Here is a 40,378-nt window from a genome sequence, read left to right on the forward strand (position 1 = left end):
GCCGCCGTCATGGTGTCGAGGAGAACACCCTCGACCACCTCGTCGCGCGTCTCGAATATATTTCTGCCGCTCATGGTTTTGCCTGCTCTACGTCCCATCGTGCGCTGAGAGCCGGCGATGGGTTTCGCGCCGCTGGAACGTTCGACAGCTAGTCCCTTCGGTCGCTCCTCGACGAACCGACCCATCTCACGCCGCACAGCCTTCGGGCCGGCGTCAGTGTTCTGCAGCACCGTCGCGTCCGCGAGCGGGACGGCTTCCGCACGCTTGACCGTGTCCGGCTCGGTCCGGAGCACGGCTGATGCCTTGGGGGCCTCCATCGCCTCCGGGCTTAGGATCTCGCGGATCCGCTCCATCCCAGCCGAATAGTTTGCACCCAGCCGATCCAGGGCCGCAAACACCTCAAGCAAGGGCCGCCGCTCCACTGCGGCCGGGTCGGTGTCGTTTTCCCTTTCCAAGATTGATAGCAGTTGCGCCGCCAGCCCGCGTCTATCCTGCACAAGTGCTCGAAAGCGAGTAGGCACTGTGTGGACCACACCAAGTTCGCGCAGCCGTGACCTCACATCGTCCAGCGCCAGCCCCCCAATCACGGTCGGCGTGTAGCGCTCTGTCATGGGGGGATCGTCCTCCAACATCGCAAGGATTTTGTCCGACGGGCTTAAGATTGGTGTGGTCATTCCGCAGCCCTTTGACTGCCCTCACCCTCGGCTTCCAGGTAGGCGGCAACTAGGCGCTTTAAGCGCTTCTTAATGGCGTCTGTTTTGTGCTGCTCCAAATCCATCGCTCCGGCCAACTCCGATCCTTTGAGGCCTTGGAGGAGCATGAACTCCGCAACCCGGCCTGCTTCGGAATCCCGAGTATGGAGGTGCAGCAGCAGCCGGTCGCGCTCGGACTGCCACAGGACTTCGTCCTCAGGCGTGGGTTGGGAGTTCTGCAGCAAGACGACCGTTTCGTCGTCGGCCCGCGAGGTCGTTAGATTCTCGGCACTAGTTGCCCAATTGCTGATTTCGCTCGAAACTGCGCCCCAGAGGTTCTCGAAAGCGGATCTGTCCCAGTTCCATTGGCGTTCGCCGCCAAGAAATTTTTCTACCGCCGTTTGAACTGCGTCGTGGGCCGTACGGCCGCCAGGAATTGGCCCCTTGCGCTCGCCCCGCCAAACTTTGGGGCTCAGCCTGCCCAGCGCCGCCAGGAGCAGACGTGGGTACAGGTCATCCCAGGGGAACAACCTGAAATCGGGCAGGCCGCTAAGCTGTGGCGTCTCCTCGACCATGCAGGTCTCCCTTGCCCCGCCTCGCTCGGTGGTAGCGGGCATACCTTCTCATGCTGGCAAGGAAGGCCCAGGCGGACACCGAGGCCGAAAAAATCTCTAGCCTTGAGAGCCGGGCAGCTCCTCTGCCAGCACCGTGCCCGCATGCGGACGGGCTTAGGTGTCGCCATGTTAACGCCGCACTGATACGCTGATAATTCAAGGCAAACATCCGCATTCGGTAACAGCCCAGACACGGCAAATACCAACCATGCCGCTGACGCTCAGAATAGCTAGGAGTATGCGAGACTTGCTCTCGGCCAACTTCCATATCGCGCCTTAACCAACAACATCGCTACGCCGCTGCGGGTAACGCCAGTTATTCTTTTAAGGTCAGGTGACTCAGAAATTCCGGCATGCGGCGCTTGCCCAGGAAGGGCGTTCGGCCTCAGCGCAAGATCGAGCCCGGCCGGGCCGTTATCAACAGGCAGTGGCTCATCCACTCCGGCGCGGCTCCAAGCCTGGGCGGATCGTCGCTGAGTGACATGCCTTCGAACAAGCGGAGGCACTGCCGTGTCCGTTCTCGTCCTGGCCGCTTCCAGGCAGGCGCTTATCCACCCGTCTTTGCTGATCGCATCGGTATGACGTTGGACTCAGGTGGAATAGTAACGAGGCGGGCGATTTGAAGCGCGAGCTCGTTCTGTCCATAGGGCTTCGACAATCGGGCACGGCCTCCGAAGTCGGACTCCGCTAGGTCGGCATACCCTGTTACCAGGAGGACCGGCAGGCCGGGCCATTCCGCTTCGATGCGTTCCGCCAACTCAAGACCGGTCGCGCCCGGCATGGCAAAGTCCGTCACGACAAGGTCAAAGCTACCGCTTGAGGACAGGATATCGAAGGCCTGCGAGGCTGAGGCGGCCTCGACAACGGCATGCCCGAGGTCCTCGAGCATGTCGAGGGTACCAGCGCGGATGAGCGGGTCATCATCCACAAGGAGGATGCGGCAGGACTGTGCCGGCTTGGATGCGGCGGTCTCCACCGGTTCGGGGCGGTTGGAGCTCGTAACGTTGCTGCCGGACTCAGCGACCGGAATCCACAGCTCGATGACAGTCCCGAAGCCCAGGCGACTGACGATTCGCATGGCGCCACCCGACTGCGCGGCGAGTCCATGAACCATAGAGAGTCCAAGCCCTGTTCCCTTTCCTACCTCCTTGGTAGTGAAGAAGGGCTCGGTGGCACGCTTCACAGTGTCCTTGTCCATACCCGTGCCAGTGTCCGCGACCGAGACGCACACATAACCGCCGGGCGGAAGCTGGAGGCTTGAATCCGGTGCGGTTCCCTCCTGCGCCGCGATGGTCACCCGGCCACCCATCGGCATCGCATCCCTTGCGTTGACGGCGAGGTTAAGCAGCGCGAGCTCGAGCTGGTTCGGGTCGATCCGCAACGGGGGCAGCCCGGGCGGGAAGTCCAGGACCACCTCGACGGCCGGGCCGAGCGACTGCCTCAGCAGATCGGTCATGCCCTGAACCAGCCGCTCGGCCTCGACCGCCTGCGGCTTCAACTCCTGGCGCCGCGCGAAGGCCAGCATGCGCTTCGTCAGCGCAGCCCCACGCTCGGCACCCTGGATTGCCCCCTCGATAAGCCTGGTGGTCCGCGGGTCCGGGGTAAGCCGCTTCCGCAATAGGCTCAGGTTGCCGAGCACCGCCATCAGCAGGTTGTTGAAGTCGTGTGCGACGCCGCCGGTGACCTTGCCCAGGCTCTCCATTTTTTGCATCTCGTGCACCTGCGCCAGCGCCGCCTCGCGCTCGCGGGTGCGCTCTTCGACGCGGCGCTCCAGCTCGACATTGGCTTCGGCAAGCGTATCGGCGGCGCGGCGACGTTCCGTCACGTCGATGTCGGTGCCGACGATCCGGATCGGCCGGCCGGCGCGGTCCCGGATGACCTCGGCCCGGCAAGCCAGCCACCGCACGGTGCCGTCGGTGCCGACGATACGCAATTCAACCTGGTAGGGCCGCTCGCCACGGACCGCGGCCTGAATCTCGCTCCAGGCCGCGGCGCGGTCGTCGGGATGCACGATGCGCTGGAAGGTGGCCGAAGGCGGCTCCGCGACATCCTGTTTGACGCCCCAAGTCCGGTAGATATCGCCGATATGTACGATATCGTCCTTGAGCAGGTCCCAGTCCCAAATGCCGATGCCGCTCGTCTCCTGGGCGATGCGCAAGCGCTCCTCACTCGCGCGGAGGGCCGTCTCGGTCTTCTTGCGCTCCGTGATGTCGTGGGTGACGCCGCTGAACCGCACCGGGCGACCAGTGCAGTCCAGCGTCGGCGCGGCTCCGACGACGCACCAGCGGACGTCACCATTGGCCTGCACGATGCGGAACTCGGCGTCATAGGCGCAGCCGCCGCTAATGGCCTCCGCGACGATAGCCCGAAGCCTCTCGCGATCCTCTTGGTAGACGAAGGTCAGGATAGCCGAGCCCGTAGGCGCAAAACCGGCTGGGTCGGTGCCGAAAATGCGATGCTGCCCCTCGTCCCAGACCTGGGAATCGCTAGTGAGGTCCCATTCCCAGGATCCCATGTGGCCTGCGGCAAGGGCCAGGCTACGCCGCTGCTCGCTTTCCTGCAGACGTGCTGTCGAAGTCTCGAGCGCGGCCGTGCGCTCCGCCACCCGCCGCTCCAGCTCGATATTGAGCCGCTCAAGTTGCTGTGTCTTGCGGAAGAGGTCGACGAATAGCCGAACCTTGGCGCGCAGCAGGTCGGGGACTACCGGGACTGGCAGGTAGTCCACTGCGCCGACCTCGTAGCCACGCAGGCGGTCGAGGTCGGTCATATGTACGGCCGAGACGAAGATGATCGCCGTGCGCTCGAACCGCGGGTGGTTGCGGATCATGGTGGCCAGCTCAAACCCGTCGAGGTCTGGCATCACGACGTCAATTAGGATGACCGCCACCTCAGTCCTCAGGAGATGCTCGAACGCCTCCCGCGCCGAGGTGGCACGGATAAGGTTCTCCCCGAGTTCCTGCAGCACCACCTCGTAGCTAAGCAGCTTTGCCGGTTGATCGTCGACGAGGAGGATGTTGACTGCTTGTTCCTGGCGCATGTGCCGTGCCTCAGCGTCAGCGATGCAGCCACATCCGCAACGAGGATAGCAGCTGTTCGGTGTTGACGGGCTTGGCAAGGTAGTCCGAGGCACCGGCTTCAAGGCATTTTTCTCGGTCACCCTTCATGGCCTTGGCCGTCAACGCGATGATTGGCAAGCGGCGGTAGGTCGGGTTCGCACGAACCACCTGCATCGTCTCGTATCCGTCCATGCCAGGCATCATGATGTCCATCAGGACGATGGCGAGCTCCGGCGTCGATTCGATGAGGCCGATCGCATCGTTGCCGTTGGTTGCGGTCAGCACCCGCATGCCGCGCCGCTCCAGCACGGAGCTAAGGGCGAAGATGTTCCGGGCGTCGTCGTCTACCAGGAGCACAGTGCGACCGAGCAAGTCCTCGTCCGAGCTATGCAGCCGCTCGAGCATGCGCTGCTTCTCAGGCGGCAGGTCGGCCACCACGCGATGCAGGAAAAGCGCCGTCTCATCCAGCAGCCGCTCCGGCGACTCGACGCCCTTCACAACCACACTGCGCGCCATGCTGTGGAGGCGGGTATCCTCCTCCGCCGAAAGCTCCCGCCCGGTGAAAACGACTACTGGGATGTCCCGCAAGGTCTCGTCGTCACGGATCCGCTCCAGCACCTCGAAGCCCGACATGTCGGGCAGTCGCAGGTCGAGCACCACGCAATCGGCGGACCGCTCGCGTAGCTCGTCCAAGGCGCCGGCGCCGGTCTCGACTGGGACGATATCGATATCGTCGTGATCGAGCAGCTCTGTCACGCTCATGCGCTCGGCGGCATTGTCCTCGACCACCAACAAACGCTTCCGCCGCGGCCGGGAGAATTCTTGGATCCGCTCCAGCGCGGCCTCCAGCCCCTCGGTCGTCGTCGGTTTGGTGAGGAAGGAAAAGGCGCCCTGCGACAGGCCATGCTGCCGGTCTTCATCCAGCGTAACCATCTGCACCGGAATGTGACGCGTCTCGGGGTCCTGCTTGAGCTGACTCAGTACCGTCCAGCCAAGCATGTCGGGTAGGAAGACATCGAGGGAGATGGCAACGGGGCGGTGTTCCCGGGCGAGTGACAGCGCCTCTGCGCCGCGCGACGCAACCAGGACGCGGAAGCCGCGGTCCCGCGCTAGGTCGGCCACGACGCGCGCATAATGCGGGTCGTCCTCGACGATGAGCAGCACGCTGTCGCCTGGCGCGACCGAATTCCGGTCATCAGGCACCGCCTCCATCGGACGTTCTAGCAGCAAGCTCGAGGAGAGGCCGTTATGCGGGATAAACGAGGAGGCCGGGTTCGGCGGTACCAGGGCGGCAACCGGCGCCCCGGCATATTTCAGCGGCAGGTAGAGCGTAAAGACGCTTCCCGCCCCTGGCGTGCTGTGCAGCTGGATCTCGCCGCCGAGCAGGTTGGACAGCTCGCGGCTGATTGCGAGCCCAAGCCCGGTGCCGCCATACTTGCGGCTGGTGCTGGCATCCGCCTGCTGGAATGCCTCGAAGATGATGCGCTGCTTCTCGGCGGGGATACCGATCCCGGTGTCTGACACCTGAAAAGCGACCACTGCTGGCGCGTGGCGCAGCACCGGGTGATCCGGGCTCCAGCCCTCGGACGCCGAGGACACCATCAGGCTGACCTGGCCCTGAGCAGTAAACTTGAAGGCGTTCGACAGCAGGTTCTTCAGCACCTGCTGCAACCGCTTGGAGTCGGTGATGATGCTGCGGCCAAGCCTTGAATCAAACCTGACATCGAAGATCAGGCCGCGGCTTTCGGCCTCGTGGCGGAAGGGCCTCGCGACCATCTCGAGCAGGTTGCCGAAATAGATCTCCTCCGCATCCACTGAAACGGTGCCGGACTCGATCTTCGACAGGTCGAGGATATCGCTGATCAGATTCAGCAGATCGGTGCCCGCGCCATGGATGGTACGCGCGAATTCCACCTGCCGCACGGTCAGGTTGCCATCGGCATTCTCGGCCAGCTGCTGACCGAGGATAAGGATGCTGTTCAGCGGCGTTCGCAGCTCATGCGACATGTTGGCGAGAAATTCGGACTTGTATTTCGAGGTCAGCGCCAGCTCCGTCGCCTTCTCCTCCAGGGCGCGGCGTGCCTGCTCGATCTCCTGGTTCTTGCGCTCGACTTCGACGTTGCGCTCCGCCAACTGCTGCGCCTTCTGCTCCAACTGCTCGTTGGTCTGCTGCAGCTCGCGCTGTTGGGTCTGGAGCTCGCCGGCGAGCTGCTGAGACTGCACAAGGAGGCCTTCCGTCTGCATCGTCGCCTCGATGCTGTTCAGTACGATGCCAATGCTGGCGGTCAGCTGCTCGAGGAAGGATAACTGCAGATCAGTGAAAGCGCCGAGTGAGGCGAGCTCGATCACCGCCTTCACCTGACCCTCGAATAGTACGGGTAGTACGACAAGGCTGCGCGGCACCGCAGACAGCAGTCCCGAGGTGATCGGAACCGCGTCAACCGGGACGTCCGTGATGACCTTCCGCCGAGCATCGATTGCGCACTGCCCGACCAGCCCCTCGCCGATCTCAAGCCGCCGAGGATGGCCAGAGGTGCCGTCATCCGCATAGGCGGAGAGCAAGCTGAGCCCGGGCACCGCATCGGCTTCTATCTGGTAGATCACGCCCTGCTGCGCGGCTACTAGTGGCGCCAGCTCGGAGAGCAGCATGCGGCCGACGGTCGAGAGCTCCCGCTGGCCCTGTAGCATATTGGTGAAGCGGGCAAGGTTCGTCTTCAGCCAGTCCTGCTCAGTGTTCCTGTCGGTCGTCTGCCGCAGGTTCTCAATCATGGTGTTGATGTTGTCCTTCAGCTCCGCGACCTCGCCGCGGGCCTCCACCTGGATCGAGCGCGTCAGGTCGCCCTTGGTCACCGCCGTCGCCACCTCGGCGATGGCGCGCACCTGCGTCGTCAGGTTCGCCGCCAGCAGGTTGACGTTGCCGGTGAGGTCCTTCCAGGTGCCGGCAGCGCCTGGCACGTTCGCCTGGCCGCCGAGCCGTCCCTCGACGCCCACCTCGCGGGCGACGGTCGTCACCTGATCGGCGAAGGTCGCCAGCGTATTGGTCATGTTGTTGATGGTCTCGGCCAGCGCCGCAACCTCGCCCTTCGAGTTCACCGCGAGGTTCTGCTTCAGGTCGCCATCCGCCACGGCAGTGACGACCTTGACGATGCCACGCACCTGCTCAGTGAGGTTGGAGGCCATGACGTTGACGGTGTCGGTCAGGTCCTTCCAGGTGCCGGCCACGCCCGGCACCTGCGCCTGGCCGCCGAGCTTGCCCTCCGTGCCCACCTCACGCGCCACGCGCGTCACCTCGGAGGCGAAGCCGTTGAGCTGGTCGACCATCGTGTTGATGGTGTTCTTCAGCTCGAGGATCTCGCCGCGTACATCGACAGTGATCTTCCGGCTGAGGTCGCCGCGTGCGACGGCTGTCGTCACCTCGGCGATGTTGCGAACCTGTGTAGTCAGGTTGCCGGCCAGCAGGTTGACGTTATCGGTCAGGTCCTTCCAAGTGCCCGCGACGCCCGGCACCACTGCCTGGCCGCCGAGCCGGCCCTCGGTGCCGACCTCACGTGCAACGCGCGTCACCTCGCCTGCGAAAGAGCGCAGCTGCTCGACCATTGTGTTAATGGTCTCCTTCAGCTGCAGGATCTCGCCGCGAGTATCGACGGTGATCTTCTTCGACAGGTCGCCGTTGGCGATCGCGGTCGAGACCTCAGCGATGTTGCGGACCTGGCCGGTGAGGTTTGACGCCATAAAGTTGACGTTGTCGGTCAGGTCCTTCCAGGTACCAGCGACACCAGGCACCACGGCTTGGCCACCCAGCTTGCCCTCGGTGCCGACCTCGCGGGCCACGCGCGTCACCTCGCCCGCAAAGGCATTGAGCTGGTCGACCATCGTGTTGATAGTATTCTTAAGCTCGAGAATCTCGCCCTTCACATCGACGGTGATCTTACGCCCGAGATCACCGCGCGCCACCGCCGTCGTCACCTCGGCGATGTTGCGCACCTGTCCGGTCAGGTTGCCAGCCATGGAGTTGACGTTGTCGGTTAAGTCCTTCCAGGTGCCCGCAACGCCCGGCACATTCGCCTGCCCGCCGAGTCGCCCCTCAGTCCCGACCTCGCGCGCCACGCGCGTCACCTCGCCGGCGAAGCGGTTGAGCTGGTCTACCATGGTGTTCAGCGTCTCCTTCAACTGAAGGATCTCACCACGGACATCGACGGTAATCTTGCGCGACAGGTCACCGTTGGCGATCGCGGTCGCCACCTCGGCGATGTTGCGCACCTGCCCGGTCAGGTTCGACGCCATGGAGTTGACGCTCTCGGTCAGATCCTTCCAGGTGCCAGCTACGCCTGGCACCTGTGCCTGCCCGCCGAGTCGTCCGTCGGTGCCGACCTCGCGCGCCACGCGCGTCACCTCGCCGGCGAAGGCGTTCAGCTGGTCAACCATCGTGTTGATGGTCTCCTTCAGCTGCAGGATCTCGCCGCTGACGTTGACCGTGATCTTCTTCGACAGGTCGCCGCGCGCGACCGCCGTCGCCACCTCGGCAATGTTGCGGACTTGGCCGGTCAGGTTCGACGCCATGGAGTTGACGCTGTCGGTGAGATCCTTCCAGGTGCCGGCCACGCCCTTCACTTGGGCCTGGCCGCCCAGCTTGCCCTCGGTGCCGACCTCGCGCGCGACGCGCGTCACCTCGGAGGCGAAGGCGTTCAGCTGGTCGACCGTGGTGTTGATCGTCTCCTTCAGCTGCAGGATCTCGCCGCGGACGTCGACGGTGATCTTTTTTGACAGGTCGCCATTGGCGATCGCGGTCGAGACCTCAGCGATGTTCCGTACCTGCGCGGTGAGGTTCGACGCCATGGAGTTGACGCTCTCGGTCAGGTCTTTCCAGGTGCCGGCTACGCCGAGCACATTGGCCTGGCCGCCGAGCCGCCCATCGGTGCCGACCTCGCGCGCCACGCGCGTCACCTCGCCGGCGAAGGCGTTCAGCTGGTCGACCATGGTGTTCATGGTCTCCTTCAGCTGTAGGATCTCGCCGCTGACATTGACGGTGATCTTGCGCGACAAGTCGCCGCCCGCGATGGCAGTAGCCACCTCGGCGATGTTGCGCACCTGGGCTGTCAAGTTACCCGCCATCGAGTTGACGCTGTCGGTGAGGTCCTTCCAGGTTCCCGCCACGCCCGGCACCTGCGCCTGGCCGCCGAGGCGCCCGTCGGTGCCCACCTCGCGTGCGACGCGCGTGACCTCCGAGGCAAAGCCATTCAGCTGGTCCACCATCGTGTTGATGGTGTCCTTCAGCTCTAGGATCTCGCCCCGCACATCAACGGTGATCTTGCGGCTGAGGTCGCCGCGCGCGACGGCGGTAGTTACCTGCGCGATGTTGCGGACCTGGGCGGTCAGGTTGCCGCACATGGCATTCACCGAATCGGTGAGATCCTTCCAGGTTCCCGCAACGCCGGGAACCAACGCCTGGCCGCCGAGCTTGCCCTCGGTGCCGACCTCGCGGGCCACTCGCGTCACCTCTGATGCGAAGGAGCGCAGCTGGTCGACCATGGTGTTGATCGCCTCCTTGAGCTGGAGGATCTCACCACGGACATCGACCGTGATCTTCTTTGACAAGTCGCCGTTGGCAACCGCGATTGTGACATCGGCGATGTTCCGAACCTGCGCGGTGAGGTTCGACGCCATGGAGTTGACGCTCTCGGTCAGGTCCTTCCAGACGCCGGTGACCTCGCGGATCTGCGCCTGCCCGCCAAGCTTACCGTCCGTGCCCACCTCACGCGCGACACGGGTCACCTCGGAGGTGAAGACACTCAACTGCTTGATCATCGTGTTCACGATGGTAGCCGAGCGGAGAAATTCGCCCTGCAACGGCCGGCCGGCCACATCGAGCTGGACGGTCTGCAGCAGGTCGCCCTTGGCGACCGCGGCCACCGCCTGCGTCACCGCCGTGGTCGGCCAGAGCAGGTCGTCGATCAAGGTATTGACTGAGGCTTCCATCTCGCCCCAGGCGCCATCAGCCAGGCCGAAGCGGACGCGCTTGCTTGTCCGGCCCTCGCGCCCGACGACATGGCCAACCTGCTCGAGTTGCTGCGCCATCCGCTGGTTGCCAGCTATGATTTCGTTGAAAGTGTCGGAGATCTTACCCACTAGCCCAACCTGATTGCCGGGCAGGCGAACGGAGAAGTCTCCGGCACGGACCGCCTGGAGGGCCTCAAGCAGCGAAGTCAGCTCGCCGGAGTACTGCATGCCGTCTCCGTCGATGACGGCTGCCGCCATGGGATGAAGCCCCGCATCGGAGAGGATTGCGCCTTCAGATGACATCGCTGAAATCTTCGAAGTAGGATTGCGAGGGAGTACATGGGCGCAAGCCCAGGAGGGCGGCATGGCGATGCGACATTGGTGGTGCGTTTCCCTACAAATTCGTCCGCGAGGCCGTTCGCACTTAGGGTGAAGTCAGTAACGCCACCACGGTCTCCGTTAGGGCCCGACGTCCGACCGTCGTGGCGTCGATTGGTTTCCGGAAAGCGGATAGTTGCGGCCACATAATGTACCGGTGACCTTACCCTATCGTTGCCAAAATCGACCGCGAAAAAGGTAGGGCAGCAGCTGCAATGACAGCGGTGTGATCAGGAAATAAACCGCAGGTAAGGCATTCTGCAACCAGCTTTGAGGTCAGGTAGTTTGGGCACTTGGCTGACTTGAGATCCTGCCTCGAGCTCGGATCTGCTTCCCGGTCAGTTCGGCGAAGAAGCGCTCGACCTGATTGATCCAGGACGCGCCTGTGGGTGTGAAGTGGACGTGCCAGCGCGGCCGCTGGGCGAGCCAGTCACGGACCGGCTTGGTTTTGTGGGTGGCGTAGTCGTCCATCACTAGGTGGACATCGAGGTCGGCGGCCACGGCAGCTTCGACCTGATGCAGGAACCTGCGGAACTCGCTGGAGCGGTGCTTTGGGTAGCAGCGCCCGATGACGGCGCCAGTGGCGATGTCGAGGGCGGCGAACAGCGAGGTGGTGCCGTGCCGCGTGTCGTCATGGGTGCGTCGCACGGCCTGGCCAGGGCGCATCGGCAGCAGCGGCTGGGTGCGGTCGAGCGCCTGGCTCTGCGACTTCTCATCCACGCAGAGCACCAGCGTGCGCTCGGGTGGGCTCCTATAGAGCCCGATGATGTCGCGGACCTTCTCGACCAACAATGGATCGGTGGAAAGCTTGAAGGTCTCGCTCCGGTGCGGCTGCAGGCCGAAGGCGCGCTAGATGCGGTGGATGGTCGACGGCGCATAGCCAACCGCCCGGGCCATCGAGCGGAGCGACCAGTGGGTCGCGCCGGGCGGTGTTGTCTCCAGGGTCAGGCGGATCGTCTCGGCAATCGCCTCATCGCCGATCTTGCGCGGCGTGCCGGGCCTTGGCTCATCAAGCAGTCCATCGAGGCGGGAGCGGCGAAGCGGCGCCGCCACTTGGAGACCGTGTTCGCGTCTGCTCCGACCTCGGTGCAGATCGCCTTGTTCTCCAAACCGGCCGCCGCGGCGAGCACGAACCGGGCCCGCCGTGCCATCGCCTGGCCCGTCTTGTGAGCCCGCGCCAGCGACTCCAACTCCCGCCGCTCCGGCGCCGCTAGTTCGATGGCCACCGCCGCCTTGCCCATCGCCAGCCCCTACGACCACCATCAAAATCGTAGGGACTTCGCGATCAGGACATTAGCCGGCGGGCGGCGGCAGCGCCTCCCACTCGCTGCCCAGCGCCTTGTAGACGGCGATGAGGTGGGTCGAGACCAGCGCCGCGCTCTCGGCCAGGGCAAGCTGCGCGTTGAGCCGCGTTCGCTCCGCATCCAGCACCTCGAGGAAGATGCCGAGCCCGGCGGTGAAGCGCTGCCGCGCCAGCGCCGCCGCCGACTGCGCCGCCCGTGCCTGCCGCTGCAGCGCCGCCCGGTGCCCCTGGTCGCCGTAATAGGCGGCGAGCGCATTCTCCACCTCATGCAGCGTGTCGAGCACGGTGCGCCGCCAGGCGACGGCCGCCGTCTGCTGCCGCGCCTCCTCCAGCTGCATCTGCGCGCACAGCCGCCCGCCCTCGAAGAGCGGGATCACCAGCGAGGGCCCGATCGAGAAGAAGCGCCTCGCCGCGGTGAAGAGGTTCACGGTATTGCCCGATTGCAGCCCGATCTGCCCGGTGATGCGGAGCGTCGGGTAGAGCTCCGCCGTGGCGACGCCGATGCGCGCCGTCTGCGCGGCGAGCGCTGCCTCCGCCGCCGTGATGTCCGGCCGGCGGCGGATGGTGTCCATCGGCAGGCCGACGGCCACAACCTCCGGCACCGGCGGCTGCGGCGCCCGCGCCTCGAGCCGCTCGCGGAACGCCCCCGGCTCCTGCCCGAGCAGCCTGGCGAGGCGGTTCGTCGCCTGCGTCACCTCCGCGTCGAGCTGCGGCAGCATTGCCTTCGTACCCGCCAGCTGCGCTTCAGCATTGGCGACGTCGACCCCGGTGGCGAAGCCCGACCCGGCGCGGGAGCGGGTCGGCGCCAGGGTGTCACGCTGCAGCCCCGTGCTCTGCCGCGCCACCTCGCGCCGCGCTTGCAGGCTGCGGAGCTCGAGATGGGACGAAGAGGAAGGGCAGCGCCACCACCTGCAGGATGCGCATGGTCGAGACATCCCAGAAGGACATCCCGAGCGTGAGGCGCGTCGCATAGGCCAGGGCGAAGCCCGACCAGATCATGGCGCAGAGGATGACCCAGCGCGGCTGCACCGGCCCCACGAGGCTGCCCGCGATCGGCAGGATGAAGACGGTGGCGAGGCCGCCGACCGCGAGCGTCAGGCCCGCCGTCGTCGCATCGTAGCCCATCAGCTCCTGCGTCAGCTGCGGCAGGAGCTGCGTCGTGCTGAACAGGCTGAAGGCGACGAGGACCATGATGAGGCTGGCGGCGAGGAAGGAACGGCGCCCGAACAGCCGCACATCCACTGCCGGCTGCTGCTGCCGCCGCTCCCCCGGAATCAGCAGCGCGAAGCCGAGGACGCAGGCAACGGTCAGCCAGGTGACCAGCGGCGACCAGAAGCCGTCGTCGATCACCGCCCGGTCGAGCACCACCTGCAGGCTGCTGAGCGCGAGGGCGGCGAGGCCGAAGCTCACCCAGTCAATGCCCCCGCCCTCGGCGCGGAAGCTGCGCTGGTCCTCGCGCACCGCCTCCGGCTCCTGCACGAAGACGGAAACGAGGAAGATCGAGAGCATGCCAACCGGCACGTTGATCAGGAAGATCCAGTGCCAGGAATAGCTGTCGGTGATCCAGCCGCCGAGCGCCAGGCCGATCGCCGGCGCCGTCACCACCGTCAGCCCGTAGAGGGCGAAGGCTTGTCCGCGCTTCTCCGGTGGGAAGGTGTCGGCCAGGATCGACTGCTCCGCCGCCGCCAGCCCGCCGCCGATGCCCTGCAAGGCGCGGAACAGCAGCAGCATCGGCAGGTTGGGCGAGAGCGCGCAGCCGAGCGAGGCAATGGTGAACAGCGCGACGCAGCCCATGTAGAAGCGCTTGCGCCCGAGGATCGTGGCAAGATAGCCGGAGACGGGCAGCACGATGGCATTCGTCACCAGGTAGATCGTCAGGATCCAGGTGCTCTCGTCCTGGCTGGCGCCGACGCCGCCCGCCATGTGCCGGAGCGCGACATTGGCGATGGTGGTGTCCAGCACCTCCATGAAGGTCGCCAGCGAGACGATGGTGGCGATCAGCCAGGGCGACCGGTCTCCCGCCGCGGAGCGGGGCAGCGCGGCGCTCACTCCTCCCTCACCCGGACGCTCGGCACGACCGACAGGCCGGGCGAAAGCGGCATGCCGCGCGCCCGGGCGTCCTCGATGCGCAGCTTCACCGGCACGCGCTGCGTCACCTTCACATAGCTGCCCGTGGCATTCTGCGCCGGCAGGACGGGGAAGCGCGCGCCGGTGCCGCGCTGGATGCTGTCGACGCGCCCGTCCAGCATCGGGTTCGGATAGGCATCGACCTTGATCTCGACGGGCTGGCCGGGCCGGATCTCGCTGAGCTGCGTCTCCTTGAAATTGGCCGTCACCCAGACCTCCGGCTCGACGATGGCGAGGAGCGCCTAGACGGCCGTCACCATGTTGCCGACCTCGACGCTGCGGTTGGTGACGCGCCCCGCCACCGGGGCCATGATGTTGGCGTAGGAGCGCTGCAGCTCGGCATTGCGGACGGAGGCCCCCGCCTCGCGCCGCGCCGCCTCGGCCGCCTGGCGCTGCGCCTCGGCGGACTGCACCTGGGCGCGCGCCGCGGCGGCGGCCTGGCGCATCGCCTCCAGCCGGGCGCGGGCGCCGCGGCTCGCCGCCTCGGCGTCGTCGCGCTGCTGCCGCGTCACCGCGCGCGGGTCAACGCTGCGGAAGCGGCGGAAGCTGGTCTCGGCATTCTCGAGGTCGGCCTCGGTGACGATGACATTCGCATCCGCCTGGCCGACCGAGGCCTGGCGCTGCGCCACATCCGCCGCAGCCTGCGCGACCTGGGCGATGGCGCTGTTGAGCCGCGCCCGCGCCGTCTCCAGCGCCACGTCGAGGTCGCGCGGGTCGATCTCCGCCAGCAGTTGCCCGGCCTCGACGCGCTGGTTGTTGTCCACCAGCAGCCGCGCGATGCGGCCGCCGACCTGCGGGGCCAAGCGCGTCACATGCGCCTCGATGAAGGCGTCGTCGGTCGATTCCCATTGCCGCGCTTGCCACCAGTACCAGCCGCCACCGGCCAGGAGCAGCAGCGCAGCCAGCGCGCTGCCGCGGATGAGCAGCCAGCGCGGCATCCGGCGGCCGGACTTTTTCGGCGGGTCCTCAGGTGGATCGCGCCGGCTTTCCTGCGGGCCCGCCTCGCGCTCGCGCGGCCGCGGCTCCTCCGACCGGGCGCGGCCGCGCCGCTCGCGTCCGCTGCCCTCGATGTGGTGCAAGTCATCCATGCGCTCGGCGCCCGCTCATCCCGCATTGCAGCCCGAGAGAACGCTTCAAGTTGCAACGCAACAAGAGTAGGCGGGCGCGGCCCTCAGCGCGCCGCAGCCAGCCTCGCGACCGTATCCGCAAGCTGTCCGAGCGCCGCGCTCATCGCCGCGACGAGCGCCGGAATCCCCTCGCCGGCGAGCGGCACCTCGATGCGTTGCACCCGCGCCGCCCGCGTCGCCCCGCCCGGCGGCCGCAGGGCGAACTGACCGAGCAGCACCACCTGCGGCCCCGGCCCCGCCTCGAAGCGCTGGACCTCGGCCTCGAGGATGAGGCCCGCCTCGCCGCGCACAGCCCCCGTCTCGGTCAGCACCGTGCTGCCGGGAAGGCGCTGCATCAGGTCCTCCGCCAGCACCCGCGTCACCATGTCGCCGAAGGGTTCCGCCCAGCGCGCGCCGAGCGCCTGCAGCCGCGACTCCGCCAGGGCCCGCATGATCTGCGAGCGGTCCAGATAGGCCGGCACGCCGACCCGCCGCAGCTCGATCGACACCGGCGCCCCGGGCCGCGGCGCACCGGGCACCGCGACCAGCCGGTAGAGCTCCGGCTCGGGCGAGGCGCAGCCCGCCAGCGCCAACCCGGCCAGCAGGGCCCGGCGGGACGTCATGGGCTGCCTCCACGGTCGGTGCGGCCACGAATCAGCGCCTCTGGCTGCCGGTCGAGCAGGTCGGCAAGCTGCCGGACGGAGCGTGCCGCGTCGCTCGCCTGGCCGAGCACCCGGGCGACTTGGCGGTTGATCTCGCTCTGCGCGCCATAGCCGCGCTCGATCGAGGCCATGGCGCTGGACGCCCGCCCTACCGCCTGGTCGAGGCTGCTGGCAATCCCCGGCAACCGCCGCAGCAGCGGCGCCAGCCCCTCATCCGCCCGGCGCAGCAGTCCCTGCGCCTGCTCCAGCACGCCGGCCAGCCCCTGCACCGCCCCGCGCAGCTCCGGGCTCCCGGTCAGCGCGTTCACCGAGCCGAGGATGCCGTTCAGGTTGCGCCCGATCTCGTCGAAGGGGATCTGCTGCAGCTTCTCGGCCAGTCCGCTAGCGCTCGAGAGCACGCTGTCCGCCCCCATGGTCGGCATGACGATCTCCTCGCCTTGGAGCAGCACCTCTCCCGGCGGCGCGTCGGGGAAGAAGTCGAAGGCGATCACCACTTGGCCCGTCACGTAGCTCACCGTCTGCAGCCGCCCGCGCAGCCCGTTGGCGACCATGCGGCGGGCGAAGGCGACGACATCGTCCTGCGTCCGCCCCGCCCGGCCCGAGGGGTAGGAGATGCGGTCCGGCTCGATGGCGATGTGCACCGGCACGCGGAAGGTATCCGTCGTCTGGTCGTATTCGAGCGTGCGGTCGAGCACGCTGCCGATCCTGAGACCGCGCATCTCGACCGGCGTCCCCGGCTCGATTCCACGGACGGATTCGCTGAAGTAGAGCATGAAGACCAGCCGGTCCTTGGTGGTGGCGGAGACCGCGGCATCGAGGTCGTCATAGAGCTCGAAGCGCGTCGCATCCGGCGCCGGGGGCTGGTCGCGCAGCGAGGGCGGCGTGTCGAAGGCGACGCCGCCCGACAGCAATGCCCTGAGGCTCTCCAGCTCCACCTTCACCCCCGCGCCGCCGAAGCCGATGCTGACGCCCGAGATGTTCCAGAAGCGCGAGCCCTCGCGCAAATAGCCGTCGAAGGGCGCGCGGATGAAGGCGCGGACGCTGACATTGCCGTCGAGCCCGGGCGTGTCGATGTCGAGGATCTCGCCTACCGTCACGTCGCGGAAGAAGACCGGCGAGCCGCGGTCGAGCGAGCCGACCCGGCGCGCCAGCAGGGTGAAGACGCGCCCCGGCTCGTCCGAGCGCACGCCGGGCGGGTTCTCGAGCCCGGTGAATTCCTGCTGGGTACTGCCCTCCCCGCCCGGGTCGAATTCGATATAGGCGCCGGAGACGATGGTCTCGAGGCCGGAGACGTTGCCCGCCGTCAGCCGGGGCCGCACCACCCAGAAGCGCGCCGCCTCGGTCAGCCGGTCCTCCACCGTCCGCGTCATGCGGATGCGCACCTGCACCTGCTGCAGGTCGCCCGAGAGCTCGATGCGCTCCACCGTGCCGACCTGCACCGCCTTGTAGCGCACCTGGGTCTGCCCCGCCGTCAGCCCCGCCGCATCGCGGAAGGTGACGGTGATGAGCGGCCCGCGCTCGGAATAGGTCCGCCAGCCGAGGAAGCCGGCGATCAGGATCGCGGCCAGCGGCACCAGCCAGATCGGCGAGACCCTGCGGTGGCGGCGCCGGCGCTCCGCCTCGGCCGCGCCGTCATGCGCCCCGCTCATGCCTTGCGCTCCGCCGCCGCGTCCCACATCAGCCGCGGGTCGAAGGCCTCCGCCGCCAGGATGGTCAGCACCACGACGCCGGCGAAGCAGACGACACCGAGGCCCGCCTCGATCGAGGCGACGCTGCCGAAGCGCACCAGCGCGATGAGCACCGAGACGACGAAGACATCGATCATCGACCAGCGCCCGATCGCCTCGACGACGCGGTAGAGCCGCGTCTTGCCGACCAGCCCGGTCTCGGAGCGGCGATGGATGCCGAGCAGCATGATGACGAGGCCGATCAGCTTCAGCAGCGGCACCGCGACGCTGGCGAGGAAGACGACGAGGGCCAGCGGCCAGAACCCGGACTCGACGAACTCCCAGGCCCCGCCGAGGATGGTGTGCGGGCCGCCCCGGCCGAAGGTGACGATGTCCATCACGGGATAGGCATTGGCCGGGATGTAGAGCACCACGGCGGCGAGGATGAGTGCCCAGCTTCGCGCCACGCTGTTCGGCTTGCGCGCATGCAGCGGCGCGTCGCAGCGGAGGCACCCGTCGCCGGGCCGCGCCGGCGCCACCAGCCGGCAACAGTCGCAGCCGATCAGCGCCCCGCCCTCGGGAGCCGGGCGGCCGGGCGCCGCGGCCGCACCGCGCGCCTCCAGCGCCTCCCAGACCCGGTCGGCGTCGAGCCGCGCCTGCAGCGCCACCTGGGCGAGGGCCAGCGCCGCCAGCCCATAGGCCGCCGGCCCGATCTCCACCTGCGCCAGGGCGGCGAGCCGCGTGTAGGAGACGAGCACACCGAAGAGGAAGACCTCCAGCATCGCCCACTGGCCGAGCCGCTCATGCCAGCGGAAGGGCCTGTAGAGCCAGGGCGGCGCTTCCTTCAGCCGAAGGCCGAGGAGCACCGTCAGCAGCAGCAGCAGCCGCATCAGAGGCACCGCGACCAGCGTCAGCAGTACCAGCACCGAGAGGATGCCATAGCCATCCTGCAGGAAGGCGAAGGCCCCCGTCTCGACACGGCTGAAGCGCAGCTGCCCGAGCAGCTGCAGCCCGAGAAAGGGCATCGTCATCGTCACCGCATAGAGCACCAGCCCGGCAATGCAGAGGGCGAGCGGCACCTCCAGCGAGGGCGCCGCATGCCGCCGCAGCACCGTCTCGCAGCGCGGGCAGCGTGCCTCCTCCCGGCGGAAGAGCGGGCCGATCCGCACCATGTGGCCGCACCCCCCGCATTCGCGGAGGCTCCGGGGCGTCGGTTCGGCGGCGTGTCCCCCGGTGATGCGTGCCCGATTCAAGGGTCGGCCCGCCTCGGGGCGGGGATGGGCCTGGTTCGGGGTCGGAGGCGCATGGTCGGCAGCCTGGGCAGGAGGATCGGCAGGCGAACGGTTCGGCTTCGCAGGAGTTGCGACGATGCCGCGGCTTGAACCTTTTGGTTACCATATGCGGCCGGACGTCACTAGGACAGGTCGTGCAGCGCGCGGCCGAGCGGTGGGCCGAGCCGGAACTCCGTGAAGCGCACCTCGAGCCCGGCCCGCTCCGGCGTGCAGCACATCGGCCCGACGAGATAGGAGGCCGCCGGGGGAAAGGGCGCGAGCCGCACCAGCACCCAGCGCCGGCCATCCGCCGAGGCCTGCAGCCGCAGCACCCCCGCCGCCACGGTAAGGCGCAGGCGGAGGTCGCCTGCGTCGCCGGCGTAGGGCCCCGTCGCCCAGTCGGACTGGCCCAGGGTCAGCACGCTGCCCAGCATGGCCTGCCCGTCGGAGAACTCGATCCCCGCCTTCAGCCAATGCCGCTCGTCGAGCCGCAGCATGATCCCCGCCTGGTCGTAGAGCGCCCGATATTCGGCCCGCACGCGAAGCTCGGCGGTGAAGTCCCCCGTGGCGGGAAGGCCGAGGAAGTGGCCGCTGTCCCGGGTGAAGCCGTAATGCGTCTCCCGCCAGAAATCCGTCCCATGATCGGTGGCGACGCGGAGGCCATCCGCCTCGAACCCCCATTCAGCCGGCTCGTTCAGCCAGGTGCCGCGCTCCAACATGGGACCTCCCCTTGCCGCTCGTCCCGGCGATGGGGATAGTCGCCCCCTCGCTCAGGATCATCATCACGATGGATACGCACCAGCCCGCCTCCTCCCTCACCCATGCGGAGCGCCTGGACCGGCTGGCGGCGCTCGCGGTGCGCGTCGGCCTCAACCTCGCCCCGGGGCAGGAGCTGGTGATGACCGCCCCGGCCGAGGCCCTGCCGCTCGCCCGCCGCATCACCGAGCTGGCCTACAAGGCCGGCGCCTCGCTCGTCACCTGCCTGCTCGGCGACGACGAGATGGCCCTCGCCCGCTACCGCCACGCCCCGGACGAGGCCTTCGACGTCGCCCCCGGCTGGCTCTTCGAGGGCATGGCCTCCGCCTTCCGCAACGGCGCTGCCCGCCTGGCGATCGTCGGCGACAACCCCTCCCTCCTCGCCGCCGAGGACCCGGCCAAGGTGGCGCGGGCCAACCGCGCCCGCTCCATCGCCTATCGCCCGGCGCTGGAACTGATCACCGCGACGGCGATCAACTGGACCCTGGTGGCGAGCGCGACGCCGGCCTGGGCCACCACCGTCTTCCCCGACCTGCCGGAGGAGGCTGCCCTTGCCCGCCTCTGGGACGCGATCTTCGCCGCTTCCCGCGCCGACGCGCCGGACCCCGTCGCCGCCTGGTCCGAGCACAATGCGAGGCTGATGGCCAAGCGCCGCATCCTGAACGAGCGCCGCTACGCCGCGCTCCGCTTCCGCGGCCCGGGGACCGACCTCAAGGTCGGCCTCGCCGACGGCCATGCCTGGATGGGCGGCCTCTCGACCGCGAAGAACGGCATCACCGGCAACCCGAACATCCCGACCGAGGAGGTCTTTACCACCCCGCACCGGGCGATGACAGAGGGCGTGGTCGCCGCCACCAAGCCGCTCTCCTACCAGGGCACGCTGATCCAGGAGATCCGCGTCCGCTTCGAGGCCGGCCGCATCACCAAGGCGCATGCGAGCACCGGCCAGGCCGTGCTCGAGCGCATGATCGGCACGGACGAGGGCGCCCGCATGCTTGGCGAGGTGGCCCTCGTCCCCAACTCCAACCCCATCTCGCAGAGCGGGCTGCTCTTCTACAACACCCTCTTCGACGAGAATGCCGCGAGCCACATCGCCCTCGGCCAGGCCTATTCGAAGTGCTTCACCGACCAGAACCTCGACAAGGCGGCGCTGGAAGCGGCCGGGGCGAACAGCAGCCTGATCCATGTCGACTGGATGATCGGCTCGGCCGAGACCAATGTGGACGGCATCGATGCTGCCGGAAATGCGGAGCCGCTGATGCGCGGGGGCGAATGGGTCAATCCAGGCTGAGCCCCAGCCCCTTGATCAGCGGCCAATAGATCGCCCGCTCCGCCGCGATCATCGCCCGCTGCTCCTCCGGCCCGCCCACCAGCGGGTCGAGGCCGATCTCCCGCATCCGCGCCTGCACCGCCGGCTCGGCGATGCTGGCGGCGAGGTCGCGGGAGAGCCGCGCGGCGACGTCGTCCGGCGTCCGCCCCGGCGCCGTCAGCCCCTGCCACGCATAGGCCTCGAAGCCCGCCAGCCCATAGGCCTCCCGCGCCGTCGGCAGGTCCGGCAGCCCCGGGAGCCGCGCCGCGGAGAGCAGCGCCAGCGGCTGCACCTTGCGACTGCGGATCACCTCCGCCCCCGCCGCCATGTCGAGCACCGCCGCCTCCACCGTGCCGTTCATCAGGTCGGTCATCGCCGGCGCCAGGCCGCGATAGGGCACGTGGTTCAGCCTGATCCCGAGGTCCCGCGCCAGCCGCTCCATCGCCAGGTGATGCGGCGAGCCGATCCCCGGCGAGGCATAGTCGATCGTCCGGGCCTTCGCCGCCGCGACGAAGGCGTCGGGCGTCGCCGGCCCGCCCTCCGTCTTCGTGCAGAGCACCAGGTGGAAGCGCGCCATCAGCCCGAGCGGCCTGAGCCCGCTATCCGCATCGAAGGGCAGCCGCTTGTAGAGCGCCGGGTTGAAGACCAGCGTCTCGTTCCCTGCGGTGAAGACGGTGGTGCCGTCCGGCGGGGCATTGGCCGCGGCCTCGGCGGCGATGTTGGTCGCCGCCCCCGGCCGGTTCTCGATGACCACCGGCACGCCGAGCCGCGCCCCCATGCTCTGCCCGACCAGCCGCGCCAGCACATCCGTCCCGCCCCCGGGCGGGTAGCCGACCAGCCAGCGCACCGGCCGGTCGGGGAAGGCGGCGGGCGCCGGGGCGGCCATGGTGACAAGGCCGGCCGATAGCGCGGCACGGCGGGTGATCTCGGTCATGCGTTTCCCCTCAGGCGCGGAACCCCGGCTCCGCCTCGTCCATCCAGCGCAGCATGGCGGCGAAGAGCAGCGCGTTCTGCTCGCCATGCCGCGCCGTCGCATCGAACTGCGCCGCGGCGCGCCGCGCAACCTCCACCGGCGGCGTGCGGATCGGCCGCCCGCCGGCCAGCGCCGCCACCTGCACCTCGCAGGCCCGCTGCAGGTGGTACAGCTCGGCGAAGGCATCGGCGACGCTCGGCCCGCAGGTCAGCAGCCCGTGGTTCCGGAGGATCATCGCATTGCAGCTGCCGAGGCTCTCCGCCAGCCGGGCGCATTCCTCCCGCTCCAGCGTGATCCCCTCGAACTCATGATAGGCGAGCCGGTCGGTGTAGAAGACGGCGGGGAAGGAGATCGGCAGCAGCCCCTCCTCCTGGCAGGCGACGGCAAGGCCCGCAGTCGTGTGGGTGTGCATCACGCAATGCGCATCGGCACGCGCCACGTGCACTGAGCGATGCACGATGAACCCCGCCGGATTAACCCCATGGGCGGAGCCGTCCAGCACCCGCCCCTCGGTATCGATCCGCACTAGGTTGGAGGCCGTCACCTCCCGGTACATCAGCCCGAAGGGGTTGATGAGGAACTGGTCCCCGGTGCCCGGCACCCGCAGCGTGATGTGGTTGTAGATCATCTCGTGCCAGCCGAGCCGGCCGAACAGCCGGTAGCAGGCGGCCAGCTCCACCCGCGCCGCCCATTCGGCGGCATCGATGCCGGCGGGCGCGCGGTCGGTCAGGGCATCGGGGCTCATGGTCGTTCTCCCTCGGCATGGGGCTTCAGGCAGGCCCAGGCGGTCGCATGCACCGGCACGTCGATCCCGTGCCGCGCCGCCAGCCGGGCCACCTCGCCCGAGAGCCAGGCTACCTCCAGCCGGCGGCCGGCGGCGAGGTCATGGTACATCGAGGCATACATCCCGGGCGGGAAGGAGCACAGCAGCGCCAGCGCCTCCGCCTCATCCGCGGCGCCGATGGCGACGCCTTCGGCCCGCGCCACCTGCCCGACCTCGGCGATCGCCCGCGCCGCCAGCGCCAGCAGGTCGGGGTCTTGGTAGACGATGCCGGCCGGCGCACGGGCCAGCGCGGTCAGCGCCGCATTGGTGGCGAGTGCGAGGAATTTCCGCCACAGCGCCCGGCGGATGTCGGGCTCGACCCGCAGCTCCATCCCCGCCGCCGCCATGGCCGCGACCAGCCGCGCCTCGATGCCCTCCGGCAGCGGCGCCGCAACCACCGCAGACATGGCCGAGGTATAGCGGATGCAGCCCGGCCGCTCGACCACCGCCGAGACGAAGGCGAGCCCGGCCACCACCCGCACCTCTCCGGGCAGGGCGGCCAGCACCGGCGCTGCGCCGCCGATGCCGTTCTGTAGGGTGACGATCGTCACACCCCGCGCCGCCACCGGCGCCAGGTCGGCCGCCGCGCCCGCGACGTCATAGGTCTTCACCGCGAGGAAGCAGACCTCCGGCACCCAGGGCAGCTCCGCCGCGCTGGCGAGGGCGAGCGGGCGCTCCAGCACCGCCGCGCCGCGCGGCCCGGCGATTCGCAGCCCGCCCTCCCGCATCGCCGCGAGCTGCCGCCCGCGCCCGACGAAGGCGACCTCCGACCCGGCCAGCGCCAGCCGCGCGCCGATCAGCCCGCCAACCGCGCCAGCGCCCTGCACCAGGACCCGGATCACCGGACCCGCACCGGCAGCGCGAGGAAGCCCCGGAACCGCGCCCGTCCGCCCCGCACCGGCTCCCCCGCCGGCGCATAGTCCGGGAAGCGGCGGAGGAAGGCATCGATGGCGATCCGCCCCTCCACCCGCGCGAGCGTCATCCCCGCGCACATATGCGGCCCGCCGGCGAAGGCGAGGTGCCGGTTCGGCTGCCGCCCCACATCCAGCCGGTCAGGATGCTCGAACCGCGCCGGGTCCCGGTTCGCCGCGCCGATGCAGAGGTTGATCAGCGTCCCCGCCGCCACCGCGACGCCGCCGATCTCCGTCTCGGCGACCGACCGCCGGTTGCCGAGCTGGTTCGAGCTCTCGTAGCGCAGGAATTCCTCGACGGCGGTCGTGATGAGCCCCGGCTCCGCCAGCAGCCGCGCCCGCTCCCTGGGGAAGCGCATCAGCAGCTCCAGCCCGTTGCCGATGAGGTTGGTCGTCGTCTCGTGTCCGGCATTCAGCAGGAAGATACAGTTGTGCAGCAGCTCCGGTTCGGTCAGCCGCTCGCCATCCGCCTCGCCCTCAATCAACCGTGTCAGCACATCCGTCGCGGCATCCCCCGGCCGCGCCCGCCGCCGCGCGACCAGGCCGCGCAGGTAGTCGAGGAACTCGCTGACCGCGGCATTCCCCCGCGCGGCCGCCTCCGCCGTCACCACCGGCTCCAGCGCGCCGAGGATGGCGAGCGACCAGCCCCGCAGCGGCCCCCGCTCCTCGACCGGCACGCCGAGCAGGTTGCCGATCACCTCGATCGGGATGGCGGCGGCGAAATCCTCGATGACATCGGCCTCGCCCCGCTCGGCGATGGCGTCCAGCAGCCGCCCGACCAGCGCCTGCAGCCCCGGCTCCAACGCGGCGATCGCCCGCGGCATCAGCGCGCCCGCGATCAGCCGCCTGACGCGCGTGTGCAGCGGCGGGTCGTTGAAGACGAGGCTCGTCGTGTGGTGCTCGTAGAGCGGGCTCGCCCCGTATTTCGGCCGGAACTCCTCATGCTTGTCGGAGGAGAAGGTCTTCGTATCCCGGTAGATCCGGTCGAGATCCCCCCAGCGCGTAAGGAAGAGCGAGCCATCCGCCAGCCGCTTCACCGGCTGGTGCTCCCGCAGCGCCCGGTAGACCGGGAAGGGGTCGGCATAGAAGCCAGGGGCGAGGCGGCTGAGATCGAATCTCTCCGCCAGGACAGGATCGGCGAACATGCGCGAGCCTAGTGCCGATCCGGCCCGACTGTCTGTAGTCATGGCCTGAGCGGTGGCGGCTGCCGTCACCAGGTGTTAGGGGGTCGGGGCGGCGGTCGGGAGGGGCCATGGGGCTTCGTGCCGGCAGACGGCCGCTTCCGCACGGGTGCCGGGGACGACGCTCCCGGCGGCCCGGCACGGCCCCTCCGGTCCGTCGTCACTGGCGGCCGGGGTCGGCGGGGCAGAGCCTGTAGCTGCAGGCGTCGCCTTCGCCCCGAACCTGTCGACCCATTCCTGCTTCATGCCCGCCATGCCAGGTCGGAGAAGTCAGCCAGGGAGGGCGGTCTCCGTCGCGGGCCAATGTTGCGGGATGGTTCGCAGGTTTCCTGCACTCTCGTTGGACTGGGCGGCATGTCCGGCAAGCCCCGCCGCGCTGTTCCCGGCAGGCCGGGCGGTGACGCTGCGGCCGTTGGCAACCTCTGATGCGCCGGGATTTCATTGGCCTCGCGCCGAAGACCTCAAGGATCGGCAGCGGCAGCGCCTCGACACCCATCTCTCACCGGGAGCGGGGATGGCCCGATCGAGATTCAGGCCGACCCGTCAGCGAAAATGCCGATGCTGGCAAGGTTGAGGTAGGCCTCGACCGCACTGGCCAATGGAACCTCGCCGCCGAAGAGTAGCGGCGCATAGAGCGGGCCATACAGAAGCGACAACGCAGTCTCCGGCTCGACATGAGGGCGCAGCTCACCCTCCGCCTTTGCGCGGTTCATTCGCTGGAACCCCCACTGGCGTCGCGGCTCAAGCCATTTCTCGCCGAGCGCACGCGCCAGCTCCGGGTCGTTACGTGCGCCACCGAGCATGGCCGCCAGCGCCCGTCCCCGCTCGCCGCGCAGCAACGCCGCGAGCTCAAGGATCTGCGCCCGGAAGTCGCCCTTGGCGGAGCCGGTTGCCGGGAACCCCAACTCGGCTTCGGTCGCATGGAAGAAGGCGTCCACCGCCAGCTCGGCCCGCGAGCGCCACCACCGATAGATCGTGGTCTTGCCGGTGCCTGCCGCCTTGGCGACCGCCTCCATGGCAAGGGCGTCGTAGCCCCGCTCAACGAGGTGGCGGAAGGTTGCATCCAGGATCGCTCCGCGTGAGGTTTCGCTACGCGGACGTCCCGTAACCCTTGACTTAGCCATATCGTCAGCCATACGATACGTTATTGTCTCGAATTGCGGATTTCAATCATGAGGGTGTCGATGGCCGTCGTCCCGCACATGCGTGATCTCGCTGTCGCCGATATGGGGGGGTGCCCGGCATCCGCGGAGGTCCCGGCCTCGACCGACCCGACGTCGAGGATGGAATTCAAGTAAAGGCGGCGAGCGGCGCGGTGTCCGGTGTTCGGGCCGAAGCACGGGTGAGTGGAATGAGGGCTGCCCAGGTTCATGCGACCGTGCAACGCCTTGCCGTCGCGGCCGTTCGGCGGAAGCGGATGGGATGGACTCGCGCCTCAGCGCCGCCGCCTCCGACGGCCGGCAGGAGCCTTGGGGCGCCTTTCCTGGCCCGCACTGCGGGAGGCCGGGCAACGCCGGCGGCAACCGCGTCGACTGCCCCATTGCGGTCGCCACGGAGGGCGGAGCGTGAACGCACCAGGCACGGTTCTCGTGACGGGCGGCGGCTCGGGCATCGGCGCCGGGCTCGCGGCTGCGTTCCATGCCCACGGCGCACAGGTGGTCATAGCGGGCCGGACGCACGAACGGGTGGCAGCGATGGCGGCCCGCCATCCCGGCATGGCCGCCGAGGTGGTTGACGTCGCCGATCCTGGCCAAGTGTCGGTTATGGCCCAACGGATCGGCGAGCGTTTTCCCGCGCTCGACACCGTCATCAACAATGCCGGCATCCAGACCCTGTTCGACTTCGCCGGTGACGAGCCGCTCGACCCCGATGCGCTCGGGGCGGAGGTCGACGTCAACCTCAAGGGCCTGATCTACGTTGCCAACGCGTTCCTGCCCCTGCTGAGGCGGCAGCCTCGCGCCAGGCTGGTGAATATCGGGTCGATTCTCGGCTACGTGCCAATCGCGGCAGCGCCGGTCTATTGGGCGACCAAGGCGGCCGTGCACAGCTTCACCATCTCGCTGCGGCGCCAGCTCCGTCACTCCTCCGTCCGGATCGTGGAGATCATCCCGCCGGTGGTCGAGATGGAGCTGCACCGCCACCAGATGCGCAAGCCGCCCCGCGCGATGAAGCTCGACGCCTTCGTGGCGGCCGCCATGGCCGGGCTCGATGCCGGCAAGGATGAGATCTCGATCGGGCTCGCTAGCGCGCTCCGCACCGGGAGCCGGGTCGCGCCGGGCCAGTTCCTCGACATCGTCAACAAGCGGCGGGATTGAGCAGGCGACGCCGGCGACATGATCGAGACCGAGCGGCTCGAGACGGTCGTGGTCACGACCGTGGAGGCGCTGCGCGCATGGCGTCGGACGAACGACGTCCGGGAGAAGACGGCAGTTTCATGGGTCGCCTCACGGTGCTCGACGAGCCGCTGTGCTTGGGTTGGGCCGATGGCCTTGCCCGCAAGCACGACGCCGACCGCACCCCGTAGCTCGTCGCGCCGCCAACAGGCTTGGGCGTAAAGCTGCAATGACCGTACCACTCGGCTGAGGGCGGAGGGCCGAGTACAGGAGCCCGGCCGTGCGGCCGTCGCCGGCCTCGGGAGGTAGCTCGGGCTTCGGGAGCCTGTGCCCAGGTGGATGCGCTTCCTGGCTGGACGTGAGCCGGCGCGGCGCAGCGGCTCATCCGCCTTACTCGCGAAGCAGCCTCGCCGCACCTCCACGGCTGGCTGCCGAGGACCCGCTGCGGATGGCAGGGCCATGGGAAGGACGGATCGCGGCGGCGTTTCGGGGATTCTTCACTCCCACTCGATCGTCCCCGGCGGCTTCGAAGTGATGTCGTAGGTCACCCGGTTGATGCCGCGTACCTCGTTGACGATGCGGCTCGCCGTGCGCGTCAGGAAGCCCATGTCGAAGGGATAGACATCGGCCGTCATGCCATCCGTGCTGGTGACGGCGCGGAGCGCGCAGACGCTCTCGTAGGTGCGCCCGTCGCCCATGACGCCGACGCTCTTCACCGGCAGCAGCACGGCAAAGGCCTGCCAGATGGCGTCGTAGAGGCCGGCGAGGCGAATTTCCTCGAGGAAGATGGTGTCGGCCTGGCGGAGGATGTCGGCGCGCTCCCGCGTCACTTCGCCGGGGATGCGAATGGCGAGCCCTGGTCCCGGAAAGGGGTGGCGGCCGATGATCGCCTCCGGCATCCCTAGCTCGCGGCCGAGGGCGCGGACCTCGTCCTTGAACAGCTCGCGCAGCGGCTCGACGAGCTTCATGCGCATATGCGCGGGCAAGCCGCCGACATTGTGGTGGCTTTTGATGGTGACGGAGGGGCCGCCGGTCGCCGAGACGCTCTCGATCACGTCCGGGTAGAGCGTGCCCTGGGCGAGGAAGTCGGCGCCGCCGATCTTCTGCTGCTCCTCCTCGAAGACCTCGATGAAGAGCCGGCCGATGATCTTCCGCTTCCCCTCCGGGTCGGTCACGCCGGCGAGCTGGGCGAGGAAGAGGTCCGAGGCGTCGCGGTGGACGAGCTTGATGTTGAAGCGGTCGCGGAAGGTGCTGACCACCTGCTCCGACTCGCCGGCCCGCATCAGCCCGTGGTCGACATAGATGCAGGTGAGCTGGTCGCCGATCGCCTCGTGCAGCAGCACCGCGGCGACGCTGGAGTCGACGCCGCCGGAGAGGCCGCAGATCACCCTCCCCTCCCCCACCTGGGCGCGGATGCGGGCGATTGCCTCGGCGCGGAAGGCGCCCATGGTCCAGTCGCCGTGGCAGCCGCAGACGAGGTTGGTGAAGTTGCGCAGCAAGGCCGCGCCATGCGGGGTGTGGACCACCTCCGGGTGGAACATGGTGCCGTAGAAGTGGCGCGCATCGTCGGCGATGAGGGCGAAGGGCGCGCCCTCGGTGGCGGCGACGGCGCGGAAGCCCTCCGGCAGGCGGGTGATGCGGTCGCCATGGCTCATCCAGACCTGCTCGCGCGAGCCCTTGGCCCAGACGCCCTGGGTGATGGCGCATTCGGCCGTCACCTCGATGAAGGCGCGGCCGAATTCGCGGTGGTGGGCGCCCTCGACCTGGCCGCCGAGCTGGTGCGCCATGGCCTGCTGCCCGTAGCAGATGCCGAGCACCGGCAGGCCGATCTCGAAGACCCCCTCAGGGGCGCGGGGGCTCTCGCCCTCCGTCACGCTGGCGGGGCCGCCGGAGAGGATGATGCCGCGCGGGTCGAACTCCCGGATCCGCTCCGCGGTCGCGGTGAAGGGCCAGATCTCGCAATAGACGCCGGCCTCCCGCAAGCGGCGCGCGATGAGCTGCGTCACCTGGCTGCCGAAATCGAGGATGAGGATGCGGTCGTGCCGGGCCGCGGCGGCGAGGGGCTCGTTCATGGCGCCTCACAGCACAGGGCGGTGCCAAGAGCAAGCGGTGGTTACGCCTCGGAGGCAGGGGCGGTCGCCAGCAGCAAGGCCTCGATCGGATCCCAGGTGAAGGCGTGCTGCTCAAGGCCCCGGCCGGCGAAGCGGATATGCTCACGCGCCACCAGCCGCCCGCCGAGTCGCTGGTAGAACCACCGCGTCGGGTTGTCCTTCAGGACCCAGAGCATGGCGGAGCGGCACCCGATCGCCGCCAGATGCGCCGCCATGGCGCGCACCAGCCGCCGGCCGACGCCGCGGTCACGGTAATCGTCGAGCAGGTAGAGCGTCTCGATCTCGCCCTCGCCGATCTGCGGCCGGCGCGAGCGGCCGCCGGAGACGAAGCCGATGATGGTGCCGCCGTCCGCCGCCTCCTGCCCCGCCGGGGCATCCGGCCCCTTGGCGACGGCGACGAAGACGGCATGGCCATGGCGGCGGTCGCCGATGGCGGCCTCGTAGCCGACGGCGTGGCGGAGGGCGGAAAGGCCGGCGAGATAGCCCTCCGGCAGCACGCCGGCATAGGCGGTGCGCCAAGTGGCGACGTGGACGGCGCCGATGGCGGCGGCGTCGGCAGGCCGGGCGCGGCGAATGCAGATCATGGGGCGCGCTTCCTTCCCCCTGGAAAGGCCCGGAGCCGACCCCCTGTCGGCTTACCCCTCGGGCTGGCGTTGCAGTATGGCGGCGAAGAAGCCGTCGGTGCCGTGCCGCGCGGGCGAGGTCACGAGATAGGGGCCTTCGGCCGGCGGGGCCCCGGTGCCGCCCGCCTCGGCCCAGGCATCGGCCAGGGGAAAAGGGGCGAAATCGGGGTGGCGGCCGAGGAAGGCTTCTATCTGCGCCTCATCCTCCTCGGGCAGCAGCGAGCATGTAGCGTAGACCAGACGCCCGCCGGGCCGCACCAGATCTGCGGCCCTACCGAGAATTTCCGCCTGTTTTATACACAATTCCGCGAGAGCGGTTGAATCGGTACGCAAGCGCGCATCCGGGTTGCGGCGCCATGTGCCGGTGCCGGTACAAGGCGCATCCACCAGGACGCGGTCGAACTGCCCGGCACGGCGCTTGGCCCAGCGGTCACCGGGGGCGAGCAGGTGTCGCTCCACATTGTCGGCGCCGGCCCGGCGGAGGCGCTTCACCGCCCCTTCGAGCCGCGGGGCGGACACGTCGCAGGCGGTGATGCGGCCGCGGTTCCGCATGGCGCCGGCCAGGGCCAGGGTCTTGCCGGCGGCGCCGGCGCAGAGGTCGACGACGCGCATGCCCGGCCGGGCATCGGTCAGCAGGGCGATGAGCTGGCTGCCCTCGTCCTGCACCTCGATGAGGCCCTCGGTGAAGGCGCGCGTCTGGGTGACCGGGCGGCGCTGCGGCAGGCGGAGGCCCCAGGGGGAGAAGGGCGTCAGCTCGGTCTCGATGCCCTCGGCAGCAAGCGCCGCGGCCGCCTCCTCGCGCGTGGTCTTCAGCAGGTTGGCGCGGAGGTCGAGGGGGGCCTCCCTCTCCATGGCGGCGGCCTCCTCGGGGAGACGTTCGCCGAAGCGGGCGCGGAAGCCGGGCAGGACCCAGTCGGGCAGGTCGAGGCGGATGGCCTCCGGCATCTCCGGATGGATGACGCCCCCGGCACCGCCGCGGCCGGCGTCGAGTTGGCGCAGCAGCCGCTCCTCCAGCGTGGAGAGCGGCTCCGCCGCATACTGACCGCCGGGGAAGGAGGCGAGGACCTGCGCCAGGTCGAGCCCCTGGTCCAGCAGCAGCGCCGCCGCGACCAGCATCCGGGCAGTCGGGCGGCAGCGGATGCGGCCCAGCCACCAGTCGAGGCGAAGGCGCTGACGGACGACGCTCCAGGCCAGCTCGTTGACCGCGCGGCGGTCGCCGCCGCCGATATAGCGGCGGGCGCGGAAAAAATCGTTGGCCGTGGCGTCGGCCGGGCGCCGGGGCTGGGCCTCCAGCGCGTCCAGCAGGTCGATGGCGGCGGCGAGGCGTGCGGCCGGCGTCACGCGAGCGCAGCCGGCAGAGCGGCGAGGCCGGGCAGGATCGTCGCCGTCTCGTCCAGCCAGTACTCCACCGGCGCGCTGGCCCGGTTCACCCAGAAGACGCGGAAGCCGAAGCGCATCGCCCCATAGGCATCCCAGGCATTGGAGGAGACGAAGGCGATCTCGTGCGGCTGGCAGGCGAATCGGGCGGTGGCAAGGGCGTAGACCCTGGGGTCCGGCTTGAAGCAGCGCAGGGGATGGACGGACAGCACCTCGTCCAGCAGGGAGCCGAGGCCGCCCGCGGCGACCGCGGCGTCCAGCATCTCCGGCGAGCCGTTGGAGAGGATGGCGGTGGCGAGCCCCCTGCCCCGCAGCGCCGCCAGCATGGGCGCCGCGTCGGGATAGGCGCCGAGCTCGCGATAGGCCTCGAGCAAGTCGGCACGGAGGCCGGCATCGGCGATGCCGTACGCCGCCAGCGCATGGCCGAGGGCGCGGCAGGTCAGCGACCAGAAGGGCTCGTAGGCGCCGGTGGCGGAAAGCATCCAGCTCCATTCGAGCTGCTTCGCGCGCCAGAGGGCGGAGACGGGGGCGGCGGCCTCGCCGAGGCGGCCGGCATGGCGGGCGACGGCGGCATGGACGTCGAGCAGCGTGCCATAGGCATCGAAGACGGCGGCCCGGAGGCGGAGGGGCGGGGCGGAATGGGACATGGATGGTGGCAGCCTAGACCCTCTGGCCGCCGGCGGCCACGCCGCGCAGACTGCCCGGCCGGCAAGGGGAGGAAACAGTCATGCGGAACCCGATGGAGCTCACCGGGCGGACGGTGGTCGTCACTGGCGCCGGCCAGGGCATCGGCCGGGCCATTGCCGAGCTGGTGCTCGAGCTCGGCGGCAACGCCGTGCTGGTGGAGCGGAACGGCGAGACGCTGGCGGCGACGGCCGCGGCGCTGCCGGCCGAGCGGATCCTCGCCGTGCAGGGGAATGTTGCCGAGGAGGGATTCGGCGAGGATTGCGTCGCCCAGGCCGTGGGGCGGTTCGGGGCTGTGCATGGGCTGGTCAACAACGCCGGCATCACCCGGCCGGCAATGATCGAGAAGATGACCTACCAGCAGTGGCAGGCGGTGATCGATGTGAACCTGACCGGCTGCTATCTGATGCTGCAGGCGGTCGGGCGGCACATGTGCGGCCGCGCGCGGGAGGCGATGCCGGAGCCGGGCGGCACGACGGGCGCCATCGTCAACATCTCCTCAACGGCGGGGAAGCGCGGCAGCATCGGCCAGGTCAACTACTCCGCGGCCAAGGCGGGGCTGTTCGGGATGACGATGACGGCGGCGCGGGAATGGGCGCGCTACGGCGTGCGGTGCAACTCCGTCGGCTTCGGCACAGTGGAGACGCCGATGACGGAAGTGATCCGCAGCGACCGCTTCCGCGAGCAGACGCTCTCGCGCATCCCGCTCGGCCGCGTGGCGCAGCCGGCGGAGGTGGCGCCGCTGATCTGCTTCCTGCTCTCCGACGCCGCCAGCTATATCAGCGGCGAGAACATGACGGTCTCGGGCGGCAGCCACATGCAGCCCTGAGCGGGCGGCTCAGCCCTCGAGACGGTAGTTCGGCGCCTCACGCGTGATGGCCACGTCATGGACGTGGCTCTCGCGCAGACCGGCGCCGGTGATGCGGCGGAAGCGGGCATTGCTCTGCATCTCGCCAATCGTCGCGTTGCCGGTATAGCCCATGGCCGCCTTGAGGCCGCCGACCAGCTGGTGAATCACCGTGCCGACCGGCCCCTTGTAGCCGACCCGGCCCTCGACGCCCTCGGGGACGAGCTTCAGGCTGTCCTGCACGTCCTGCTGGAAGTAGCGGTCGGCCGAGCCGCGTGCCATCGCGCCGAGCGAGCCCATGCCGCGATAGGATTTGTAAGACCGGCCCTGGTAGAGGAAGACCTCGCCCGGCGCCTCGTCCGTGCCGGCGAAGAGGCTGCCCATCATCACGCAGTCGGCGCCGGCGGCGACAGCCTTGGCGATGTCGCCCGAGGTGCGGATGCCGCCATCGGCAATGGCGGGCACCCCCCGCTCCCTCGCGGCCGCGGCGCATTCCATCACCGCGGTGAGCTGCGGCACGCCGACGCCGGCGACGACGCGCGTGGTGCAGATGGAGCCTGGGCCGATGCCGATCTTCACCGCATCGGCGCCGGCCTGGATCAGCGCCTCGACGCCCTCCGGCGTCGCCACGTTGCCGGCGACGACCTGGACGGTGTTGGAGAGGCGCTTGATGCGCTCGATCGCGGCCAGCACGCCGCCGGAATGACCATGGGCGGTGTCGACGACGACGACATCGACCTCGGCGGCGATCAGCGCCTCGACGCGGCGGAAACCATCCTCGCCCACGCCCGTGGCGGCCGCGGTACGGAGGCGGCCGAGCGCGTCCTTCACCGCATTCGGGTTGGCCTGGGCCTTGTCCATATCCTTGACGGTGATGAGACCGACGCAGCGGCCGGCCTCGTCGACCACCAGCAGCTTCTCGATGCGATGGCGGTGCAGCAGCGCGCGGGCCTGCTCGGGCGAGATGTCGCCATTGGCGATCACCAGGTTGTCCCGCGTCATCAGCTCATAGACGCGGGTGCCCGGGTCGGTGGCGAAGCGCACGTCGCGGTTGGTGATGATGCCGACGAGGCGGCCGGCGCCCTCGCCGCCCTTGCCGCGCTCCACCACGGGGATGCCGCTGATGCGGTACTGCTCCTGCAGGGCGCGGACATCGGCCAGCGTCTGGTCGGGATGGATGGTGACCGGGTTCACCACCATGCCGCTCTCGAATTTCTTCACCCGGCGGACCTGGGCGGCCTGTTCCTCGGTCGTCATGTTCTTGTGGATGACGCCGATGCCGCCAGCCTGGGCCATGGCGATGGCCATGGGCGCCTCGGTCACGGTGTCCATCGCCGCGGCGACGAGGGGGATGTTGAGGGCGATCTCCCGCGTCAGCCGGGTGCGGGTGTCGGTCTGGTTCGGCAGGACGGTGGAATAGGCCGGGACCAGCAGGACGTCGTCGAAGGCATAGGCCTCGGCGATGGTGATCGGGGAGCGCGGCTGGCTGCGGGAGGAGCCGGCATCGGGCAAGGACTCGGGGGCCATAGGGGGACCTTTCGCGCGTGAGCGACGCGGGGGCGGGCGATCCGCTACCTTGGCGGCCCCCTTTACCCCCAGGCGGACCCCTGCGTCCAGCGCCGGTGCGGGCGGGAGCGTTGCACTCCGGTGATATCGGCTCCGCGTGCTAGGGAGTGCCTCCGTCCATCGGCAGGGCATGGTTCATGGCAAGGGCCGGCACCGCCTCCCCGCACCAGCCGACGATCCGGGCGGGGACGCCGGCGACGGTGGCACAGGGCGGCACGTCGCGCAGCACGACGCTGCCGGCGCCCACCTTGGCGCCGCGGCCGATCACCACATTGCCGAGCACCTTCGCCCCGGCGCCGAGCAGCACCCCGTCCCGCACCTTGGGGTGACGGTCGCCGGTCTCCTTGCCGGTGCCGCCGAGGGTCACGCCCTGGAGGATGGAGACGTCGTTGCCAACCACCGCGGTCTCGCCGACGACGACGCCGGTGCCGTGATCGATGAAGACGCCCTGCCCGAAGCGGGCTGCCGGGTGGATGTCGATCGCCAGGACCCGGGCGATACGGGCCTGGAGGAAGCCGGCCAGCGCCACCCGCCCCCCGGCCCAGAGCCAGTGGGCGATGCGGTGCGCCTCGAGCGCATGGAAGCCCTTGTAGTGGAGGAATGGACCGAGCAGGCCGTCGGCCGCCGCCGGGTCCCGCGTGCCGATGGCGCGGAGATCGGCCCGAGCGGCCTCGGCAATGCGGGTGTCCGAGGCCAGCGCCTCGCCGAACAGGCCGGCCAAGCGGTCGGCGCCGAGGAAGGGATCGGCCAGGCGCTCGGCCAGCACCGCGGCGAGCGCCTCGGCAAAGCTCCGGCGGCTGAGCAGCATGGCGTGCAGCAGGGCGCCGAGCAGCGGCTCCGCGGCGGCCGTTCGCTCCGCCTCCGCCAGTAGGGAAGGCCACGGATCGAGCTCCGTCTCGGTAGCGGGCAGGTCGGGCGGCATAGGCGGTCTCCTCCGCATCCGGATATCGGTGCGCGGGCGGGCCGAGGAAAGGCCCGGGACTCGACTGCCGAAGCCGCGGATCCCGCCCTAGCCGGCGCGGAAGCCGGTGGCGACGACATAGAGCTCGGCGCTGTCCTTCCGGCTGGCGGGCGGCTTGCCATGCCTCACGCTGGCGAAATGGCGCTTGAGCTGGTCGAGCAGGTCCTTCTCCGTCCCGCCCTGGAAGACCTTGGCGACGAAGCCGCCGCCCGGCGCCAGCACCTTCAGCGCAAAGTCGAGCGCCAGCTCGGCAAGGGCGATGATGCGGAGATGGTCGGTCGCGCCATGGCCGGTGGTGTTGGGCGCCATGTCGGAGAGGACGAGGTCCGCCGGGCCGTCAAGGGCGGCGAGCACAGCCCGCTCGACGGCCTCGTCCTGAAAGTCGCCCTGGATCATGGTGGCGCCGGGCAGCGGATCCATGGGCAGGAGGTCGAGGGCGACGATGCGGGCGCTGCCCTTCTGCGCTGCCACCTGCGTCCAGCCGCCGGGCGCGGCACCGAGATCGACGACGCGCATCCCGGGCCGCAGCAGGCGAAAGCGCTCGTCCAGCTCGATCAGCTTGAAGGCGGCGCGGGAGCGCAGGCCCTGCTGCTGCGCGGCCCGCACGTAGGGGTCGTTCAGCTGGCGCTCGAGCCAGCGCTGGCTGCCGATCTTGCGCTTCTTGGCGGTTTTGAGCCGGGTGGTGAGGCCCCGCCCGCCGGGCGTCGGCGTCTTCAGGGGACGGCCCGCCGGTGGCCGGAGGCCCGGTTGCCGGGCCAGCGATCCGTCCGCATCATCCTCAGCAGCATCCCCTCGCGCAGGCCGCGGTCGGCGACGGTAAGCGCCGGCAGCGGCCAGACGTGGCGGATGGCCGCATAGACCGCGCAGCCGGGCAGGACGAAGTCCACCCGGTCCGGCCCGACGCAGGGATGCGCCGCAAGCCCTGCCCGGCCGAGGGCGAAAAGGTCGCCGAGCGCCTGGTCGGCCATGCCCATGTCGAGCGTGCGGCCATCGACCAGGGGGCGGCGGTAGCGCGGCAGGGCCAGCGCCACCCCGGCCAGCGTCGTCACCGTGCCGCTGGTGCCGATCAGCCGGACGCCGCCGGCACGGATCTCCTGGCCGATGCAATGGACCCGGTCGAAGGCGAGGAGATGGGCGGCGACCTCCTCCACCACGGCGTGAAAGCCCTCCTCGGTGAAGCAGGAGGCGCCGGCGCGCTCGGCCAGCGTCACGACCCCGAGAGGAAGCGAGATATAGCCGATCAGCTCCGCCATCGGCGCGCCGGGCGGGCGGCTGCCGCGGGGCGGCACGCGGATCCAGGCGATCTCGGTGCTGCCGCCGCCGATATCGAAGAGCAGGGCGCGGCGGTCGGTCTCCTCCAGCAGCGGGGCGCAGGATTCCATGGCCAACTCCGCCTCCTCCCGCGCCGAGATGATGCGGGGGCGGAGGCCGGTCTCGGCCTCGACGCGGGCAAGGAAGGCGGCGCCGTTGCCGGCACGGCGGCAGGCCTCGGTCGCGACGGCCTGGAACTGGCGGATCGGCCGGCGGGCGAGCTTCTCGGCGCAGGCGGCAAGCGCCGCCACGGCACGGTCCATGGCCGGCTCTGCGAGTTCGCCGGTGCTGGCGAGCCCCTCCCCCAAGCGGACGATGCGGCTGAAGCTGTCGACGACGCGAAAGCCGCTGGCCGTGGGCGAGCCGATCAGCAGGCGGCAGTTATTGGTGCCAAGATCGAGGGCCGCATAGGACGGCGCCGCGGCGGAGGCGGCGAAGCGGGCAGGCAGCAGGGTCGACCGCTCCGGCAAGGCCGGGTCGGGTGGCAGGGGCTCTGTCAGCCGAAGGGGTTGTACGTCATCCGGCATCGTCTTGGGCCAAGGGATTCCCCGGGGCAGGCTGCTCCGCACCGTCCCGGACGCATGATCCGGGGATGCGGCCCCGGGGGCAAGCGCTTTCCTTCGGGGGCGGGTTGCAGGCCACGAAGGGAAATGGTAGGTGCGGCGCCCTGCAAGGTGGTGACGCCTTGCAGGCCAGCCCACTCCGCCGATTGGTGGGGTGTTGGGGGATAGTTTAACGGTAGAACTCCCGACTCTGACTCGGGCAGTCTTGGTTCGAATCCAGGTCCCCCAGCCAATACCTCCGCAGAAGCCTGAAATCGCGGCACTTCTGAGGCGGCGCAGCCCCCAGAGGCGGCGCGTGCCTGGTACTGTTACACCAGCGTCCCGCCACGTCGGTCCCCATGTGTCTTGCGGGTAGCATTTGCTGCTATCGGCGGCGACTTCCTGGTGAAGTCCGCGAGCGTGAGGTGGTGACTGGCCTCGGCACATGGCACTACCGCGGAGCGAACACGGGGCCGCGCTGCTCGACGGGGTGTTTGACGATGCGCGAATGCGCGGTTGTGCCCCCATGCGTGGTTTAGGAGGCGGCTACTGCAGTGACCCTGGGTAGGGTCGAGTTGCGACACGCAACCTCTGCCCTGGCACCCCACGACGACCGAACGGGAGGCTGCCCTTCGCGAACTGCTGGCGAACGGGACCGACGTGCCCTTCCTGCGCGAGGGGACCGGCTTCGCGGCCGAGCGGCTCATTGAGCTGGAGGTAGGCGCCCTGACCGGTGCCGCCCCTGGCGAGCGCAGCCCTGACCGGCTGGTGCAGCGCAACGGCTTCCGGGAGCGGTAATGAGAAACCTGGGCGGGAACGGTGGATCCGGTTGGGATGCAACGCGTCCCACCCCGAAGCTGCGCAGGGGCTCCTACTTCCCCCGCTTCCTCAAGCCCCGGCGCACTGCCGAAGGGGCGCTCGTGACGATGGGCAAGGAGGCCTAGGTCCGTAGCATCTCCACACGCGCCGTGGGCGACCTGGTGGGGGCGATGGGGATGTCCGGCATCAGCAAGAGCCAGGTCAGCCGCCTCTGTGCCGAGTTCGACGAGCGGCTGGGCGCGTTCCTCTCTCGGTTGATCGAGGGCGAGCGGCCCTACCTGTGGCTGGACGCCACCTACGTCCGGGTGCGCCAGGCCGGGCGGATCGTCTCCATCGCCGCCACTATCGCGGTCGAGGTGAACAGCGACGGGTGGCGCGAGATCCTCGGCATGGCCACCGGCGCCAGCGAGGCTGAGTCCTTCTGAACCGACTTCCTCCGCGGCCTTGCCCGCCTCGGCCTGCGCGGGGTGAAGCTGGTCATCGCCGCCTCCTCTTGGCCGTTGGACGTGTACGTCCAACCGGTACCGCTTTCGCCGAGGCCGCTTCGGACAGGGCAGGCGCCAGTGGCTGACCAGCTCCGGCCCCGGGTGCCAGGCTCGCTGCCCTGATAGAAGACGCGGAGGAGGACGTGCTGGCCTTCACGGCGTTCCCCAAGGGGCACCGCGCCGTGTTCTGCAGCACGAACCCGCCGGAGCGCGTCAACAGCGAGATCGAGCGCCGCACCGATGTGGTCGACATCTTCCCAAACGACGCCACGATCACCTGCCTCGTCGGCGCCATCATTTCCGAGCAGAACAACGATTGGGCCGTCCAGCGCCGCTACATGAACCTTGAGACCCTAGCCCCCATCAACGATGCTCCAACCGTCAGCCTGCCCGCCATCGCAGCATGACCGCGGCTCAGCCCTGCCCAGGAGCCACCGGCGCCCCTACAGCTCACCAGGAACACGACTCGCCTGCACGCGACGGGGCCGGGGCTTCGGCTCCACCGAGCCATGTCGTCCCCTGTGCAGCTGCTGTATTTCAGCGGAAGCCGTGCTCCATGCCATCCACCAAATGGCAAGGCGCAACGGCCGAAGTCACTCGGCCGTATGCAGTTTTCCTTGGCTGGCCTGCCGACGCGGTCTGCCCTCCATCCCACCCATCAGGTCCGCCCTCGTGCGGCCATCGTCGGCCGGACCAGGCATTCTATGAAGTTGCGCAGCTCGGTCTGGCGCAGACGCGGATCAGTCACTTGCATGTCCAGGCCAAGCTGCCACGCCAAGTCCCGGCGAGTGGGCTCGCGGTGCAGTGCCTCGATCCGACGAGCGTGGTCTTCCACCGCAGCTGCGTCGCAGGCGAGTCCTTCTTGCACCAAATCCCCCGCCTGGCGTCGCAATGCTGCAGCGACCTCGGCCAGCGTCAGTTCGGGGTGGTACTGCACGCCCCAGAACACCCCTTCCAAGTGTCGAATTTCCGCCGCCTGCACTGTACTCACTCCGTTGCCGGCGAGCAGCAATGCCCTCTCGGGCAGCCGCTCGACTTCATCGGAGTGGATCGCAGGTGCGTCCCAGGCGGCAGGCCGGCCAGCGAGCAGCGGATGAGCGCGCCCCGCCGCCGTTGCAACGATGCGCCGGGCAAAGGCCACTTCGTGCCCACGCCGGTTCTCCCGGACCGCTCCGCCAGCCGCCGCGGCCACCTGCAGCCCGGCGCAGGAGCCGAACGAGGGAGTTCCCGAGGCAAAGACAGCGCGCATGAAGGCGAGCTGGCGCCCAACCTCCGGGGTATCTTGATACACATGGAGCGGTGAGCCGGTGAGGAACACCGCATCGTAAGCCGCGAGTGCATCGCGGTTAGGTGCATGCACCCCGTCCTCCGCAGGCCGGACGAAATCGCACGCGGCTTCGGGTGCGAGGGCGCGCAGCGTGTCCAAGTAGGTCTCGCCGCTGCTGCGTCCCACGCTGGCGCGGCGTCGTTCGCGCTGCTCTTGCGTCTCGCTCTCGGCGACGAGGAACCGGGGCGTCATGATAACTGCTCTCAGCTCCCGCCCAGGAATGTCAGGATCGGTTTGGGTTCGCTACCCGGTCCGCAGCGCGTCCGGCCGCCTTGGCCAGCCCGTGAGATGGGTCGAGCGTATCGCGGGTGCGCTGCCCAGGCGTGGGATCGGCGGTACGTGAGGGCACCAAGGTAGCGGGGTCGGCACGGGCCGCGGCGGCGGCGAGCAAAGCAGGAAAGGTCGAGGCGAGGCGCGCCACCGGCATCTACGACACTCCGTCGGATTTTGGTTCATCCATCATGGTGCCCGATCGCGGTCGCGCAAGGCGCCTAAACCGCACCCATTTTAACACTACCTGGGCAGTCTGAAGTCAGGCGGCGGCCTAAGCTTCCGCCGGCAGTGTG

General features: G+C 69.3%; 32 protein-coding genes, 1 tRNA gene and 2 pseudogenes. 6 read left to right on the top strand and 29 right to left on the bottom strand.

The features are described 5' to 3' along the window. From AC5JJ1_RS05440 to AC5JJ1_RS05510, 15 genes and pseudogenes are all read right to left on the bottom strand, one after another. The coding region (locus AC5JJ1_RS05440) for a hypothetical protein (protein WP_495784099.1) at positions 1–611 on the bottom strand (611 nt) is incomplete at its 3' end. A gap of 59 nt (positions 612–670) precedes the next feature. Next, positions 671–1,267 carry a hypothetical protein gene (locus AC5JJ1_RS05445; protein WP_495784100.1) on the bottom strand — a complete coding sequence of 199 codons (597 nt, stop codon included), beginning with the start codon at positions 1,265–1,267 and terminating at the stop codon, positions 671–673. Between the two features lie 586 nt (positions 1,268–1,853). Further along, complete coding sequence (locus AC5JJ1_RS05450; protein WP_495784101.1) at positions 1,854–4,343, bottom strand: response regulator; 2,490 nt, start codon at positions 4,341–4,343, stop codon at positions 1,854–1,856. A gap of 16 nt (positions 4,344–4,359) precedes the next feature. Next, positions 4,360–10,662, bottom strand: a complete 6,303-nt coding sequence (locus tag AC5JJ1_RS05455; protein ID WP_495784102.1) for a HAMP domain-containing protein — start codon at positions 10,660–10,662, stop codon at positions 4,360–4,362. Between the two features lie 351 nt (positions 10,663–11,013). Beyond that, the gene (locus AC5JJ1_RS05460; protein WP_495784103.1) at positions 11,014–11,526 is read right to left on the bottom strand and encodes an IS630 family transposase; all 513 of its coding nucleotides are present in this window, start codon (positions 11,524–11,526) and stop codon (positions 11,014–11,016) included. A 60-nt stretch (positions 11,527–11,586) separates the two neighbouring features. Further along, positions 11,587–11,790, bottom strand: a complete 204-nt coding sequence (locus tag AC5JJ1_RS05465) for a helix-turn-helix domain-containing protein (protein ID WP_495784104.1) — start codon at positions 11,788–11,790, stop codon at positions 11,587–11,589. 35 nt (positions 11,791–11,825) lie between these two features. Further along, positions 11,826–11,978 (bottom strand): annotated as a pseudogene (locus AC5JJ1_RS05470) (IS630 family transposase); the annotation flags it as partial. A 52-nt stretch (positions 11,979–12,030) separates the two neighbouring features. Further along, positions 12,031–12,885, bottom strand: a complete 855-nt coding sequence (locus AC5JJ1_RS05475; protein WP_495784105.1) for an efflux transporter outer membrane subunit — start codon at positions 12,883–12,885, stop codon at positions 12,031–12,033. After that, positions 12,854–14,089, bottom strand: a complete 1,236-nt coding sequence (locus AC5JJ1_RS05480; RefSeq protein ID WP_495784106.1) for a DHA2 family efflux MFS transporter permease subunit — start codon at positions 14,087–14,089, stop codon at positions 12,854–12,856. The genes AC5JJ1_RS05475 and AC5JJ1_RS05480 overlap by 32 nt, the downstream gene beginning before the upstream one ends. Next, positions 14,086–14,376, bottom strand: coding sequence for a hypothetical protein (locus AC5JJ1_RS05485; protein ID WP_495784107.1), 291 nt, complete (start codon positions 14,374–14,376; stop codon positions 14,086–14,088). Before AC5JJ1_RS05485 ends, AC5JJ1_RS05480 begins: the two co-directional genes overlap by 4 nt. Before the next feature lie 33 nt (positions 14,377–14,409). Next, on the bottom strand, positions 14,410–15,255 hold the full coding sequence (locus tag AC5JJ1_RS05490) for an HlyD family secretion protein (protein ID WP_495784108.1): 846 nt from the start codon (positions 15,253–15,255) through the stop codon (positions 14,410–14,412). An 83-nt stretch (positions 15,256–15,338) separates the two neighbouring features. Beyond that, the gene (locus AC5JJ1_RS05495) at positions 15,339–15,896 is read right to left on the bottom strand and encodes a PqiC family protein (protein WP_495784109.1); all 558 of its coding nucleotides are present in this window, start codon (positions 15,894–15,896) and stop codon (positions 15,339–15,341) included. Continuing rightward, a complete protein-coding gene (locus AC5JJ1_RS05500; protein ID WP_495784110.1) occupies positions 15,893–17,584 on the bottom strand; it encodes a PqiB family protein in 1,692 nt (563 codons plus the stop codon). The genes AC5JJ1_RS05495 and AC5JJ1_RS05500 overlap by 4 nt, the downstream gene beginning before the upstream one ends. Continuing rightward, the gene (locus tag AC5JJ1_RS05505; RefSeq protein ID WP_495784111.1) at positions 17,581–18,855 is read right to left on the bottom strand and encodes a paraquat-inducible protein A; all 1,275 of its coding nucleotides are present in this window, start codon (positions 18,853–18,855) and stop codon (positions 17,581–17,583) included. The genes AC5JJ1_RS05500 and AC5JJ1_RS05505 overlap by 4 nt, the downstream gene beginning before the upstream one ends. Before the next feature lie 161 nt (positions 18,856–19,016). Beyond that, positions 19,017–19,592 carry a DUF1349 domain-containing protein gene (locus tag AC5JJ1_RS05510; RefSeq protein WP_495784112.1) on the bottom strand — a complete coding sequence of 192 codons (576 nt, stop codon included), beginning with the start codon at positions 19,590–19,592 and terminating at the stop codon, positions 19,017–19,019. Positions 19,593–19,660: 68 nt separating this feature from the next. Between AC5JJ1_RS05510 and AC5JJ1_RS05515 the strand changes: the two genes are divergently transcribed. Next, entirely contained in the window at positions 19,661–20,920 is a 1,260-nt protein-coding gene (locus AC5JJ1_RS05515) for an aminopeptidase (protein WP_495784129.1), read from the top strand. Here the strand turns inward: AC5JJ1_RS05515 and AC5JJ1_RS05520 are convergent. The 5 genes from AC5JJ1_RS05520 to AC5JJ1_RS05540 all read right to left on the bottom strand — a co-directional run bounded on the left by AC5JJ1_RS05520 (position 20,907) and on the right by AC5JJ1_RS05540 (position 25,962). Beyond that, entirely contained in the window at positions 20,907–21,872 is a 966-nt protein-coding gene (locus AC5JJ1_RS05520) for a Bug family tripartite tricarboxylate transporter substrate binding protein (RefSeq protein ID WP_495784113.1), read from the bottom strand. The genes AC5JJ1_RS05515 and AC5JJ1_RS05520 overlap by 14 nt on opposite strands. Before the next feature lie 10 nt (positions 21,873–21,882). Beyond that, positions 21,883–22,656, bottom strand: a complete 774-nt coding sequence (locus AC5JJ1_RS05525) for a class II aldolase/adducin family protein (protein WP_495784114.1) — start codon at positions 22,654–22,656, stop codon at positions 21,883–21,885. Continuing rightward, positions 22,653–23,576 (bottom strand): ketopantoate reductase family protein, encoded by a 924-nt coding sequence (locus tag AC5JJ1_RS05530; RefSeq protein WP_495784115.1) that lies wholly within the window; start codon positions 23,574–23,576, stop codon positions 22,653–22,655. Before AC5JJ1_RS05530 ends, AC5JJ1_RS05525 begins: the two co-directional genes overlap by 4 nt. After that, a complete protein-coding gene (locus tag AC5JJ1_RS05535; RefSeq protein ID WP_495784116.1) occupies positions 23,573–24,790 on the bottom strand; it encodes a cytochrome P450 in 1,218 nt (405 codons plus the stop codon). Before AC5JJ1_RS05535 ends, AC5JJ1_RS05530 begins: the two co-directional genes overlap by 4 nt. Positions 24,791–25,356: 566 nt before the next feature. Further along, positions 25,357–25,962, bottom strand: coding sequence for a TetR/AcrR family transcriptional regulator (locus AC5JJ1_RS05540; protein WP_495784117.1), 606 nt, complete (start codon positions 25,960–25,962; stop codon positions 25,357–25,359). A gap of 429 nt (positions 25,963–26,391) precedes the next feature. On the opposite strand from AC5JJ1_RS05540, the gene AC5JJ1_RS05545 reads away from it, so the two are divergent. Continuing rightward, the gene (locus tag AC5JJ1_RS05545) at positions 26,392–27,141 is read left to right on the top strand and encodes an SDR family oxidoreductase (RefSeq protein WP_495784118.1); all 750 of its coding nucleotides are present in this window, start codon (positions 26,392–26,394) and stop codon (positions 27,139–27,141) included. A 77-nt stretch (positions 27,142–27,218) separates the two neighbouring features. Continuing rightward, a complete protein-coding gene (locus tag AC5JJ1_RS05550; RefSeq protein ID WP_495784119.1) occupies positions 27,219–27,350 on the top strand; it encodes a hypothetical protein in 132 nt (43 codons plus the stop codon). A 306-nt stretch (positions 27,351–27,656) separates the two neighbouring features. On the opposite strand, the gene guaA is transcribed toward AC5JJ1_RS05550, so the two are convergent. Genes guaA through AC5JJ1_RS05570 form a run of 4 tightly spaced genes read right to left on the bottom strand, consistent with a single transcriptional unit; the run spans position 27,657 to position 31,917 of the window. Continuing rightward, entirely contained in the window at positions 27,657–29,231 is a 1,575-nt protein-coding gene (gene guaA / locus AC5JJ1_RS05555; protein ID WP_495784120.1) for a glutamine-hydrolyzing GMP synthase, read from the bottom strand. Positions 29,232–29,272: 41 nt separating this feature from the next. Next, complete coding sequence (locus AC5JJ1_RS05560; protein ID WP_495784121.1) at positions 29,273–29,854, bottom strand: GNAT family N-acetyltransferase; 582 nt, start codon at positions 29,852–29,854, stop codon at positions 29,273–29,275. 51 nt (positions 29,855–29,905) lie between these two features. Continuing rightward, a complete protein-coding gene (locus AC5JJ1_RS05565) occupies positions 29,906–31,234 on the bottom strand; it encodes an RsmB/NOP family class I SAM-dependent RNA methyltransferase (RefSeq protein WP_495784122.1) in 1,329 nt (442 codons plus the stop codon). Further along, entirely contained in the window at positions 31,231–31,917 is a 687-nt protein-coding gene (locus tag AC5JJ1_RS05570; RefSeq protein ID WP_495784123.1) for a haloacid dehalogenase type II, read from the bottom strand. The genes AC5JJ1_RS05565 and AC5JJ1_RS05570 overlap by 4 nt, the downstream gene beginning before the upstream one ends. A gap of 80 nt (positions 31,918–31,997) precedes the next feature. On the opposite strand from AC5JJ1_RS05570, the gene AC5JJ1_RS05575 reads away from it, so the two are divergent. Next, positions 31,998–32,783: an SDR family NAD(P)-dependent oxidoreductase gene (locus AC5JJ1_RS05575; RefSeq protein ID WP_495784124.1), complete on the top strand. Its 786-nt coding sequence runs from the start codon at positions 31,998–32,000 to the stop codon at positions 32,781–32,783. 9 nt (positions 32,784–32,792) lie between these two features. Here the strand turns inward: AC5JJ1_RS05575 and guaB are convergent, their stop codons facing one another. From guaB to AC5JJ1_RS05595, 4 genes are all read right to left on the bottom strand, one after another. Then, entirely contained in the window at positions 32,793–34,328 is a 1,536-nt protein-coding gene (guaB, locus tag AC5JJ1_RS05580; protein WP_495784125.1) for an IMP dehydrogenase, read from the bottom strand. Positions 34,329–34,467: 139 nt separating this feature from the next. Next, positions 34,468–35,289: a serine O-acetyltransferase gene (cysE, locus tag AC5JJ1_RS05585; RefSeq protein WP_495784126.1), complete on the bottom strand. Its 822-nt coding sequence runs from the start codon at positions 35,287–35,289 to the stop codon at positions 34,468–34,470. Positions 35,290–35,376: 87 nt separating this feature from the next. After that, entirely contained in the window at positions 35,377–36,045 is a 669-nt protein-coding gene (locus AC5JJ1_RS05590; protein ID WP_495784130.1) for an RlmE family RNA methyltransferase, read from the bottom strand. Beyond that, positions 36,042–37,166 carry a Ppx/GppA phosphatase family protein gene (locus AC5JJ1_RS05595; RefSeq protein WP_495784127.1) on the bottom strand — a complete coding sequence of 375 codons (1,125 nt, stop codon included), beginning with the start codon at positions 37,164–37,166 and terminating at the stop codon, positions 36,042–36,044. Before AC5JJ1_RS05595 ends, AC5JJ1_RS05590 begins: the two co-directional genes overlap by 4 nt. 194 nt (positions 37,167–37,360) lie before the next feature. On the opposite strand from AC5JJ1_RS05595, the gene AC5JJ1_RS05600 reads away from it, so the two are divergent. Together AC5JJ1_RS05600 and AC5JJ1_RS05605 are read left to right on the top strand one after the other, a co-directional pair. Next, positions 37,361–37,434 (top strand) — tRNA-Gln (locus AC5JJ1_RS05600). 338 nt (positions 37,435–37,772) lie between these two features. Then, a pseudogene (locus AC5JJ1_RS05605) lies at positions 37,773–38,892 on the top strand (transposase). Between the two features lie 251 nt (positions 38,893–39,143). Here AC5JJ1_RS05605 and AC5JJ1_RS05610 read toward each other — a convergent pair. After that, complete coding sequence (locus AC5JJ1_RS05610) at positions 39,144–40,004, bottom strand: glutamine amidotransferase-related protein (RefSeq protein ID WP_495784128.1); 861 nt, start codon at positions 40,002–40,004, stop codon at positions 39,144–39,146. Positions 40,005–40,378: the final 374 nt, after the last annotated feature.

Source organism: Belnapia sp. (assembly GCF_059504005.1).

Coding starts and splice junctions, on each gene's coding strand:
- AC5JJ1_RS05445 (WP_495784100.1), bottom strand. CDS start 1,267: ATGGTCGAGGAGACGCCACAGCTTAGCGGCCTGCCCGATTTCAGGTTG.
- AC5JJ1_RS05450 (WP_495784101.1), bottom strand. CDS start 4,343: ATGCGCCAGGAACAAGCAGTCAACATCCTCCTCGTCGACGATCAACCG.
- AC5JJ1_RS05455 (WP_495784102.1), bottom strand. CDS start 10,662: ATGTCATCTGAAGGCGCAATCCTCTCCGATGCGGGGCTTCATCCCATG.
- AC5JJ1_RS05490 (WP_495784108.1), bottom strand. CDS start 15,255: ATGGATGACTTGCACCACATCGAGGGCAGCGGACGCGAGCGGCGCGGC.
- AC5JJ1_RS05495 (WP_495784109.1), bottom strand. CDS start 15,896: ATGACGTCCCGCCGGGCCCTGCTGGCCGGGTTGGCGCTGGCGGGCTGC.
- AC5JJ1_RS05500 (WP_495784110.1), bottom strand. CDS start 17,584: ATGAGCGGGGCGCATGACGGCGCGGCCGAGGCGGAGCGCCGGCGCCGC.
- AC5JJ1_RS05510 (WP_495784112.1), bottom strand. CDS start 19,592: ATGTTGGAGCGCGGCACCTGGCTGAACGAGCCGGCTGAATGGGGGTTC.
- AC5JJ1_RS05515 (WP_495784129.1), top strand. CDS start 19,661: ATGGATACGCACCAGCCCGCCTCCTCCCTCACCCATGCGGAGCGCCTG.
- AC5JJ1_RS05520 (WP_495784113.1), bottom strand. CDS start 21,872: ATGACCGAGATCACCCGCCGTGCCGCGCTATCGGCCGGCCTTGTCACC.
- AC5JJ1_RS05525 (WP_495784114.1), bottom strand. CDS start 22,656: ATGAGCCCCGATGCCCTGACCGACCGCGCGCCCGCCGGCATCGATGCC.
- AC5JJ1_RS05535 (WP_495784116.1), bottom strand. CDS start 24,790: ATGTTCGCCGATCCTGTCCTGGCGGAGAGATTCGATCTCAGCCGCCTC.
- AC5JJ1_RS05540 (WP_495784117.1), bottom strand. CDS start 25,962: ATGGCTGACGATATGGCTAAGTCAAGGGTTACGGGACGTCCGCGTAGC.
- AC5JJ1_RS05550 (WP_495784119.1), top strand. CDS start 27,219: ATGGCGTCGGACGAACGACGTCCGGGAGAAGACGGCAGTTTCATGGGT.
- guaA (WP_495784120.1), bottom strand. CDS start 29,231: ATGAACGAGCCCCTCGCCGCCGCGGCCCGGCACGACCGCATCCTCATC.
- AC5JJ1_RS05560 (WP_495784121.1), bottom strand. CDS start 29,854: ATGATCTGCATTCGCCGCGCCCGGCCTGCCGACGCCGCCGCCATCGGC.
- AC5JJ1_RS05570 (WP_495784123.1), bottom strand. CDS start 31,917: ATGTCCCATTCCGCCCCGCCCCTCCGCCTCCGGGCCGCCGTCTTCGAT.
- AC5JJ1_RS05575 (WP_495784124.1), top strand. CDS start 31,998: ATGCGGAACCCGATGGAGCTCACCGGGCGGACGGTGGTCGTCACTGGC.
- guaB (WP_495784125.1), bottom strand. CDS start 34,328: ATGGCCCCCGAGTCCTTGCCCGATGCCGGCTCCTCCCGCAGCCAGCCG.
- cysE (WP_495784126.1), bottom strand. CDS start 35,289: ATGCCGCCCGACCTGCCCGCTACCGAGACGGAGCTCGATCCGTGGCCT.
- AC5JJ1_RS05595 (WP_495784127.1), bottom strand. CDS start 37,166: ATGCCGGATGACGTACAACCCCTTCGGCTGACAGAGCCCCTGCCACCC.
- AC5JJ1_RS05610 (WP_495784128.1), bottom strand. CDS start 40,004: ATGACGCCCCGGTTCCTCGTCGCCGAGAGCGAGACGCAAGAGCAGCGC.